The sequence below is a fragment of the Nocardioides sp. Root1257 genome (genome assembly GCF_001425175.1).
GTDB lineage: Bacteria > Actinomycetota > Actinomycetes > Propionibacteriales > Nocardioidaceae > Nocardioides.
In genome coordinates, this window is sequence record NZ_LMDV01000009.1 from 1 (window position 1) to 55,096 (window position 55,096).

Sequence of the window (55,096 nt, forward strand, 5' to 3'; positions counted from 1 at the left end):
ACCCCGCCTGGCTACACACCTACAATCACCACCGCGGCCACACCGCACTCCGCGGCAAGTCACCCATCCAGCTCGTGACCAACCTGCGTGGACAGAACATCTAGCCCACCCAGGCGCGGCGTACGACGCCGTCCTCGTGCTCGAGGTTGATCCGGTCCTCGCGGAAGTCCATCGTCAGGATCCCGCCGGGCTCGTAGGCCCGCACCTGCCAGCCGTCGGCCTCGGCGAGAGCCGTCGCCTCCGCGAGCGGTCGGCCGGTGAGGTCCTCGACGGTGGTCACCGCTCCACTGTGCCACGCCAGCGCACGACGTAGGTGTGGTCGTCGACGACGATCCGGCGGACCGTGGCGGCATCGCGCACCTCCGGCTCGGGCAGCGCCGCCGCCTGGGTCTGGGACGTGGTGGTCGCGTCGGTCATCGCCATGGTCGTCACCTTCCTGATCGGGTGCCACCAGCCTCGACCGGTCGGCCAGGAGCCAGGTGTCACCGGACCCTGAGGTTCCTGTGACGCGGCGTACCGTGCCCGCATGGACCGCTCCAGCGCACAGCAGTGGCTCGACAGGTACGTCGCGTCCTGGCTCAGCTACGACCCCGACGCGATCGGCGCCCTCTTCTCGGACGACGTCGCCTACCGCTACCACGCGTACGACGAGCCGGTCGTCGGCCGTGACGCGGTCGTCGCGTCGTGGGTGGCGGACGGCGGCCAGGACGGGACCTCGACCAGGGACGCGCCGGGCACCTACGAGGCGTCGTACGCCCCGCTGGCGGTGGACGGCGACGTGGTCGTCGCCCAGGGCACGACGACCTACCGGAGGCGGCCCGACGGCCCCGTCCACCAGGTCTACGACAACTGCTTCGTGATGCGGTTCGACGCCGAGGGTCGCTGTCGCGAGTTCACCGAGTTCTACGTGCTGCGGCCGGGCTGAGGCGTCACCGCCCGTGCGACCATGGATCCGTGGATCGCGACGCCAGCAAGAAGCACTGCTCCTTCTGCGGTGAGCCGGGCCGCAGCGGTGAGCCGCTGGTCGGCGGCCTCGGGGCGTTCATGTGCGGGGACTGCCTCGACCACCACAAGGCCGTGGTCGATCGCGTCCGCAGCACCGGGACCGTGCCTCCGGCCCCGTGGGACACGATGTCGGACGCCGACGTCCTCGGGAAGCTGGTCCTGATCACCCAGACCGCTGCCCAGGTCGACGACTTCCTGCTCGAGTGGGTGCAGCTGGCCCGGTCCCGCAAGCTGTCCTGGGCCGAGATCGGCAAGGCCCTCGGCATCTCGCGCCAGGCCGCCTGGGAGCGGTTCGCTCGGAGCGAGTCCGGACGCACGGCCCGGTCCGACCACCGGGCGGGCACCGCCTGACCCGAGCACGACGGATCGGGGCCGGCCGCGACGCACCCCCGCGACGTCGCACGACCGGCGCCCGTTCCCCCGTCAGGCCACCTTGTCAAACGTCAGGGGTTCCTGACAACCCTCCTCAGGCAACGGATCCCGTCAGCGTCCCGATCCCCTCGACCTCCATGGTCACGACGTCGCCGGGCTCGAGCGGCGCCGGCACCTGGGCGCCCGCGCGGCCCCAGAGCTCGGCCAGGCAGCCACCGCCGCCGGTGGTCCCGGAGGCGAGCAGGTCACCAGGGAGCACGACGGAGTCGCGCGAGGCGTAGGCGATCATCTCGGCGAACGACCAGTTCATGTGCGACAGGCGGTCCTGGCCGACGAGGGCGCCGTTGACGGAGACGCGGCAGTCGAGGTCGAGCGACGGCAGCTCGTCGGCGGTCACGATCCACGGGCCGATCGAGGTGGCGAAGTCCTTGCCCTTCGCCGGCCCCAGCCCGACCTGCATCTCGCGGGACTGGAGGTCGCGCGCCGACCAGTCGTTGACGATCGTGTAGCCGAACACCGCCTCCGCGGCCTCGACCTCCGTCAGCGACGAGCCCCCGGCCCCCAGGACCACGCCGACCTCGAGCTCGAAGTCCAGCGCCCGGCAGGTCACGGGCCGCGGGATCGCGGAGCCGGGCCCGTAGAGCGCGTGCGGGTTGGTGAAGTAGAACGTGGGTGCGTCGTACCACGCCTCGGGCACGCCGCTGGCGTTGTCGACGCTGCGGCGCACGCCCTCGACGTGCGACTCGAAGGTCACGAAGTCACGCACCGACGCCGGCTTGTAGGGCAGCAGCAGGTCGGCCTCGTCGAACGCGAACGCCGTGCCCCGCTTGGCCTCTGCGCCGATCTCGAGCGCGCGCTCCAGACCCAGCGGGATCAGCTCGCCCAGTGGCATCGGCAGCAGGTAGGCCGTGTCCCCGTCGACCACGGCCGCGCCCTGGCGCAGCGTCGCGAGCCTCATGCGGGAGGCCGGGTCGCGTCGGCGATGCCCTTGTGGGACACGTGCGCGGTCAGACCGCCGTCGATCACGAGCTCGGCGCCGTTGTAGTACGCCGCGTCGTCCGACATCAGGAAGACGATCGTCGGCGCGATGTCGGCCACCTGGCCCACCCGGCCGAGCGGGATCTCGGCGAGCGCCGCGTCCTGGAACGCCGGGGAGGCGTTGGCCATCAGCGGGGTGTCGACGAGCCCGGGCATCACCGCGTTGACCCGGATGCCACGCTCCCCCAGCTCCAGCGAGGCCGAGCGGGTCAGCCCGCGCAGCGCCCACTTGCTGGCGGTGTACGCCGCGGCCGCGTGACCGGACATCGCCGCCACCGAGCAGATGTTCACGATGCTGGCGCCCGCCCCCATGAGCGGCACCAGCGCCTGGATGCCCAGCATCGGACCGGTCACGTTGATCGCGAAGGTCTGCTCCCAGGTCTCGAGGGTGACGTGCGGCAGCCGCTCGCGCGCGGCCACGCCGGCGTTGTTGACCAGCCCGTGCACTGCGCCGTACGTCGTCGCGATCCAGTCCGCCAGCTCGGCCCAGCCGTCCGCGTCGGTCACGTCGAGCGTGCGACCACCCTCGAAGGGCAGCACGTCGGTGGCGACCACGGTCGCGCCCGCGGCCCGCAGGGCGACCACCTCGGCAGCCCCCTGCCCACGCGCCGCGCCGGTGACGACGACGACCTTGCCATCGAGATTCACTGCAGACTGCCTCTCGGCTCACGGGGTTTCGAGACAGGCGCTGGCGCGCCTTCCTCAACCAGCGCGGCGGTCACACCGGCGGGGCGACGAAGAGGCCCTTGTCGGGGTCGTTGAAGGAGTCGCGCGCGATGAACTCGCTCATCGGGTCCGCGGTGCCCCACAGGTCCTGGGTCATCGGGTCGGCGATGTCGTAGACGCTCGGGTGCCACTCGTCGGTGGTGAGCCGCTCGAGCTCGGTCGTGTACTCCATCGTGTTGCCCGACGGGTCGAGGAAGTAGGTGAAGGTGTTGTTGCCGGCGTGGTGGCGGCCCGGGCCCCAGATCTTCTTGATGCCCGCGCGCATCACCCGGCCGGTGCCGTACATGTACTCGTCCAGGCCGCGCATCTCGAAGGAGACGTGGTGCACCGAGGTGTGCGGGCCGCGGGCGATCGCCAGGCTGTGGTGCCAGTCGTTGCACCGCATGAAGTGCATCATCTCGCCCATGTGCTCGCCCCAGAGCGTGTCGGAGAGCTTGAAGCCGAGGACGTTGGCGTACCAGTCGCGGGTGCGGTTGGGGTCGTTGGAGTTCATCACCGCGTGGGAGAGCCGGACCGGGATGGCCTCCTTCTCCTCGATCTCGCGGTGCTGGCGGGTCTCGACGTCCGCGGACAGCTCGACGGTGCGGCCGTCGACGTCGAAGAAGCGGAAGCCGTAGCCGCCGCCGGCGGTCTGCAGGACGCCGGGCTCGTTGACCAGCTGCACGCCCGCCGAGGCGAGCTTCTGCGCGAAGGCGTCGACCGCGGCCGCGTCGGTCATGCCGAAGGCCAGCAGGTCGAGCCGCTTCTCCTCGCTCTCGCGCAGCCGGACGATGTACTGCTCCGGCGAGCCCTCGGCGGCGAAGTAGGAGACGTTGCCGTCCTTGCCCTGCTCCGTCAGGCCCCAGGTGTCCTTGTAGAACGACCGCTGGACCTCGAAGTCCGGCACGGCCAGGTCGACGTGGCGCAGGTGGGTGATGCCGTGCTCGTTGAGGTGACTCATCTTCTTCTCTCTTTCGTGCGGGCTATCCGAGGACGGACGCGCCGCCGTCGATGACGATGTTGGTGCCGCTGATCCACGAGGACTCGTCGGAGGCGAGGAAGACCGCCGCGTTGACGACGTCCTCGGGCTGCCCGTGCCGGCCGAGCGGGATCCGATCCAGCACCACGCGGCGCATCCGCTCGGGCGGATCCGCCAGGAGCGGCGCGGTGTTGGGGGTCTCGGTCATGCCGGGGCTGATCACGTTGGCGCGGATGCCGTGCGGCCCACCCTCGACGACCAGCTGGAGGGTCAGGGCGATCACGCCGCCCTTGGCGGTCGAGTGCGCGTTCTGCGGCATGAACTCCACACCGCGCAAGGCCGCGATCGAGCCGACGTTGATGATCGAGCCGCCGCCGGACGCCTTCAGGTGCGGCCACGCGGCGCGCACCGTGTAGTAGACGAGGTCGAGCTCGTTGCGCATCGTGAAGTCCCAGTCCTCGATGCTCAGCTCGTCGAGCGGGGCGAAGCGCTGGGTGGACGCGTTGTTGTAGAGGACGTCGATGCCGTCGTACGTCGCGACCGCGGCGTCGACCCAGTCCCGGGCGGCCGTCGGGTCCCCGAGGTCGACGCCACCCATCACGGTGATCTCGCCACCCTCGGACCGGACCAGCTCCTCGGTGCGCGCGGCGCCGTCCTTGTCGAGGTCGCAGCCGACGACGCGGGCGCCCTCGGCAGCGAAGCGCCGTGCGGCCGCGACGCCCATGCCGCCACCCACGCCGGTGATCAGCGCGATCCTCCCGTCGAGCCGCCCGGTCACGAGGCAGCCGCCGTCCGGTCGAGCAGCTCGACCAGGTTGCCCTCGGGGTCGGCGACGTAGGCCATCCGCACGCCCGGCTCGGGCGACGGCCGCGGCGACATCCGGTCCGTGGCGCCGGCGGCGAGCAAGCCGTCGTACGCCGCGTCCACGTCGGGGACGTCGAAGGCCACGTGCCCGAAGCCGCGGGTGAGCGCGGCCTCGACCGGGTTCGCCGCCTGCAGCCCGGGACCGTTGCCCGTGCGGCAGAGGAGCTCGATCCGGTGCCCCTCGCTGGAGCGGAGCATCGCGCCCCGGAAGTCGACCTGGTCGAGCGCGAACTCGAACTCGATCGCCAGGTCGAGGGACGTGCAGTACCAGGCACACATGGCGTCGAGGTCGGCGACGTTGAGGCCCACGTGGTCGAGCCTCATGCGACCACCATGGTCCGCACGTTGGTGAACTCGCGGACGCCCTCGGCCGACAGCTCGCGACCGTAGCCGCTGCGACCGATGCCGCCGAAGGGCAGGCGAGGGTCGGAGGCGACCATCGCGTTGACGAAGAGCGCACCGGACCGGACCCGTCGGCCGACGGCGAGCGCGTGGTCGGCCTCGCCCCACACCGAGGCCCCCAGCCCGAACGTCGTGGCGTTGGCGAGCTCGACGGCGTGGTCGTCGTCGCGGGCCCGGGCGATCGCGGCGACCGGGCCGAAGGTCTCCTCGTCGAAGGCGGTCATGCCGGGCACGACGTCGGTGAGCACGGTCGGCTCGACGTGCCAGCCCGGACCGTCGATGGCGTGACCGCCGGTCACGAGCCGCGCACCCTGGGCCACCGACTGCTCGACCTGCCGCACGACCTGGTCGCGCAGGTCCTCACGTGCCATCGGCGAGACCTCCAGGAGGGACAGGCTGGCGATGAAGTGCTCGAGGAACTCGTCGGCGACGTCCTCGTGCACGACGAAGCGCTTGGCGCAGACGCAGCTCTGGCCGGTGTTGGTGAAGCGGGCCTTGACCGCGGTGGCGGCGGCGAGCGGCACGTCGGCGTCGGCCAGGACGACGAAGGGGTCGGACCCACCCAGCTCGAGCACGGTCTTCTTGATCGCGGCCCCCGCGATCGAGGCGATCGACGAGCCGGCGCGCTCGCTGCCGGTCAAGGTCACGGCGGCGACCCGCGGGTCCTCGACGACCCGCTTCGACACCGCCGGCACGTCCTCGGCCGCGACCACGAGCGAGCGGAACAGCCCGGCCGGGGCGCCTGCGTCGGCGAAGAGGTCCTCGATCGCGAGCGCGCAGCCCGTGACGTCGGGGCTGTGCTTGAGCAGCGCGGCGTTGCCGGCGGCGAGGGCGGCGCAGGCGAAGCGCAGCACCTGCCAGAAGGGGAAGTTCCAGGGCATCACCGCGAAGACGACGCCGACCGGCTCGTAGGACAGCCACGACCGGGACGCCGACGACTCGACCTCGTGGTCGGCCAGCCAGCCGGGCGCGAGGTCGGCGACGACCTCGCAGTTCCACGCGCACTTGTCGACCTCGCCGAGCGCCTCGGCGAGCGGCTTGCCCATCTCGGCGGTGATCAGCGCCGCGTACTCCTCGCGCCGCTCGGTCAGCAGCTTGCCGACGCCGCGCAGCAGCGTGAGCCGGTCGTCGAGCGAGGTGGCGGCCCAGACGGCCGAGGCGGCGTACGTCGCCGCCAGCGCGGCCTCGATGCCGGCCTCGTCGTGCGCGTCGTACGACGCGAGCTCCTCGCCGGTGGCCGGGTTGCGGGTCACGACCGTGGTCATGCCGATGCCTCCAGGCGCGGGCGACGGCGGGCAGGGGCCACAGCGGCCACGTTGTCTCCGGGCTCGGTCACGGTGTTGCTGATCGTGCCGATGCGCTCGATGGTCATCTCCACCACGTCGCCGACCTGGAGCGGCGGCGGGGTCAGCGACCCCGTGCGGCCCCACGACTCGGCGAGCGAGCCGGTCGAGCAGGTGCCGGAGGCGAGGACCTCGCCGGCCTTCACCCAGGACGCCCGGGACGCGTGCGAGACGAGCTGCTCGAAGGACCAGCCCATGTGGCCGGACCGGTCGGCGCCGACCTGCTCGCCGTTGACCTTCACCGTCATCTCCAGGTCGAGGAAGCCGTCCGTGTCGCGGGCGTCGTCGAGCTCGTCGGCAGTGACGACCCAGGGACCGATCGTGGTCGCGAAGTCCTTGCCCTTCGACGGGCCGAGCTTGAGCGACATCTCCTTGCCCTGGACGTCGCGGGCCGACCAGTCGTTCATCACGCAGTAGCCGCCGATGGCGGCCTTCGCCTGCTCGGGCGTCACGTCGCGCACGTCGCGGCAGACGATCGCCGCGACCTCGAGCTCGAAGTCGAGCCGCGCGGTGTCCGGCGGCATCGGGACGTCGTCGTACGCGCCGGTGACGGCGTGCGGCGCCATGAAGAGGAAGACCGGCGCGTCGTACCAGGCATCCGGCGGGCCGGGGTTGCCGTGGCCGCGCTCCATGCCGTCGACGTGCGCCTCGAAGGTGAGGAAGTCGCGCATCGCGACCGGGTAGACCGGCGGCAGCAGCACGATCTCGTCGAGGCCGAGCCCGTCGCCGCCGGCGGCGACGTCGGCCTGGGAGTCCCGCCACTCGGGCGACTCGGCGAGCAGCTCGACCAGGTCGAAGCCGACATCGAACGGGTGCACGCGGACGTGCTCACCCTGTCCGAGCACCAGCCCGACCTGCCGGACGTGCGGCTCGTCGTCATGCCGACGGAAGGTGGCGAGACGCATGAGTGGTCAGCCGATCGTCTCGTAGAACGCCCGCTCGCGGGTGGCGAGCACAGGAATCGCCTGCTCGAGCGCGAACTCCTTGAAGTGCGCCGAGGCCCAGTGCGCGTCCGCGGCCGCCTGGTCGTCGTACACCTCGAAGAGACGGAAGACGAGCGGCTCGGCCGGGTCCTGGAAGGCCTGGTAGATGCGGTTGCCGGGCTCCTCGCGCGACAGCGGGCCGAGCTTCTCGATCGCGTCGAGCACGACGCCCTCCTGACCCGGTTGGGCGGTCCAGGTGGCGCTGACGACGTACGGCATGGGTTCTCCTCGGTGCAGGGATGCGGGGCTCGACAGGGTCAGGCGTGTGACTGACGTCATCACGCTAGGCGCGGCTCCCGCGGTCGGGGAAAGAGCCGACGTCGATGGCTGGCATCAGCGCGATCGGGGTTCCGGGTGATGGCGGTCACGGGTTTCCTGTGACCGAACCCACAGGCGGTCCACCGCCCCTGAAACCAGGAGTTGACGATGCAGCACCCCTTCTCCAAGCGCAGCCGAGCGGCCCTCGCCGTGCTGGCCGCCGGCAGCCTGCTGACGCTCGCCGCCTGCAGCAGCGATGGCACCCAGTCGGCCGCCGGCTCCGACGACGGGTCGGGCTCGGGCGACACCAAGACCCTCGTCTTCTCGCCGCTGGCGCTGAAGATCCCCGCGATGCAGCAGCTGTCCGACGGCATCAAGGCCTACGGCAAGTCCCAGGGCTACGACGTCGTCGTCCAGGACCCCAACCTCGACCCGCAGAAGCAGGTCACCGACCTGCAGACCGCGATCGAGAGCGGCAAGGCCGACGCGGTCTGGGCGATCATGGTCGCCCCCGAGGCAGCTGCCTCGCTGATCTCGGTCGCCCAGGACAAGGGTGTCCCGATGGTCGTCAACGGCACCCCCGAGGCCTACGGCCTCGACGGGATGGTCCCCGGCATCACCTTCTCGACGATCGACTACGAGGCCGAGGGCGAGGCCGCCGGCACCGAGCTCGGCAACTGCATCAACGAGAAGTACGACGGCAAGGCCAAGGTGCTCTTCGAGGAGGCCGCCCCCGGCACCGCCGGCAAGGAGGAGTACGAGGGCGCGGTCAAGAAGTACCTCGCCGCGACCGCTCCCGACGCCGAGATCGTCCAGTCGATCGTGGTCAGCGACCGCCAGGCCGCGCAGACCGACGTCGGCAACGTCCTCCAGGGCAACCCCGACATCAACGCCGTCTTCGGCCAGAACGACGAGGGCGCACTCGGCACCATCGGCGCCTTCAAGGCAGCGGGCAAGGACCTGCCCTGCCTGACCGAGACCGGCGGCAACGACGAGACGCTGGCCGCCGTCAAGAGCGGTGACATCTACGCCGTGGTCGCCCTGCAGTTCCAGGACGACATGTCGCAGAACGTCGCGACGCTGACGAAGATGCTCGAGGACCCGACCGCCGAGGGTGAGCAGCTCACCACTCCGCAGAAGGTCGTCAAGGCGGGATCTTGAGCGTGTCCACCGACTCCGTGCCCACCTCGGGGGCGTCCGTGGCCGGGGCTGACAGCCCCGGCCCGGCGCCGGCCCCCTCCACCACGACCGGCCAGGACATGCCCCGGTCGGTCTCCGTCCTGGTCTTCATGCGCGACCGCGGCATCTTCGTGCTGTGGGGGCTGCTGATCGTCGCCTTCGCATTCTGGTGCTCGCCGTACTTCTTCAAGGTCGACAACGCCATCCTGATCGCCAACGCGGCGGCCCTGACCGCGCTCTTCGCGGCTGGCGTCGGCATCGGCATCATGACCGGCGTCCTCGACCTGTCGCTGCCGGGCACGGCGGCGGTGGCCAGCTGTGTCTGCGGCTGGGTCCTCACGCACGGCCACGCCACCTGGCTCGGCCTCGCCGCCGGCCTCGGCGCCGGCGTCGTGGTGGGCCTGGTCAACGGGCTGATCACCATCCGCGGCTTCAACCCGATCATCGTCACGATCGGCACGCTCTCGGTCCTCTCGGGCCTCGCGGCGGTCATCGCCGGCGGCTACACGTTCCCCGGCCTCACCCAGCTCGAGTTCATGGGCACGCACCGCTACCTCAAGGTCGGCGACTCGTTCTCCGGCATCCCGGCACCGGTGTTCATCGTGGCCGCGGTCTTCATCGTCGGCACGGTCTTCCTGACCCGCACCCGCGACGGCATCCGCCTGATGGCGGTCGGCGCCAACGCCGAGGCCGTACGACGGGCCGGCATCCACGCCGACCGCTACCGCGTGCTGGGCTTCGTCATCTCCGGCGTGCTCGGCGCGCTCGGCGGCCTGGTCGCGACTGCCAACGTCACCGAGGCGAACCCCAACGCCAGCCCGGCGATCATCTTCACCGCGCTGACGGCGGTCGCCCTCGCGGGTGTCGCCCTCACCGGCGGCCGTGGCAGCCTGCCGCGCGTCCTGGTCGGCGCCCTGATCCTCGCCACGATCAGCAACGGCCTGACGATCCGGGGCATCCAGCCCTACTGGGCCACCGTCTGCACCGGCGCCCTGCTGCTCGGCTCGCTGGCCTTCGAGCGGGTGCTCCAGACCGCCGTGTCCGAGCGACTGATGGCCGCCAACCTCTCCGTCCACCAGAAGAAGGTCTGACATGACGACGACCGGTACGCCGGCCCTCGATCTGCAGGGGATCGAGATGCACTACGGCTTCGTCCGTGCGCTCGACGGCATCGACATCCACGTGAACGCCGGCGAGGTCGTCGCCCTGCTCGGCGACAACGGTGCCGGCAAGTCGACGCTGCTCAAGGTGATGTCGGGCGCGCACCGGCCCTCGGGCGGCACCATCCGCGTGCGCGGCGAGGAGAAGTCCTTCCACGCCCCGAGCGACGCCGCCGACGCGGGCATCCAGATGGTCTACCAGGACCTGTCGCTGGTGGAGCCGCAGGACATCGCGATCAACCTGAACCTCGGCCAGGAGAAGCTGCGCCGCGGACCGCTCGGCTGGCTGGGCTTCGTCGACCGCAAGGAGATGCGCCGCAGCTCCGAGAAGGAGCTCGACCGCCTCGGCGTGCGCACGGCTCCGATGACCCGGCCGGTCGAGATGCTCTCCGGGGGTCAGCGCCAGGTCGTCGCCCTGGCCCGCAGCGCGATCCGGGTCAACGGGGAGTCGCAGGGCATCCTGCTGCTCGACGAGCCCACGGCCGCGCTCGGCTACGAGCAGACCAAGAACGTCGAGGCGCTGATCCGCCGGATGGCCGACCAGGGCATCGCGATCGTCGTCGTCACCCACGACCTGCCGCTCTGCTACGAGGTCGCCGACCGGATCGTGATCCTCAACCGGGGCAAGAAGGTCGCCGACCTGGCCGCCGCCGGCGCCGACCGCGACCACATCGTCGGCTGGATCACCGGCTCACGCCCGTCGATGTTCGAGACGGCCGGGGCATGACCCTGCACCGAGCGTACGTCGAGCGGTTCCCGCTGCTCGACGGCATCGACTCCTTCGAGCAGCTCATGTCGGACCCGGCCCTCGAGCAGCGCTTCCACGCCTTCATGCAGTGGACCGACGCCGCAGCGGCGCCGGACGTCGTCACCGAGGACACCACCGTGCCCGGTCCGCACGGGCCCGTGCCGGTGCGGCTCTACACCCCGGACCGCCGTACGACCGACCTCCCCTGCCTGGTCTGGATGCACGGCGGCGCCTTCATGATGGGCGACCTCGACATGCCCGAGGCCGACCGGACCGCGCGCGAGGTGTGCGCCCGCGCGGGTGCTCTCGTCGTCAGCGTCGACTACCGGCTCGCGGTCGGCGGTGTGCACTTCCCGGTGCCGCTCGACGACGTGGTCGCCGTCGTGCGCTGGGTCCGCGACAGCGCGGTCGACCTCGGCGTCGACCCCGACGCCATCGCGGTCGGGGGTGCCAGCGCCGGCGCCAACCTCGGGACCGCCGCGGTGCTCCGGCTGCGTGACGAGGACGGCTGGCAGCCGGCCTCGCTCGTCGCGGCGTACGGCGTCTACCACCCCGTGCTCCCGCCGGCGACCGCCGAGATCGACGAGCTCATGGCCGAGGTCCCCGCGCTGCTGGGCTTCACCGACGAGCAGACCGCCGGCTTCACCGCCAACTACCTCGGCGCGTCGCCCGAGTCGGCCGACGGTCGCTCGATGCCCGCGCTGGCCGACCTCACCGGACTGTGCCGGGTCCTCATGATCGACGCCGAGTACGACGACCTGCGCCGCTCCGAGGAGCCCTTCCACGAGGCGCTCCTCGCGGCCGGGGTCGACGTCACCCGCCACTTGATGCCGGGCCTGATGCACGGCTTCCTCAACCTGCCCGCCGAGGTCGAGCCGGTCGGCACCGCCTTCCAGCTGATCGCCGACGCCGTCCCATCTGCAAGGAGCTCCCATGTCTGAGTCGTCCCCGTCCACCGTCGACCGCGTCCTGATCGTCGGCGGCGGCATCACCGGCGGCGTGCTCGCCCTCGCGCTGCGCCAGCGCAACGTCGAGGTGGTGCTCCTCGACCTGCGCGAGTCGCTCGGGGGCGTCGGGCACGGCATCACGCTGCAGGGCAACGCGCTCAAGGCGTTCCAGGCGGTCGGCATCTACGACCAGCTCGCCGAGCGCGGCTTCGCGTTCAACCACCTGCGGCTCAAGACCGCCGACGGCCACGTGATCGCCGAGATCCCGACGCCCCCGATGGGTGGGCCCGACCTGCCCGGCACGATGGGCGCCGTCCGCGGCGACATCGCGGACATCCTGGCCGTCGAGGTCGAGAAGGCCGGCGTCGACGTACGCCTCGGCACCACGCTGACCGCCATCGACGACCACGGCGACTCCGTCACCGTGACGCTGTCGGACGGGTCGACCGAGACCGTCGACCTGCTCGTCGGCGCCGACGGCATCCGCTCCAAGGTGCGCTCGATGATCGGCATCGAGACCGAGCCGCACCACGTCGGCATGGGCATCTGGCGCACCGTCGCCCAGCGGCCGGCCGAGATGGACTGCTCGGAGATGTACTACGGCGGCCCGAAGTTCAAGGCCGGCTACACGCCCATCTCCGAGGACCTCTGCTACGCCTTCCTGCTCGAGGAGGACCTGGACCGGTCCTACCTGGGCGAAGGCCCGCGCGGCGCCGAGCTCAAGGAGCGCGGCCAGGGGTACGGCGGCATCTGGGGCCAGGTGCGCGACAGCCTCGCCGACGACGCGATCGTCAACTACCAGTGGATCGAGGCGATCTGCGTCGAGTCGCCGTGGCACCGCGGACGCACGATCATCATCGGCGACGCCGCGCACGCGTGCCCGCCGCTGATCGCGCAGGGCGCCGCGATGTGCGCCGAGGACGCGGTGATCCTGGCGGAGATGCTCACGTCCGGCGCGTCCGTCGACGAGGTGCTGCCGGCATTCATGGAGCGCCGCTTCCCTCGCGTGAAGATGGTGCTCGACAACAGCCTCACGCTCGCCGACTGGGAGATCCACCCCGAGACCGAGGGCGCCGACCCCGGCCGGATCATGGGCCAGACCCTGCACGCACTGGTGGCTCCGGCCTGATGGGTCTGCCGCTCACGAGCCAGGGCGACGCCGGCTTCGAGGAGGCCCGGGTCGACCGGATCTTCAACCGGCGGCTGACGGACCGCCGGCCGGCCGCGGTCGTGCGACCCGAGACGGAGGCGGACGTGGTGGCCGCCGTACGCCTCGCGCGCGACCGCGGCTGGCAGGTCGCCGTACGGGCCGGCGGGCACAGCTGGGCGCAGTGGTCGGTGCGCACCGACGCCCTGGTCATCGACCTGGGCGGGCTCCAGGAGATGGAGTACGACGAGGAGACGGGAATCGTCCGCGTCTCTCCCTCGACGAGGGGCGGCGCCGAGCTGGCGCCGTACCTCGCCGAGCGCGGACGGTTCTTCCTCGGTGGGCACTGCCCCACCGTCGGGGTCGGCGGATTCCTCCTCCAGGGCGGCCAGGGCTGGAACGCCCGCGGCTGGGGCTGGGCGGCGGAGTACGTCGTCGCCATCGACGTGGTGACCGCGTCGGGGGAGCTGGTGCGCGCCGACGCGACCCAGAACTCCGACCTCTTCTGGGCCGCCCGCGGCTCGGGCCCCGGCTTCCCCGGCGTGGTCACCCGCTTCCACCTGCAGACCCGGGAGCTCCCGGCACACTTCGCGCACACCGTGCAGGGCTTCCACCTCGACGACTTCGACGAGGTGATGACCTGGCTGCACGACACGCACGCGTCCATCGCCGACACCGTCGAGATCGTCGCGCTCACCAAGACCGACGTGCAGGTCTCCCCCGACCCGATCCTCCTGGTGACCGCGCTCGCGATGGTCTCCTCGGCGGACGAGTCGGACGCGGCGCTGGCGCCCTTCCGCACCAACCCGGCGCTGGACCGGGCGATCTTCGTGATCGACGACGAGCCGACCACCCCCGAGGCCGAGCGCGCCCGCCAGCTCGAGGACAACCCCGAGGGCCACCGCTGGGCCGTCGACAACGCCTGGCTCACCGGGCCCGCCGGCGACGTCGTACCGGCGATGCGGCGCGCGTACACGACGCTCCCGAACGCCCAGGCGTTCACCATCTGGTTCTCGATGGCGCCGCTGCGCGAGCTGCCCGACATGGCCTTCTCGATGCAGTCCGAGATCTACCTCGCGTCGTACGTCCTGTGGGAGTCGCCCGAGGACGACGACCGCTGCCTCGCGTGGCTCGACGGCGCGATGGCCGACCTCGAGCCGGTCACCGTCGGCCAGTACCTCGGCGACTCCGACCACACCCGTCGCCAGGTGAGGTTCATGTCCGACGACGCCTGGGACCGCCTGCAGACGGTGTACGCCGACCGCGACCCCGACCGTCTGTTCGTGGGCTACCTGGGCGACTCCGAGAACAGGAACCACTGGGAGTAAGGCGTGCACCGAGGGCCGTGTCGGCGTGATGATGGGCCGATGACGGCCTACAGCGGCACGGACGAGTTCGAGGGCGCGACCTTCGTCAGGACCAGCTTCAAGGGGGCGACCCTGCGCTTCTCCGACGTCAGCGGCGTGACGATGCGCAGCGTCGACGTCGGCGGGCTCGACATCGACAGCCACGACCTGGCGTTCGGCAGCCTCGTCGTCAACGGCGTCGACGTGGTGCCGCTCGTCGAGGCCGAGCTCAACCGGCAGTTCCCCGGCCGGGAGCTCCAGAAGGAGCGGACGCCCGAGGGCCTGCGCGCAGCCTGGGTCGCCGTGCGGTCCGCGTGGCAGGAGACGATCGCCGGGACGCCGCCGGACCTGGTGGATGCTCACGTCGAGGACGAGTGGTCCCTGGCCCAGACCCTGCGCCACCTGGTCCTCGCCACCGACGCGTGGCTCCGCGGCGCCATCCAGCGGGACCCGCAGCCCTTCCACGAGATCGGGCAGATCTTCACCGGCGCCGAGCAGATGGGCTTCGACATGTCGGTCTTCCGCGCGGAGCCGGCGCCGTACGACGAGGTCCTCGCGGTGCGTGCCGAGCGGCAGCAGCTGGTGACCGACTTCCTCGCCACCGCCACGGACGAGCTGCTCGCCGAGCAGCGCGACGACCCGTGGGGCGGCGACTGGCACCCCAGCGTCGGCGACTGCGTCCGCGTGATCCTGGAGGAGGATTGGGCGCACCTGCGCTACATCCGTCGGGACCTCGCCCTGCTGCGTTGAGGCCGATCCGGTCCGACACGACGCACTGGACTGGAGCAGCGTCCGCGTCGCCGTCATTGCGCTGACAGCCGCGGGCGCCGCGTGATTGGCTGGCCCGTCGGCCGTGGGGGTCCGACCCCGACGACCGAGAGGCCGCGGCATGCGCCGACTGCTCTGCTCCGCCCTGCTCAGCACCGCTCTGCTGACCACCGTCCTGGCCGCCGCGCCGGCGGCCACCGGCGCGACCAAGACGGTCGACCGCGGGCCGACGACGATGCTGGGCGGCGCCAAGGCAGGTCTCGCGGGCGGCCGCGACCTCGCGTACGCCGGCGGTCGCCTCTACACGCTCGACGACGCGACGGTCCGGGTGTTCGCCCCGGGTGCGTCCGGCAACACGGCCCCGCAGCGCACCATCGACCTCGACCTGCCCAGCGGCCAGCACTCGTGGTCGATCGCCGTCGGCGACGACGGCACGACGTACGTGCTGACGAGCAACGACGCCCTCACGTCGTCGACCATCCTCGTCTACGCCGCCGGCGCAAGCGGCGCCGCCGGCCACCTCTCGATCGGCAACGGCTCCCTCGGGCTGATGTCCCCCATCGACATCGCCGAGCGCGACGGCGGCTTCGCGCTCCTCGACAACGACTCCAACGCGATCTTCTTCTACGCCCAGTCGGGCATGGGCGCGCCGGTCGCGGTCGGTGGCATCGACGCCGGCTCCAGCACCCAGACCCAGATCTTCGGGCCGAGCACCATCGACACCGCTCCGGACGGCCGGCTGGTCGTCCGCGGCGCCGACTGGGTCTCGGTGTTCGCCGCGGACGCGCAGGGCGACGTGGCGCCGACGCAGTACCTCCAGGGTGACCAGACGATGATCGGGGTGCCGCTCGGCGCCGGCCTCGACACCCGTGGCGACCTCTACCTCGCCACGGTCGACGCGTACGGCGCCGACCCCGGCAACCCCCGCGTGCTGCGCTTCGACCCCGGCGCCACCGGCAACGTCGCGCCCGCGGGCGTGCTCGCCGGCGCCCGGACGGGCCTCGGTCTCCCCTACCTGGAGGTGCTGCCGTCGGGCAGCATCGCGGTCGCGAGCTTCGAGACGACGACGTACACCTTCGACGGCGCGATCCGCTTCTTCCGCCCGCTCGGTCCGTACGCCGCACCCGGCAGGCCCACGAAGCTGACCGCCAGCGGCAAGAAGGCCGCGCCCCGGCGCACGGTCACCTGGAAGCCGGCAGCGGCCGACAGCGATGTCCCGGTCACGGCGTACGCCGTCAAGGTCACCTGCCGGGGCAAGGTGAAGCTCGACAGGACCCTGCCCGCCAAGACCCGCTCGGTCACGGTGCGGCTCGGCACCTTCCGGAGGGGCGCGTGCGTCGCGACGGTCCGGGCGAGCAACGAGGTCGGCTCCGGCGCCGTAGCGAAGGCGCGGTTCGCCGTCCGGCGCTGAGCGGGCACATGGGTGCCCTCGGGTGGCTGGTCGTGGCTCCGGGTGCGCCGCCGCGTAGTGGGTACCGCCCCGTCATGAGGAAGCTGATCAGACTGGCCGCGCTCTTCGGGATCGCCAAGAAGGTCTACCAAGAGGCGCAGAGGCCCGAGAACCAGGCACGGCTGCGCGCCGCCGCCGACAAGATCAGGCAACGGCAGGCCGCGCGCCGCTGACGGACCTCGCGGGTCAGCTCGCGAGGTCGACCAGACGGGCGACGGCCTCGGCGGGCGGCGGCAGCCGGCGCAGGGCGTCGGAGATGCGTCGCGCTGCCGCGCCGTAGCCCGGCGTCGTGAGCAGGTGGGGCAGGTGCTCAGCGGCACGCCCCACCGCTCCGGGTCCGGCCTCGACCGTCAACCCGGCTCCGACCGATGCGACGTGCTCGCCGTTCACGACCTGGTCGAAGGTGAAGAGGGGTGCGACCACTTGGGGCACACCTGCCGCCAGGGCACCCATCGTCGTACCGAAGCCGCCGTGCCCGATCATCGCCGCAGCACGGGCGAGGACCGCCGACTGGGGGAACCACTGCTCGACCCGCGCGTTCGGCGGCACCGGCCCCAGGGACGCCGGATCGACCTTCCGTCCGACCGTCATCAGGATGCGTGCCTCGACGTCCGCGAGGGCGTCCAACGCCTCGCGGAACGCCCCGGCGAACGGCGGCAGCGAGCCGGTGACCGAGCCGAACGTGACGTAGACCAGTGGACCCTCGACGCCCCGCCAGTCGGGCAGGGGAACGCTGTCGGCGCCCACCGGGGGCTCGTGGAACCGGACGAACCCGGCGGCCTCGGGTCCCACCTGGTCGAGGACCTCGGGCACGAGGCTGAAGACCGGCTCGGCGGCCAGCGCCGCGACCAGCTGACCGCTGGACAGGCCGGCCAGGCCGCCCAGGTCCGCCAACGGCTCACCGATGAGCTCGGTGAACCGGGCAGCGACCTCGTGCATGCCGATGCAGACGTGCACGTGCGGCACGCCGGCCCTCTCGGCCGCAGCCAGCGAGGCGAGCTCGGCGGTCTCGCGGACCACCACGTCCGGGCGCCAGCGCTCGACGGTCTCGCGGAGCGCGGGCAGCGCCGCCTGCGCGTCGACCCGCGCGAACACGTCGCGGACCACCAGCTCGTTGGCCTCGTCGAACGTCACGGTCGGCAGCCGGGCCATGATCGGGCCCACCAGCTCGGGAGGTGCGTCCGCGAACGGCTCGTGGGCGAACCCAGCCGCGGCCACGGCGGCCGCGAAAGATGCCGGAGCAGCGACCCGCACGTCGTGGCCGGCCGCCGCGCACGCCCGCAGGAACGGCACGATCGGCCCGAAGTGACCGTCGTTGGCCGTCGTGGCGCCCAGCACCCGCACCTCCCGAGGGTCCCACCGCGCCCACCTCCGGGCAACGCCGCGACCCGTACGCGACTGCCGTGACCCGACGGTGCGTGGTGGGTGGCGTCCTCAGCGGTCGTCGGGCGTGGGGTCCACGCGCTCGAGCAGGTCGGTCAGGTGGAGGCGCAGCCGCTCGCGGTGCTCGGTCTCGACCTGCTCCAGGCGGGCGATCTCGTCGTCGAGCTGCTGGCGACGTGCCGACGTCTCCTCCCGCATCCGGTACGCCTCGACGCGCGCGGCGTTCGTCTCCTGCGCGGCCTCCTCGCGCGCCGTGGACACGAGGCCCTCCGCCTCCTCGCGCGCAGCCCGCACGAGCCGCGCGGCCTCGGCGCGCGCGTCGGTCAGCAGGCCCTCGACCTCGACCCTGGCCTCGGCCCGCCACCGGTCGGTCTCGCGGGCGGTCATCTCGAGCAGACGAGCCGCTGCGGGTGAGGGGTCGGCGACGTCGTCCGGACCCGTGCGCGGCGCCGGTGGGTGCGCCGCATCGTGGCCGCTCGCCTCGCCCGGCCTGTCTGCGCTGATGCTCATGGACTTCTCTCCAGGTTGGATGGCCCCCGCCGCGATGGAACGTTCTGCTGATCAAGAGTGCCTGTGGCGCCCCGATTCCCGAGAATCGGCGGTGTCGAACCCATGGCGCATGATCCACAGCACCGCCTGGCTGCGGCTGTGGACGCCGATCTTGGCGTAGGCGCTCCGGACGTTGGTCTTGACCGTGTTGACGCTGAGCCGGTGCCGGTCCGCGATGTCCTCGTTGCTGAGCCCCCGCGCGATCAGCGACAGGGTGTCGGACTCCCGGTCGTTGAGCCCGGCGCTGATCCCGAGCCGCGGCGCTCGCCGGGCGCTGGGGCACGCGCACATGACCGAGCCCGCGCCGGTGCCGCCCAGCCGCCTCCTCGTCGTCGCCGCGTCGAGGGCCGCGAGCAGCTCCTCCTCGCGGATGCTCAGGAGGAGGCAGCCGTCGGCCCCCTGCGCGAGGGCGTCGTTGAGCAGGTCGGGCCTGTGGTCGCGCCCCATCGCGATCACCACCGACGTCGAGTGGTTGACCAGCCGGTCGAAGACGGTCCGGTCGCCTCCCGCAAGGCCGGCGACGTCGTAGAGCACGACGTCGGGGTCGGCCTCGACCGCCTCCGACCGCACCAGCTCGACGCGCGAGCGGTGGCGGTCGAGCAGGGACGTGAGGCCCGCGACGACGACGTCGTGCGGGCTGATCAGCGCGACGCGGGCTGGAGGCACGGCCATCCCGGGAGTCTGCGCCTGCCTCGACCCGTCCGCAACAGCTGACCGCGCCCGGCGCCTACGATCCGGGGATGAGCGAGCCGCCCGAGGTCACCCCGGACGGCCGGTTCATCGTGGTCGACGGCCGGCGGTGGCGCGCCACGGACCCGGCGATCCCGGAGGAGCGGCGGGCGGAGCTGACGCGGGTCCTGATGGCCTGGCGCCGCGACGTACGGCGCACGCGAGGCACCGACGACGAGCCGCGATCGCGCGCGGGCGTCCAGGCCGCGAAGGTCGCGCTCGGCGAGCGGGGCACGCCGTGGTGGGAGCAGTCCGACGACGAGCGCCGAGCCCGGTGGAGCGCCGACGTGCGGGTGCCGCCCGGGTCCTGACGGATGCGGGGCTGAACGCCCCTCCCGGCGGGTACGGCAGGGGTATGCGCATCTTCTTCACCGGCGGCAGCGGCAAGGCCGGCAAGCACGTCGCCCCCTACCTCGCCGCCCTGGGCCACCAGGTGACCAACGCCGACCTCGTCCCGCTCCGGCACGCCGACATCGCCGACCTCCGCGTCGACCTCACGGACGCCGGCGAGACCTACTCGGCGCTCGCCGGCCTGGCGACCATGGACGAGCTGGACCTGCCCGAGAAGCCGTCGTACGACGCCGTGGTGCACTTCGCCGCCGTGCCCGCGATCCTGCTGCGCTCGGACGCCACGACGTACGCGACCAACGTGCTCAGCACCTACAACGTCCTCGAGGCGGCGACGCGGCTGGGCGTGCGCAAGGTCGTCTTCGCGTCGTCGGAGACGACGTACGGCGTCTGCTTCGCGCAGGGCGAGCGTCGCCCCCTCTACGTCCCGGTCGACGAGGAGCACCCGACCGTCCCCGAGGACTCCTACGCGATGTCCAAGGTTGCCAGCGAGGTGACGGCGCGCTCCTTCCACGCCCGCACCGGGGCCGACATCTATGGGCTCCGGATCAACAACGTCATCGAGCCGCACGAGTACGCCGAGCTCTTCCCACCGTTCCTCGACGACCCGTCGCTGAGGCGGCGCAACATCTTCGCCTACATCGACACCCGCGACCTGGGCCAGATGGTGCAGCGCTGCCTCGAGACCGACGGCCTGGGCTACCAGGCCTTCAACGTCGCCAACGCGGACATGTCCGTCGCCGCCACGACCCAGGAGATTGGCGACCGCTTCTACGCCGGCGTCGAGGTGCGCAAGGAGATGGGCCGCGACGAGACCTTCTACTCGATCGACAAGGCCCGCGACCTGCTCGGATTCGCTCCCGAGCACTCCTGGCGCGATGTGCTCTCGGACCAGCGCGCCTAGCGCACCTAGCGCATGCTGTCGCGGAAGAGCTCGAGGAGCCGGTAGGCCGAGCCGGTCTCCGCACCCAGGCCCTCGGCGAACGAGCGCCGCGTGAAGTCGGTGTAGCCGGTGATCCCCTGCACGTCGTGGTCGCCCAGGTTGCGGAACCCCATCGACCACTCCGGGAAGGCGCGCGCCTCGACCTGCTCACGCAGGAGCACGAGGATCCCCGTGTGCCGCGGGTCGGCCTCGATCGAGGAGAAGACCGACTCGACGGCCTCCTCGGGCCCTTCCAGCGTCTGGATGACGTTGCCGCCGCTGTAGAGCAGCATCCCGGTCAGCCCGCGCTCGTCGTTCCTCGGCCGGATCGAGGTGAGCAGCTCGACGAGGTCCGAGACCCCAAGGACCTCGGTCGTGGAGCTGACGTAGGTGAGGGAGAGCACGAGGGGCCACCTCCGAGTTCGGGGCACTGAGCCGCCGAGATTACGTGAGCAGGCGCGTCGGCGCCCCGTCGAGGACCTGTGGGGCACACTGGCCGGGTGCTGGACGACGCGAGCGACTGGCTGCTGACCCAGCGCGAGCGCGGCAACAGCGCGACCCGCCTCGACGACCTGCACCCCGGGGACGAGGCGTGGTCCGAGGGCAACCTGGTCCGGCCGCTGGTGCACGGGGCGACGTACTTCGCCGAGCTCTACGAGCGGATCGAGGCGACGCAGCCGGGCGACCTGGTGCTCTTCACCGACTGGCAGGGCGACGGCGACGAGCGTCTGACCGGCGAGCCGGGCAGCGAGGTGGTCGACGTCCTCGGCCGCGCCGACGAGCGCGGCGTCGACGTACGCGGCCTGGTCTGGCGCTCGCACAGCAGCGCCATCGGCTTCAGCTCCGACGAGAACCTCCGCCTCGGCCGCTCCCTGCAGAAGCGCGGCGTCGAGGCGATCCTGGACATGCGCGTGCGCACGGGCGGGTCGCACCACCAGAAGTTCGTCGTGATCCGGCACCGCGACGACCCCAGCCGCGACATCGCGTACGTCGGCGGCATCGACCTCTGCCACTCACGTCGCGACGACCGCGACCACGGCGGCGACCCGCAGGCGCTCGAGGACATGGGCGGGGAGTACGGCGCGACCGCGCCGTGGCACGACCTCCAGGCCGCGATCACCGGACCCGCGGTGCACGACGTCGAGACCGTCTTCCGCGAGCGGTGGGAGGACCCGACCACCCTCTCCCGCAGCCCCGTCATCCTGCTGCGCGACCGGCTGCGCGGCCTCGACACCACCCCCGACCCGCTCCCCGAGCAGCAGCCCCCGCCTCCGCCTGTCGAGGGCGGGACCCACACGGTCCAGCTGCTCCGTACCTATCCCGACCTCCGCCAGGGCCGCGACTACAGCTTCGCGCGCGGCGGCGAGCGCAGCGTGGCCCGCGGCTACACCAAGGCGGTCGCGCGGGCCCGACGGCTGATCTACGTCGAGGACCAGTACCTCTGGGGTAACCACATCGGCAACGTCTTCAGCGACGCGCTGCGCGAACACCCCGACCTGTACGTCGTCGCCGTGGTCCCCCTGCACCCCGACGTCGAGGGCTTCAGCCGCACCGCCCAGCTCGTCGGCCGACGCCGCGCGATGCTCGACATGATGCGCGCGTCCCCGGACCGCGTCGCGGTCTACGGGATCGAGAACCACGCGAGCACGCCGATCTACGTCCACGCCAAGACCTGCCTGATCGACGATACCTGGGCGAGCATCGGCTCCGACAACTTCAACCGCCGCTCGTGGACCCACGACTCCGAGCTCTCGGCGGTCGTCCTCGACACCGCCGGCGACTACGCGCGCACGCTCCGCCTCACGCTCGCCGCCGAGCACCTCGACCGCGGCCCCGACGACCCCATGGAGGACTGCATCGAGCCCGCCGGCATCTTCAACGCCTACGCCGACTGCGCCGCCGCCCTCGACTCCTGGCACGCGGGTGGCCAGCAGGGACCCCGCCCGCCCGGCCGCCTGCGCCGGCTCTCGCCTCCCGACGTCGGCCCGCTCACGCGCCTCCTCGCCCGGCCGTTCTACCAGCTCGTCCACGACCCCGACGGGCGGCCGACGCCGCTGCGGCGGGCCGACGGCTTCTGAGTGGTCCGCGTCTGGCGCGCGCGGGCTCGGGACGTCATACGAAACGTGACCCAGAGGGCTCGATTCGTATGACGTCCTGCGAAGCGCGGCCGCGAGTCAGCCGGCTGCCAGCTCGACCGCTAGCTCGTCGAGCCGCTCGAACAGCCAGCGGTGCGCGGGGTCGGAGAGTCGGTCGGGGGCGAACCAGTAGCCCTCGGCGAGGACGACCTCGTCGAAGGGTGGTTCGACGACCACGAGCGGCCCCTCGGGGCGGGCGTGGAGCCGCGCGAGCTTCTCGGGGACCATCGCCACCAGGTCGGTGCCGGCGATCACGAACGGCAGCGGCAGGAAGCCGGAGACCTGCAGGGCGATGTGGCGGTCGACGCCGATCTCCCCGAAGACCCGGTCGACGGGTGTGAGGACGCCGGGCCCGAAGCTCGGGACCGCGTGCGGGAGCTCGGCGAGGTCCTCGACGGTGAGCCGGCCGTCGCGCAGGCGCGAGTTGTGGCGGTCCGCGATCAGCACCATCCGGTCCTTCCACAGCGGCCGCGAGTCACCCTGGAAGCCGAACCCGAGCGGCGCGACGAGCGCGTCGATCTCGAGCAGCACGCGCTCCGACGTACGCGACTCGGGGCCGAGGTTCTCGATCGTGAGGCGCACGCCGGGGGCGGTGGTGCGAAGCAGGCGGACCAGCGGCTCGTGCAGCACGGCGATCGCGTAGTCGCTCATCGCCATCCGGAAGACCCGGTTGCTGGTGGCGGGGTCGAACTCGTCCTCGAGGTGCAGGGCCCGTCCCAGGAGGCGTACGGCGTGCTGCACCTCGGGCAGCAGGTCGCGTGCGAAGGGGGTGAGCTCGTAGTCGCGGCCGGCGCGGACCAGGAGCTCGTCGTCGAAGCGGCGACGCAGGCGCGCGAGCGAGGCGCTCATCGCCGGCTGGCTGAGCTCGAGGCGCTGGCCGGCCCGGGTCACGTTGCCCTCCTCGAGGAGGACCTTGAGGGAGAGGAGCAGGTTGAGATCGGTGCCGCCGAGCGTCATGTCACTCTCCTCTCATGTCGTGGGCAATGGTGGTTTCGAGACGGGCTTGGCGGCCCTCCTCAACCACCGGGCGGATCTGTGGCGGTGGTCACTCTGCCACTAGAGTCTGTGGGGTGAGGGAGCGGTTGCGGGAGGTTGATGCCAACCTGTTGCTTTCGCTCCACGCGCTGCTGGAGGAGCGCAACCTCACCCACGCCGGTGAGCGGATGACGATGAGCCAGCCAGCGATGAGCGGGGCGCTGGCGCGGCTCCGCAAGCACTTCGACGACGAGCTGCTCGTGCGCGTCGGGCGCGGCTTCGAGCTGTCGCCGCTGGCCGAGCAGCTGCGACCGGAGGTCGCCGAGGCGATCGAGGCGGCCGAGGCGCTGCTGGGCAACCAGCGGGAGTTCGACCCGGCGTCCAGCAACCGACGCTTCGCGGTGAGCATGTCGGAGTACGCCATGACCGTGCTCGCCGAGCCGCTGACCCGGCTGGTCGCCGAGCAGGCACCTCGATGCTCGGTCGCGCTCGACACGCTGGACGTGGGACCCAGCCAGTTCGAGACCCAGCTGATGCGGCGCGACCTGATCATCGGGCCGCTCGGCTTCGAGTTCCCGGGGCGCAAGCAGCCCGTCTTCACCGACCACCTGGTCTGCGTGGTCGCCCGCGACAACGACCGCCTCGTGGACGGCGCGCTCGGCCTCGACGACCTGCGCGAGATGCCGCACGCCGTGGCGGAGTTCGGCGCGGCCGGCGAGAAGAAGCGGCCGCTCGAGGTCGAGATGGAGAAACGCGGCATCGTCGACCGCCGGGTGCTGGTGCAGGTGACGAGCCTGCTGACGCTGCCGTTCGCGGTCAGCGGCACGGAGATGTGCGCGTTCGTGCCGGCCCGGCTGGCGCGGCGCTGCCTCGACATCCTCGACCTCGAGATCGCGGCCACCGACCTCGACTCCGTGCAGATCACCGAGGCCGCCCACTGGCACCTGCGGCGCGAGAACGAGCCGGCGGTCGTCTGGCTGCGGCGCCTGCTCTACGACGTCGCCGTCTCCGTCGAGGACGAGCTCGCCACCACCTGAGTCAGCGGCCGGACGGGCAGCCCGACCCGGCTCGCGGTGAAGCCGAGCACCGAGGCGGTGGCCATCACCAGCGCGGGCACGAGCGCCGAGTCCTCGCCGCCGAGCCCGACCAACGGCGAGACGACCGCGCCGAGGGCGAACTGGCTGAACCCCAGCACGGCGCTGCCGGACCCGGCCACCTCGCGCACCTCGGACATCGCGAGCGCCGCGGCGTTGCCCATGATCGCGCCGTTGGCGGTCACGGCCAGGAAGACCGGCACCGGGTAGGTCCACCCGGGCGCACCGGCGAGCGCCAGCACGACGAAGCCGAGGCAGGCCAGCACCTGCACGGTGATCGCGCCGCGGACCAGGTCGCGCGGCGTGATCCGGTCGACGAGGCGGCTGGTCACCCAGCCGGCCCCGATGAGGCCGACGGCGTTGATGCCGAACGCGACGCCGTACCCGATCTCGGAGAGGCCGACGACCGACTGGTAGAGGAACGGCGACGCCGAGATGTAGGCCATCATCACCGCGAAGGACAGCGCGAAGACCGCCACCGGTCCGCGGTAGGCGCCGCGGCCGGTGACGGTCCGCAGCCCGGCCAGCCAGGAGGTCGAGCCCTGGCTGCGGGTCTTCGGCGGGTGCGTCTCCTCGACGACGAGGAGCACGCCCACGAGCATCAGGCCGCAGAGGATCGCGACGGTCCAGAGCATCCCGCGCCAGCCGACCGGGCCGGCCAGCAGGCCTCCGACCAGCGGTGCCAGCACCGGCGCGACGCCGCCGACCGTGAGCATCAGGGTGAACGCCTTCGCCGCCGCAGCCCCGGTCACGACGTCGGCGATCACGGCCCGCCCGATCACCATCCCGCCGGCGCCGGCGAAGCCCTGGACGAGACGGGCCGCGACCAGCACGCCGAGGTTCGGGGCGAGCGCGCAGGCGACCGCGGCGACGACGCAGACCGCGGCGCTCGCCACCAACGGCGTACGCCGGCCGAAGCGGTCCGAGAGCGGTCCCATCACCAGCTGGCCGAGGGCCATGCCGACCAGGAACGTCGTGAGAGTGAGCTGGATGCCGCTCGCGTCCGCGCCCAGGTCGTCGCCCATCGCCGGGAAGCCGGGCAGGTAGAGGTCGGTCGCGACCGGCGCGACCGCGGCCAGCGACGCCAGCACGAGGAGCAGCGGCCAGCGGATCGAGGTGGCTGGCACGCCGCCGAGTCAAACAGCCCGCGGCGCGCGCCGGAACGCCGTCGTCGCGATGCCAAGGATCGGCCCTGGTGATGGCTTCGGACCTTGTGGCGGGCGTCACCGTCAGGCTGACTTGCTGCCATGACATGGGAAGACGGGACGTCGTACCTGGAGGAGCTGGCGCCGGGCGTGTACGCGTTCGTGCAGCCGGCCGGGGGTTGGATGGTCAACAACTGCGGCGTGATCACGGACGCGTCGGGTGACGCGGTGCTCGTGGACACGACCTCGACCGAGAAGCGCAACCGCGCGCTGCTCGCCGAGGTGCAGCACGTGTCGGCCGGCGGTCCACGGATCGCGGTGAACACGCACTCGCACCCCGACCACACCTACGGCAACGGCTTCCTGCCGTCGACGACCACGATCATCGGCCACCACCTGTGCCGCGAGGGCGTGCTGCGCGCCGGTCTCGCCGCGACGCAGGAGCTGCCGGCCGACTACGGCGACCTGGTCGTCCGGCCGCCGGACGTCACCATCGACAGCGACATCACGCTGCACCTCGGCGAGTTCCCGGTCGAGCTGCAGATCATGGGACCCGCGCACTCGACCAACGACGTGGGCGTCTGGCTGCCCGAGCAGAAGGTGATGTTCGCGGGCGACCTGGCCTTCTCCGGCGGCCACCCGATCTTCCTCGAGGGCTCGATGATCGGCTTCCGCGAGGCCACCCGGCGGATGCGCGCGCTCGAGCCGGCGGCACTGCTGCCCGGCCACGGCCCCGCCTGTCACGGCGACGAGGTCGGCCGCGTGCTGGATGCGCTCGAGGGGTACGTCGGCTGGATCGAGGAGCTCGCGCTCACGTCGTACGCCGCCGGACTGACGCCGCTCGAGGCGGCCCAGAAGGCCGTCGCGGACAGCCCCTACCGCGAGTGGGAGGAGGGCGAGCGCGTGGTCTGCAACCTGCACCGCGCGTACGTCGAGCTCACCGACTACGAGCCGTCCGTCCGCCTCAACATCCCGAGCCTGTGGCCGGAGATGGTCGCGCTCAACGGCGGGCCGATCGTCAGCCACGCATGACCCCGCTCCTCTCCGGCTTCAACCCCGACCCGAGCATCGTGCGCGTCGACGACGCCTACTACCTGGTGACGTCGACCTTCGAGTACCTGCCGGGCCTCCCCGTCTACCGCAGCGCCGACCTGCTGTCGTGGGAGCTCGTCGGCCACGTCATCACCCGGCCGGAGCAGGCGGGGCTGGACGACGTGCCGACGCCAGGAGGCGTGTGGGCGCCGACGATCCGGCACCGCGACGGCATCTACTACGTGACCGTCACGATCATGATGGGCGGCCGCGGCTGCGTGGTCTACACGGCCACCGACCCGGCCGGGCCGTGGAGCGACGGCGTGCAGGTCCCGGCGGTGACCGGCATCGACCCGGACCTGGCCTGGGACGAGAACGGCACGGCGTACGTCACGTTCGCGGACTTCCCGCGCGAGCTGCAGCAGGTGCGTGTCGACCTGGCGACCGGCGAGGCGCTCGGCCCGGCTCGGCCGGTCTGGAAGGGCAGCGGGCTCTACGCGCCCGAGGGTCCGCACCTCTACCGGCGTGGTGAGTGGTGGTACCTGCTCGCCGCGGAGGGCGGGACCGACCGCGGCCACGTCGTGACGATCGCGCGCAGCGCGTCGCCGGACGGGCCGTTCGAGAGCAGCCCGCACAATCCCGTGATCAGCGCGCGCAGCACCGGGTCGCCCGTGCAGAACGTCGGCCACGCCGACCTCGTCAGCACCGACGACGGCGACGCGATGGTGCTGCTCGGCGTACGACCGGTCGGGCTCGCGCAGGCCTTCTCGCCGCTGGGTCGGGAGACGTTCCTGGCCTCGGTGTCGTGGACCGAGGGGTGGCCGATCGCGACCCTGCGCGACGTGCCCGGGTCGGACCCCGGTGTCGACTGGATCTCCGTGCGTCGTACGCCGTCAGCGGTCGGCGTCCCCGTGGGCGGTCGCGTCACGATCACCGGCGACGGACGGGGCATGGACGACCCGAGGCCGTGGTTCGTCGGACGCCGGCAGGCCCACCTCGGCGCGACGTTCTCCGCCGTCGTGGACGCCTCTGCCGGCACCGGAGGCGTGGCCGCCCGCCACGACGAGACGCACTTCCTCACCGTGTCCGCGTCCGGCGGGACGGTCACCGCGACGGCGGCTCTCGCCGGCTTCTCGCGCACCTGGACCGCCGATGTCGGCCCGGGCGAGCTGCGGCTCGGCCTGGACCTGGAGCGCGCGTCGCGCGACTTCCGCGACGGCGACGTCGGTGCCGGCACGATCCGCTTCTGGGCCGCCGTCGACGGTGAGCGGCGGGTGCTCGCCGAGGTCGACGGCCGCTACTGGAGCTTCGAGGTCGCCAAGTCCTTCACGGGTCGCGTGCTCGGCGTCTTCGCCGAGGCCGGGACCGTCGACTTCAGCGAGATCGAGTACGTCGGCCGCGACTGACGCCGCCGTGGTGGCACGGTGGCAGAGTTGACCGCGTGACAGTCATCGGTGGGCCCGGCGTCGAGCTCGACGACGAGGAGGTCGCGGCGTTCGTACGTCGGGAGCTGGAGGGGCTCGACGTCGACGGCAAGCGCGTCTGCCTGGTCGTGCCCGACGCCACCCGCAGCTGCCCGCTCCCCCTGCTGGTGCGCGAGCTCCACGCGGCGCTCGTCGACCGGGTCGCCGGGCTGACCGCGGTGGTGGCGCTCGGCACCCACGCCGCGATGACGGACGAGCAGCTGGACGCCCACCTCGGCGCGCCGTACCCGGGCCTGGTCGTGGTGAACCACGAGTGGTGGGAGCCGGGGACGTTCGTGTCGCTGGGAACCATCTCGTCGGAGCGGGTGAAGCAGCTGTCCGAGGGACGCCTCGAGCAGGCCGTCGACGTGCGGATCAACCGCCACGTCACCGAGAGCGACGTGGTGATCCTCGTCGGGCCGGTCTTCCCGCACGAGGTGGTCGGCTTCTCCGGCGGCAACAAGTACCTCTTCCCCGGGGTCGCCGGGCCCGAGGTCATCGACCTCTCCCACTGGCTGGGGGCCCTGATCTCCAGCGCCGACATCATCGGCACCCGCGGCACCACCCCGGTGCGGGCCCTCATCGACGAGGCTGCGGCACTGGTTCCCGCCCGACGGCTGGCCCTCTGATGCCTGGTCGTCACGTCCGGCACCGGCACGGTGCAAGCGATGTCGTTCGGGGAGCCCCGGCAGGCGTGGGCCGAGTGCGCCGAGATCTCCGCGCAGGTGCACGTCCGACACCTCGAGCGGCCGGTGCGCCGCGTGGTCTCCCTCGTGCCCGAGAAGTACGACGACATGTGGACTGCCGCCAAGGGCTTCTACAAGGTCGAGCCGGTCGTCGCCGACGGCGGGGAGGTCGTCCTCTACGCGCCGCACATCACCCGGATCTCCGCGATGCACCCCGAGATCGAGGAGATCGGCTACCACTGCCGTGACTACTTCACCGCGGAGTGGGACCGCTTCTCCCACCTGCACTGGGGGGTGCTCGCACACTCCACCCACCTGCGCGGCGCCGGCAGCTACGACGCCGAGCACGGCGAGCGGCTGCGCGTCACGGTCACCCTGGCGACCGGGATCCCCGAGGACGTCGTACGCGCGGCGAACCTGGGCTACCTGGATCCCGCCGACCTCGACGTCGCGACCGAGGAGGCCGATCCGGACACGCTGGTGGTGCCCGACGCGGGCGAGGTGCTCTTCCGGCTGCAGGCAGGATGAGGGCGTGCCGGCCCTGCAGCTCCACCCCGACCGTCTGCTGCCGTCGGACCCCGCGACGAGGGTGATCGCGCGCCAGCTGTACGACGTGGTGCGCCAGCTGCCGATCCTCTCGCCGCACGGCCACGTCGAGGCGAGCCTGCTGCTCGACGACGAGGCGTTCCGCGATCCCGCGAGCCTGCTGATCACCCCCGACCACTACGTGAAACGGCTGCTGCACGCCAACGGCGTCGGCCTGGAGCGGCTCGGGGTCGGCGTCGCCGAGCCCACCGAGGACGAGTCGCGCGCGATCTGGCGGACCCTGTGCGCCCACTGGCCAGTCTTCCGCGGGACCCCAGTGGCCTACTGGTTCGAGTCCGAGCTGGCCGAGATCTTCGGGGTGTCGGAGCGGCCGAGCGAGGCCTCCGCCGACACCCTCTACGACCAGGTCGCCGCCTGCCTGGAGCAGCCGGAGTTCCGCCCGCGCGCGCTCTTCGACCGGTTCGGCATCGAGGTGCTGGCCACCACCGACGACCCCGCCGACGACCTCGCCGCGCACGCGAGCCTGGCCGCGGACCCGACGTTCCACGGACGGGTGCTGCCGACCTTCCGGCCGGATCGCTACCTCGAGCCGGGGCGTCCCGGCTGGCGTGCCGCCGTCGAGAGCATCGCCGACGAGCCCACCAGCTGTGCCGGCTTCATCGCGGCCCTGGCGCAGCGCCGTGCGTTCTTCGTCGACCAGGGCGGCACGTCCGCCGACCACAGCCACGTCGACCTGGGCTCCGAGCCGCTGAGCGACGCGGAGGCGGAGCGGATCCACCGCGCGGCGTACGACGGCAGGGCGACGGCGGACGACGCGACGGCGTACCGACGCCACCTGCTCTTCGAGATGGCCCGGATGTCCACCGAGGACGGCCTGGTGATGACGCTGCACCCCGGCATCCGGCGCAACCACCACCGGCCGACGCTCGAGCGGTTCGGGCCCGACCAGGGCCACGACCTGCCGCTCGCGATGGAGTACACCGATGCGCTGCGGCCGATCCTCGAGCGCTTCGGCCTGCACCCCGACCTGCACCTGGTCCTCTTCACCGTCGACGAGACCGTCTTCTCCCGCGAGATCGCGCCGCTGGCCGGCTTCTACCCGAGCGTGTACGTCGGGGCGCCGTGGTGGTTCCTCGACGCCCCCGACGCGATCCGGCGCTGGCGGTCGGCGGTGACGGAGACGGTCGGTTTCAGCAAGCTCTCGGGATTCGTCGACGACACCCGCGCCTTCTGCTCCATCCCCGCTCGCCACGACATGGCGCGCCGTCTCGACGCCGGCTACCTCGCGCAGCTGGTGGTCGAGCACCGGCTGGCGGAGGACGAGGCGCACGAGGCGATCCGCGACCTGGTGGACAGCCCGCGCCGGGTCTTCAAGCTGTGATGCCCGAGGCCGTGAGGCCGGTCCGCGTCGTGCACCTCGGGCTCGGCGCCTTCTCCCGCTCCCACCAGGCCTGGTACACCGACCGAGCGCCCGACGCTGCCGAGTGGGGCATCGCGGCCTTCACCGGTCGGAGCGCGGCTCTGGCCGAGACGCTGCGGGCCCAGGGCTGCGCCTACACGCTGGTCACGCAGCACCCGGCCGGCCCGACCTTCGAGCGGATCGGCAGCCTGTCCGCGGTGCACGCGGCCGCGGAGGAGGACGCCTGGCTCGACTACCTCGCGCGCCCCGAGGTCTCGGTCGTCACGATCACCGTGACCGAGGTGGGCTACCACGCCGGCCCTGCCGGTGCACCCGCTCGTCTGGTGGCCGGCCTCGCGGCACGACGGGCCGCCGGAGCAGGCCCGATCTCGCTGGTCCCCTGCGACAACCTGCCCGACAACGGCTCGGTGCTGCGTTCGGCGGTCCTGTCGCTCGCCGACCCGGGGCTGACCGGCTGGATCGAGGACCACGTCGCCTTCGTGACGTCGATGGTGGACCGGATCACCCCGGCGACGACCGACGCCGACCGGGCCCTGGTGCTCGAGGCGACGGGCTTCGACGACCACGCCCCGGTCGTCACGGAGCCCTACTCCGAGTGGGTGCTGAGCGGCGCGTTCCCGGCGGGCCGCCCGGACTGGGACGCGACGTTCGTGGACGACGTCGCGCCGTACGAGCGGCGCAAGCTGTGGCTGCTCAACGGCGCCCACTCACTGCTGGCGTACGCCGGGCTCGCACGCGGCCACGAGACGGTCGAGCAGGCGATCGCGGACCCCGTCCTGCGCGGCTGGGTGGAGGAGTGGTGGGACGAGGCGTCGCGGCGACTCCCGCAGGACCCTGCGGACACGCGTGCCTACCGGTCGGCGCTGCTGGAGCGCTTCACCAACCCCGCGATCCGGCACCTGCTCGCACAGATCGCGCTGGATGGCCCGCAGAAGATCCCGGCCCGGATCCTGCCCAGCCTGCGTGCGGAGCGGGCCGAGGGTCGGGTGCCGACCGGCTCGACCCGCGTGCTCGCGGCGTGGGTCCTGCACGTCGCGGGCGACGACCCGGTCGAGGACGTCGTGGACCGGGTGATCGCCCAGGTCGCGCCGGACCTGTCCGGCGACCGGGAGCTGCGTCGCGAGGTCGTGCGGCTCGCCGGCACCATCGAGGCGTGACGTCGTCCGGGTCGTCCCGGCATCCAACCGGCCGGGGCCTGTCAGCCGACCGCCGCACGACGCGCCGGTGGTCGGCGGCGTGTCGTGCGGGTCCCGGCTGACAGGTCTGCGGGTTTCGGCGGCCAGCCGGTGAAACCCGCACACCGGCGCACGCGTGTCGGCACACCCCGACCACCGTCCTCAGAACGTGTGGGTGCCCGGCCCCTTCTCGTACGTCGTGCCGTCGGGGAGGACCACGTCGGCGGTGCACCCCGGCGGGACGGTGACGCTGAGGGCGAAGGTGCGGCCCTGCTGCCAGGCGACGGCGGCGGTGCCGTGGGGGGTGAGGTGCTCGGTGGAGGCGCGGGTGATGCCACCGCCCGGACGCGGCGCCACCCGGAAGCGACGCCAGGTCGGCTCGGTGCGCTGCAGGCCGGCGACGTAGCGGTGCAGGAAGGAGATGACCGCGCCCTTCGAGTAGTGGTTGAGCGACTCGTGCGGCACGCCGTCGTCGTCGATGCCCTCCCAGCGCTCCCAGACGGTGGTGGCGCCGCGGTCGATCATCGCGAGCCAGGACGGCTGGGTGTCCTGGAGGAGCAGCTCGTACGCCAGGTCGAGGTGCCCGTGGTCGGCGAGCACCGGCAGCAGGTCGGGGGTCGCGAGGAAGCCGGTGCCGAGGTGGGTGTCCGCCTTGCGCACGAGCGCGACCAGGTCATCGGCGGCCAGCTGGCGCAGGTCGTCGGGGACCAGCCCGAAGCGGAGCGCGCGCACCAGGTTGGCCTGGGTGTGCGGCTGCACGTGCCCACCGGCGTCGATGAACTCGGTGCGCCACGCGTCGACGACGTGCGCGCTCAGGGCGGCGTACCGCTCTGCCTCCGCCTCCTTGCCGATCAGTCGCGCGATCGCCGCCGCGTGCCGGGTCGACCAGGCGTAGAAGGCCGTCGCGACGTCGGACTTGTCGGCGGCGATGAAGGCCGGGAAGTCCTGCGGCTCGCCGCCGGGCTCCAGCCACTCACCCCAGTGGAAGCCGGTGTCCCACAGGAACTGCTCATGAGGCAGGGGTACGGCGTGCGCGGCGACCCGGTCCGGGTGCCGGTCCTGCGAGGCCATCCGCTCGGCACGGTCCAGCCACGCGACCATCGTCGGCCAGAGCTCCTCGAGGACCGCGACGTCGCCGTACTCCTGGTAGAGCTCCCAGGGCACGAGCACGGACGCGTCGCCCCAGCCGGCCGAGCCGTTGGCGGTGCGCAGGAAGCCGGTCATCTCGGCGACCGGCATCGGCGCCATCCCGGTGATCGTGCCGTCCTCCCACTGCCCGGCCGCGACGTCGCGCAGCCACTTGGTGGAGAAGCCCTGCACGTCGTAGAGGTACGACGCGGTCGGCACGTAGAGCTGCCAGTCGCCGGTCCAGCCGGCGCGCTCGCGGGTGGGGCAGTCGGTGGGGATGTCGCAGGCGTTGCCGCGGAAGCTCCAGACCGCGGCCTCGTGCAGGCGGTCCAGCCGCTCGACGTCGCAGGAGAAGGAGCCGCGGAGCTCCAGGTCGGTGTGCACCACGATGCCGGTCACGTCGCCGGGTCGCAGCGGACCCGGGTGCCCCTCGACCCGGACGAAGCGGAACCCGTGGGTGGTGAAGCGCGGCTCGAAGGCGTCGCCCGGCACCCCCGCCGACACGACGCTGTCGACCTGGCCGGCGCTCAGCGGCTCCGGGAGGAAGGGCATCGCCGGCCGCAGGTGCTCGATCGTCACGTCGCCGTCGGGGCCGAGCGCCTCGCCGTGCGTCAGCGTGGTCTCGGTGCCCTCGGGGCCGAGGTCGCTCAGCCGGACGCGTCCGTTGATGTTCTGCCCGAGGTCGACGACGTGGACGCCGGGTCGCAGCATCGTCACCGAGATCGGCCGGACCTCCTCGACGGCGCGCACCGGCGGCGCGGGGGAGGTCACGAGCGCGTCGTACCCCCGGTCGCTGACCGTCACCGGCTGCCAGTCCGCCTCGGCGCCGACGAGACGCCGGTCCTCGCGCTGCCCCTCGATCAGGTCGGCGGCCACGATGTGCGACCGCGACCAGCGCCAGGTGGCGTCGGTGCCGACGACGCTGGTCGTGCCGTCGTCGTGCTCGAGGTGCAGCTCGGCCAGGAACGCGGTCTCGGTGCCCCACTGGTCGGAGGCGCGCAGGATGCCGACCTGTCCGCGGTACCAGCCGTCGGCGAGCAGCGCGTCGATCACGTGCGGCCCCTCGGCGAGGAGGTGGCCGACGTCGTACGTCTGGACCTGGGTGCGGTGCGCGTACTCCGTGAAGCCGGGCGTCAGCTCGTCGGTGCCCACCCGGACACCGTCGAGCTCGAGCTCGTAGATGCCGTGCGCGGTCGCGCGCAGCTGCGCCGCAACGACGGGACGGTCGAGGACCAGCTCGCCGCGGAGCCGGTACGCCGGTCGTCGGCCTGCGGGGCCTGGGTCATCCGTCGGGGAGATCCAGGCGGCCGTCCAGTCAGTGGTGGCAGTCACGTCGCTGAGTCAACGTGAACCCGGTGGGGTCCGGAAGGTGGCTGGTGTCGATGCCAGCCATCCGGCCGCGCGATCACCGCGGTCATTGCCGCGCGGTCGCCGCTGTCGTTGACTCGTCGACATGCCCGACACCTCTCGCACCCCGCGCCGCGTGGTCACCGGCCACACGCCCGACGGCGTCTCGGTCGTGCTCAGCGACGGCCCCGTACCGGTGAGCCGGCAGCTCCCCGAGGACGGGGTCGCCTTCCACGAGGTGTGGAACACCGAGGGCGCACCGACCCGGATCGTCGCGGTCGAGCCGTCGGAGCCGACCGAGCGCACCCTCGCCGTACCCCCGCCGCCGCGCGGCACCAAGATCCGGATCAACGAGTTCGCGCCGGGCTTCCTCGACGAGCGTGGCCTGCAGTCGCCGGTGCACCGTACGGCGTCCGTCGACTACGGCATCGTGCTCTCGGGCGAGATCACCCTGGTGCTCGACGACTCCGAGGTGACGCTGGGCTCCGGCGACATCGTGGTGCAGCGCGGCACCGACCACGCCTGGGCCAACCGCGGCACCGAGACCGCGCGCGTGGTGTTCGTGCTGGTGGACGGCGAGTTCGACGAGTCGCTCGCCGCCACCCTGCCCGGTGGCCTCGACGGCCTGATGCACGGCGGCCCGCGCGACTGAGCCCGTCCTCCGGGTGGTGTCGGTGGTCGAGGTGCGAAGGCCGCCAGGCCTGAGCCTCGAAACCACCTTCACCGACCACGGCACATCGTGACGCCGGACGTCACGCCTTCCGGGTGACAGGAACACCTACCCCGAGGAGGAGCAATGCCCAGCGCATCGCGGACCACCACCCCCGTCGGCATCGACCTCGACGTCGTCGAGGGTCGCTACGCCGAGCTCGACGAGCACACCGTCTCGTTCGAGACCTTCAAGCAGGACCTCGACGTCGCGCCGTACTTCCAGGGCCTGCCCGGCGACGCCTGCACGTGCGAGCACCACGGCTACGTCACCGCCGGTCAGATCACCTTCCGCTGGCCGGACCACGAGGAGACCTACGTCGAGGGCGACGCGTACGTCGCGCCACCCGGCCACCGCCCGCTGATCGCCGCCGGCACCTCGATCGTGGAGTTCAGCCGCACGGCCGAGCTCGGCCCGGTCATGGAGGTCATCGGCCGCAACATCGAGAGCATGGCCGGGGCCTCGTCATGACCGCCCTGGACGCCCGCACCGCCGCAGCGGACCTGGGTGAGGTCGCCACCACCCTGGCCGCGCGGTTCGTCACCTGGCTGGAGACCGGTGAGCGGCCACCGGACCTCTTCGCCGACGACGTCTTCGCCGACCTCACGGTGCCGCACTGGCGGGTCCAGGCGGAGGGCGTCGACGCGGTCTTCCACCTCCGCGAGGACGAGCACCCCTTCCCCGGCACGGTCCGCGTGGAGGCGCTGGACCGGACGTCGCGCGGCTTCCTCCTCCAGTTCGAGGAGCGCTGGCGCGACGGCGGCCAGGACTGGTACTGCCGCGAGCTCATCCACGCCGTCGTCACCGACGGCCGGATCAGCGAGCTGGCGATCTCCTGCACCGGCGACTGGGACGAGGAGCGTCAGCGGCTGCACGCCGACCAGGTGCGGCTGCTCCGGCCCTGACCGTAGCCTGCGATCGTGAGCACGCCCGCCACCTCCGCCGCAGACCTGCTGGTCCGCGCGGAGGTGGCCTGGGGCGAGGGCGACGGCGAGTCGGCGATGGCCTGGTTCGGCCGCGCAGCCGAGCTGGCCGAGGCCGCCGGTGAGCACGACCGCTGGGTCGCGGCGGTGCTCGGCCTGGCCCGGGGCCAGGCCTACAACCTGACCCCGGGCCTGCTCGCCGTACGCCTGCACGCGGCCTACGAGGCCAGCTCGGACCCGGGCCAGCGGATCCGGCTCGCGGCGGCGCTCGCGCGGTGCTGGGCCTACGCCAACGCGCCGGACCGTGCGCGTCCCTTCGCGAGCACCGCACTCGGTCTCGCCGAGGAGCAGGGCGACCCTGCGCTGCTGGCCGATGCGCTGGACGCGACGCTGGCGACCCACTGGGGCCCCGACGAGCTGGCCGGGCGGCGGGCATGGGCGCTGCGGCTCGACGACAGTGCCGCCCACCTGGCCGACCCGGATGCGCGCCTCCAGGCCCACCTCTGGTCGCTGACCGTCGCCTGGGAGGTGCTCGACCTGCCACGGATGCACCGCGCGATGCGGGCGGTCGAGCAGCTGGCCGAGGAGTCGCCCCGTGCCGAGTTCTTCGCCGCCAGTCGACGGCTGCCGCTCGAGCTGCTGCGCGGTCGCCACGACCTGACGGCCGGCCTGGTGGCCCGGGCCGAGGCGGCCGCCCAGGACGCGGTCATCCCGGACGCGTGGGCGGTGCTGCACGAGATGCGGGGCTACGCCGCGTTCTTCGCCGGTGACGTCGACGGCTGCGCCGCCGAGGCGGTGTCCTTCGAGGAGTTCGGGGTCGAGTACGGCGTGGTCACCGTGCGCGCGGAGGCGGTGATGATCTGGATGGGGGCCGAGCGGCCCGACAAGGTCACCGAGATGCTGCGCGTCTTCACCGCCGACCTGCTCGACGAGCTGCCCCGGGACAGCGACTGGCTGCTCGTCCTCCAGTGCGTCCTCGAGGGCGCAGTCCACGTCGGCGACGCCGAGCTGGCCGAGCGGGTGGTGACGCTGCTGGCGCCGTACGCCGGTCGGTCGGTGGTGAACGCCGGAGCCGTGCAGTGGCACGGCGTCACGGACGACACCCTCGGGCGAGCCTTCGCCCTCCTCGGCGACCAGGAGTCGGCCGAGCGGCACCGTGCCGCTGCGATCGCGACGTACGAGCGGATCGGCGCGGCGTGGTGGCGGGACCGGTTGCTCGCGCACGCACCGGCCGCGCCGATCACCGACGTCCCCGTCGTGCACCTGCACCCGCAGCCGGGTGGGCTGTGGCTGGTCGGTCGCGAGGGGGCGACGTTCGTGCTCCCGCACATGAAGGGGCTCGACCACCTGCACGCGCTGGTCCGGCAGCCCGACACCGAGATCCGATCGGCGACCCTGGTCGGCGAGGTCGTCGACCAGGGCGGGATCGAGGTCCTCGACGAGGAGTCCGTGCGCTTCCTGCGACGCCGGGTCGCCGACATCGAGCGCGAGCTCGAGGTGCACGACCTCCCCGACCTGCGCGCCGAGCGGGACGCCGTCGTCGACCACCTCCACCGCGCCACCGGGATGGCCGGGCGCCGCCGGACGACGGGCTCGCACGACGAGCGGGCGCGGGTCGCCGTGCGCAAGGCGATCGTCGCGGCGCTGGCCAAGGTCGCCGAGACCGACCCGTGGCTGGGACGGCACCTGCACGACCGGGTGCACACGGGCATCGCGTGCCGCTACGAGACGGACCCGGACCGGCCCGTCCGCTGGGTGCTGGGCTGAGGGCTCACCGGTGGTCGGCGAAGAACCCCTCGAGCAGCGCGGCCGACTCGTCGGCGAGCACTCCCGACACGACCTCGGGCCGGTGGTTGAGCCGCCGGTCGCGCACGACGTCCCAGAGGCTGCCGACCGCGCCGGCCTTGGGGTCCCAGGCACCGAAGACCACCCGCTCCACGCGCGACAGCACGGCGGCGCCGGCGCACATCGTGCACGGCTCGAGGGTGACGACGAGGGTGTGCCCGTCGAGGCGCCACTCGCCGCGGGCCGCGGCGGCCTCGCGGAGGGCGACGACCTCGGCGTGCCCGGTCGGGTCGTGGTCGGCCTCGCGGACGTTGCGGCCCCGGCCCACCGTCATACCGTCCGGGTCGAGCACCACGGCGCCGATCGGGACGTCGCCGGTCGCCAGCGCCGCGCGCGCCTCGTCGAGGGCGGCGGACATCGCGCCCTCCCACCGGTGGACGTTCACGCCGAGGTGAGGCCGATCGCGTCGTCGAAGAGCTCCCCGAAGCCGAGCTTGCGGGCCACGTCGCTGAGCATCTCGTCGGGGTAGAGGTCGACGTCGTCGAGCAGCACCCCCATGTCCATGGCGTGCATGCCGAGGTCGCCGAGCAGGTCGAGGTCGCCGGCGGGGCTCTGCTCGTCCTCGTCCTCCGGCGGCGGCAGTCCGAGGAACGACACCGCGGAGCTGGCGAGCTCCCACTCGTCGGCGGCGGTGATGTCGGAGAGCAGCACGCGGGTGCTCGAGCCGGCCACCCGCACGATCACGAAGAAGTCCTCGTCCATGGCGACCAGGCCGACGGCCCCACCGTCGCCGGGGAAGCGGCGCAGCGCGTGGGAGAGCCGGTCGACGTCCTCGATCACGTCGTGCGCGAGCTCGGCCACGGTCCACACGCCCTCCTCGCGGAAGGCGGCCAGGGCGAAGTCGACGCCCTCGATCTCGTCGGTCATCGCACTCCTCCGCTCCGTGTGCCGGCCGTGCTCCCCGTTCGGGTCTTCCAGAGTGTCAGACCGCAGGAGTGCGGCCAACCCCCTTTCGGCGTCGGCCCACTACTGTTCAGCCATGCGCACCCACGTCGTCGACCACCCGCTCGTTGCCCACAAGCTCACCGTGCTGCGCAACGAGAAGACCGACTCCCCGACGTTCCGCAGCCTGGCCGACGAGCTGGTGACGCTGCTGGCCTACGAGGCCACGCGCGACGTCCGCGTCGAGCCGGTCGACATCGTCACCCCGGTCTCGCCGACCACCGGCACCAAGCTCGCGCACCCGCGGCCCCTCGTGGTGCCGATCCTGCGCGCGGGGCTCGGCATGCTCGACGGCATGATGCGGCTGCTGCCGACGGCCGAGGTCGGCTTCCTCGGGATGATCCGCAACGAGGAGACGCTCGAAGCCTCGACGTACGCCGAGCGCCTGCCCGAGGACCTGTCGGGCCGCCAGTGCTACGTCGTCGACCCGATGCTCGCCACCGGCGGGACCCTGGCCGCGGCGATCAAGTTCCTCACCGACCGCGGTGCCGACCACATCACCGCCGTCTGCCTGCTCGCCGCGCCCGAGGGCTGCGCGCGGCTGGAGAAGGAGCTCGAGGGCCTCGACGTCCCGGTCACCGTCGTCACCGCGGCGATGGACGAGCGGCTCAACGAGAAGGGCTACATCGTCCCCGGCCTCGGCGACGCGGGCGACAGGCTGTACGGCGTCGTCGGCTGACGCGCTGACCTGTCGGCGCCGGGTGCGAAAGTGACGTCGTGACCCGGGTAGCGCTGTCGCGGCTGCCGGACGACGGCGTGCTGGTCGTCGACGCCGGCGCCGAGTCGACGGTGGGCGTCGCCGACCTGCCGGCGTACGTCCGCGAGCGCGAGGCGGACGGGCCGCGCTGGGTCTGGGACGACACCGCGCGGTGGTACCCGCCCCTGCTCGCGGCCGGCGTACGGGTCGAGCGCTGCCACGACCTGCGGCTGGGCCACCACCTGCTGCGCCGCGCCCCCGCGGTGGACCGCGAGCTGCTCGTCGGCGAGCAGTCGGCGTACTGGGATCGCCTCGGCCCGGTGGTGCCCTCGGACCCGGCGCTGTTCTCGGCCGACGACACCGCCGAGCACCTGCGCGCGGACCTCGAGGACGCCCGGCAGCTGGCGGCGGTGGCCGCCTCGCCGGAGGCCGGCCGGCTCGCGCTGCTGCTCGCCGCGGAGTCGTCGGGTGCTCTCGTCGCCGCCGAGATGACGTACGCCGGCGTGCCGTGGCGCGTCGACGTCCACGAGCGGCTGCTGACGGACCTGCTGGGCCCCAGGCCGCCGCGGGGCGCCCGGCCCGCGGGGCTCGAGGCCCTCGCCTCGGAGGTGCGTGCGGCGTTCGACGCACCGGGTCTCAACCCCGACTCGCGCCCCGAGCTGCTCACGGCCCTACGCCGCGCGGGGCTCGAGGTCTCGGACACCCGGGCCTCGTCGCTCCGAGTGCTCGACCACCCCGGGATCGTGCCGCTGCTGCGCTACAAGCAGCTCGCGCACCTCTTCTCCACCAACGGCTGGGCGTGGATCGACCAGTGGGTCAGCGGCGGCCGGTTCCGGCCGTCGTACCAGCCGGCGGGCTCGACCACCGGGCGCTGGTCGTCGAACGGCGGCGGCGCGCTCTCGTTCCCCGTCCAGGTCCGGCCCGCGGCCGTGGCCGACGAGGGCTGGATGCTCGTGGTCGCCGACGTCGCCCAGCTCGAGCCGCGGGTGCTCGCCGGGATGAGCGGTGACCGGGCGCTGGCCAACGCCGCCCGCGGCGCGGACCTCTATCAAGGGATGGTCGACGACGGCGCGGTCGCGAGCCGCCAGGACGCGAAGATCGGGCTGCTCGGCGCGATGTACGGCGCCACCAGTGGTGAGAGCGGCCGGATGGTCGCGGGGCTGACCCGGCGCTACCCGGCGGCGTTCGGCCTCGTCGAGGAGGCGGCCCGCGCCGGCGAGCGCGGTCAGGTGGTGCGCACCCTGCTCGGGCGCGGCGCCCCGGGTCTCGGCGAGGCCTGGGACCGCGACCCCGACGACGGCCCGGCCGACCCCGACGGTCAGGCGCGCTACCGCCGTGCGTACGGCCGCTTCACCCGCAACTTCGTCGTGCAGGGCACCGGCGCCGAGTGGGCGCTCTGCTGGATCGCCGACCTGCGCAACCGGCTGTGGCGGCTGGGCTCGGACGGCCCGCTCGACGCCCGGCCGCACCTGGTCTTCTTCCTGCACGACGAGGTCGTCGTGCACACGCCGGCCGACCTGGCCGAGGTCGTGGTCGGGGAGGCGACGGCGGCGGCAGCCACCGCGTCCCGGCTGCTCTTCCGCGACCTGGCCATCGACTTCCCGCTCAACGCCTCGGTCGTGCGGTCGTACGCCGACGCGGGGAAGCCGGGCGTCGCCGTCGAGTGACACACCAGGCATGCCTCTGAGGCTCCGGAGGGTGCGTGACGTGTCAGCCGACGGGCCGCTAGCCCGGAAAGATCTGCACCGTGCCGGTGGCGATCAGCACCATCAGGACGAGCACCAGGATGCCGAGGACGGCGTAGACCCACTCCTTGCTGACCCTGCTGTCGTCGGACTCGGGCGCGTCGTAGCGGTGCCCGTCGGGGCGGCCGAGGCGCTCGTCGTCGTCATTGCTCATGCCGGGTCAACGATGCAGGGGGCGTCCCGTTACAGGGCCTTCACCGCATTGAGGAGCTTGCCGAGCGAGTCCTTGGCGTCGCCGAAGAGCAGCGTGGTCTTCGGGTCGAAGAGCAGCTCGTTCTCGATGCCGGCGAAGCCCGGCCGCATGGACCGCTTCATGAAGACGATCTGCTTGGCCTCGTCGGCGTTGAGGATCGGCATGCCGTAGATCGGGGCGCCCGGCGTGGTCTTCGCGGCCGGGTTGACGACGTCGTTGGCGCCGACGACGAGGACGACGTCGGTGTTCTTGAACTCGCCGTTGATCTCGTCCATCTCGATCAGCTGCTCGTAGGGCACCTGGGCCTCGGCGAGCAGCACGTTCATGTGGCCGGGCATCCGGCCGGCGACGGGATGGATCGCGTAGTCGACCTGGGCGCCGCGGGAGCTGAGCACGTCGACCAGCTCGCGCAGCGTGTGCTGGGCCTGGGCGACGGCGAGTCCGTAGCCGGGCACGATGATCACGCGGTCGGCGTACCCGAGCAGGATCGCGACGTCCTCCGGGCCGGCGGAGCGCACCGGCCGGTCGGAGGCCTCGCCGGCGCCGAGCGTCGAGCCGCCCTTGAGCGCCCCGAAGAGGATGTTGGAGACCGAGCGGCCCATGGCCTTGGCCATCAGCATCGTCAGGTACGTGCCGGATGCACCGACGAGCGTGCCGGCGACGAGCAGCACGACGTTGGACAGCACGTAGCCGCTCGCGGCCACCGTCAGGCCGGTGAACGCGTTGAGCAGCGAGATCACGATCGGTACGTCGGCGCCGCCGACCGGCAGCACCAGCAGTAGCCCGACGACGAGGCCCACCACGGCGAGGTCGACGCCGATGAACATGGACGGGTCGGTGACGGTCAGGACGCCGAGCACGACCGCCGCGATGCCGGCCAGCCCGAAGACGACCGGCAGCCCCGGGAAGACGACCGGTCGGGAGGTCATCAGCTCCTGGAGCTTGGCGAAGGTGACGACCGAGCCGGCGAAGGAGACCGAGCCGACGAAGATCGTGAACGCCGTCGCGGCCAGGGTGAACCACGGGACGTCGAAGTCGAACTGGCAGGACACGTTCGGCGGGCACTCGGGCAGGCTCGGATTGAGGAACTCGTGCAGCTCGAGCAGGGCGACCAGCGCGGCCGCACCGCCACCGACGCCGTTGAAGAGCGCCACCATCTGGGGCATCTGGGTCATCTGCACCCGCTGGGCACCGATGACGCCGATCACCGTGCCCACCGCGATCGCGGCGACGATCAGTCCGACGTGCTCCAGGTCGAGGTAGATGAACGGCACGACCACCGCGACGACGGCGGCGCCCGCGCCGAGCAGGTTGCCGGCCCGGGCGGTCTTCGGGCCGGAGAGGCCCTTGAGCGCGAGGATGAAGCAGACCGCGCAGGCCAGGTAGACGAGCTGCACCCAGGTCGGCATCAGGAGGCCTTCCCCTCGGTCGGAGCAGGCTTCGGCTTCTTGCGCACGAACATCTGCAGCATCCGGTCGGTGACCACGAAGCCGCCGACCATGTTGACCGCGGCGAGCACGATCGCCACCAGCCCGACGACCAGCGCGACGGTGCTGTCGGTCGAGCCGGTCACCAGGATCGCGCCGAGCAGGATGATGCCGTGGATGGCGTTGGCGCCGGACATCAGCGGCGTGTGCAGCGTCGAGGAGACCTTCGCGATCACCTCGATGCCGACGAAGACGCTCAGGATGAAGATCGTCAGCCAGACGACTGCCTCGTCCATCAGTTCGTCCCTTCCAGTGCCGCGCGGGTGGGTTCGTGGTGGATGGCACCGCCGTGGGTGACGCAGGAGCCGGTGACGATCTCGTCGTCGAAGTCGGGCGCGAAGGCCCCGGCCTCCTCGTCGGTCGCGGCCCGGGTCATCAGGGTCACGATGTTGACGATGTTCTGCGCGTAGAGCCGCGACGCCGGCCCGGGCATCTGCGACGGCACGTTCTGCCCGCCCCAGACCTGGGCGTTGCCGATCCGCACGGTCTCCCCGGCGACCGCACCCTCGACGTTGCCGCCGGTCTCGGCGGCCAGGTCGACGACGACGGAGCCCGGGCTCATCTGCTCGACCATCGCGCTGGTGACCAGCAGCGGTGCCTTGCGGCCGGGTACGGCGGCGGTGGTGATCAGCGCGTCCGCCGCTGCGATGTACGGCGTCAGCCGCTCCATCTGCAGGGCGGCCCGCTCCTCGGTCATCTCGCGCGCGTAGCCACCCGCGCCCTCCAGGGTGTCGAGCTCGAGGTCGATCGCCTGGGCTCCCATCGAGCGGATCTCTTCCGCGGCGGCCGCGCGCACGTCGTACGCCTTGACGACGGCGCCGAGCCGCTTGGCGGTCGCGATCGCCTGGAGCCCGGCGACGCCTGCACCGAGGACGACGACCTGGGCCGGCGGGACCGTGCCCGCGGCGGTCATGTTCAGGGGGAAGAAGCGGCGGAGCATCCCGGCGGCGACGATCGCGCAGCGGTAGCCGGACACCAGCGCCTGCGACGAGAGCGCGTCCATCGACTGCGCCCGCGAGATCCGCGGCAGCAGCTCCATCGCGAACGACGTGACGCCCGCGTCCCGCAGCGCGGCGACGACCTCGGGCTCCTGGCCGGTCGGCAGGAAGGAGATGGTCGCGGCCCCGGACCTCAGCGCGCCGATGCGGTCGGTGCCCAGCGGCTGCACCGACACCACGGCGTCCGCGCCGTCGAGCGCGCCGTCGTCGAGGACCGCCCCGGCCTCGGCGTACTCCTCGTCGGCGATCAGGGCGTGCCGGCCGGCGCCGGGCTCGACGGCCACCTCGTAGCCGAGTCCGGTCAGCTTCGCCACGAGCTCGGGCACCATCGCCACCCGCATCTCGCCGGCTCGGGTCTCTCTCGCCACCGCGATCTTCACCCGTCGCAACCTAGGCCAGATCACCCGTCACGAACAGGGATGTGACGGGTGACACGCCCGCCGGTCCGCTCCACGCACTCCGTACGGTGGAGGGGTGACCGCGCACCCTCCCCCGCTGCCGGACGAGAACTTCCGGCGGTTCATGCTCGAGCACCGCTTCGGCATGGACGAGGTGGTCACCAAGCTGAACATCCTGCGGGACGAGTTCACGCACCTGCACGACTACAACCCGATCGAGAGCGTCTCGTCGCGGCTGAAGTCGCCCGAGAGCCTGCTGGAGAAGATCGAGCGCAAGGGGCTCGTCCTCGAGGAGCACCCGTCCTTCGACGAGGTGCGCGAGCGGGTGGTCGACATCGCCGGCGTCCGCGTCGTGTGCAGCTTCACCTCGGACGTCTACCGGGTCTTCGACGTCCTCGCCCACCAGCCGGACGTCCGGATCGTCGAGGTCCGCGACTACATCATCGACCCGAAGCCCAACGGCTACCGCAGCCTGCACGCGCTGGTCGAGGTGCCGGTCTTCCTCTCCGAGGGGCCGCGGCCGGTGCGGGTCGAGGTGCAGTTCCGCACCATCGCGATGGACTTCTGGGCGAGCCTCGAGCACAAGATCTACTACAAGTACCGGCGCGACGTGCCCGCCGAGCTCCTCGCCGGCCTGCGCGACGCGGCGGCGACCGCCTACGCGCTCGACTCCGACATGGAGCGCCTGCACGAGGAGGTCCGCGGCCTCGACCCGCTGCCGGTCGAGGTGATCGACGGGATGCCGTCCGAGTCACCCGACGCCGCGCTGATGGCTGCGCTGCGGCGGATCGGCGCTCAGCCCGACAGCGCGAGCTCCTCGACCGACTCGTAGCGCGGACGCCCGCGCGGCCCCTCGCCCAGGTGCGACTCGACGAGGACGATGCGGTCGGCGGTCCACGGCGGCCCGGCGTACGAGTCGAGCAGCCGGACCCAGTCGGACACCTCGGCGGGATGGCCGAGCCTCGCGACGGTCACGTGCGGGCGGAACCGCTGGCCGTCGACCGCGATGCCGGCGCGGCCGGCTGCGGCCCGGCAGCCGGTCGCGAGCCGGTCGATCTCGGTCCTGCCGTAGTCGTCGAGGTCGAGCCCGGCCCACAGGACGCGGGCGCGGCCGGCGCTCGGGAAGGCGCCGCCGCCGGCGATCCGGGTCTCGAAGGCGCTCCGCTTCGCCGCGGCCCGGCCGAGCCGCTCGACCAGGTCGTCGAGGTGCCGCTCCTGCGCCGAGCCCATGAAGGCGAGCGTGAGGTGCAGCTGCTCCCGGCTCGCCCAGCGGTACGGCGCGGCCGCGCGGCGTACGTCGAGGAACTCGTCGAGGTGCTCGACCGCCTCGTCGGACGGCACCAGGGCGACGAAGAGGCGCATCAGCCGATCTGGGTGCCGAGGGCGGAGCCGATCGCGAACGTGACGGCCATGGCGAAGAGGCCGCCCAGGACGTTGCGGAGCACCGCCCGGCGCGGGCTGCTGTAGCCGAACGTGGCGCTGGCCCAGCCGGTGATGGCGAGCGCGACGACGACCGCGGCCACGGTGAGCCACAGGCGGATGCCGGCCGAGGCGAGCGTCATCGTGAGCAGCGGCAGCAGCGCGCCGATGGTGAAGGAGACGGTCGACGCGAGGGCGGCGTTCCACGGGTTCGAGATGTCGTCGGGGTCGATCCCCAGCTCGGCCTCGGCGTGCGCGCCGAGCGCGTCCTTCTTCGTGAGTGCGACCGCGACCTCCATGGCCAGCTCCTCGTCGAGTCCCTTGTCGACGTACAGCCCGGCGAGCTCGGCGAGCTCCTCCTCGGGCTCCTCGCGCAGCTCGCGCCGCTCCTTGGCGAGCAGCGCGAGCTCGGAGTCGCGCTGGGTGCTGACCGAGACGTACTCCCCCGCGCCCATGCTCATCGCTCCGGCGGCGAGCCCGGCCACGCCGGCGATCACGATCGCGGACCGGTCGCTGGTCGCGCCGACCGCCCCGATCACGATCCCGGCGGTCGAGACGATGCCGTCGTTGGCGCCGAGGACGGCGGCGCGCAGCCAGTTCAGCCGGTTGTTGAGGCCGATCTGGTGCGGCTCGTCGTCGTGCGGTCCGATCGGCACGTCGGCGTCGCTGAGCTCACTCGCGGTCACCCCCAGATCCAAGTCCTCAGGAGGGGCTGCCCGCAACCAAGGCAAGGCTGCGCTCGCGACCGGTGAGACCGAGGGCACCGGCCGTGATGCAGGCGATCGCGACGGCCAGCGAGAACCACGGGAAGATCGCGGCCAGGCCCCAGGTCGTCGCCGCCCACCCGGCCAGGATCGTCGGGACGATCATCGCGCTGTAGCCGAGCACGTAGTACGCCGACATCACCTGGCCGCGGACGTCCGCGGGCACGACGCTGCCGAGGTGGCGCAGCGAGCCGCCGAAGGCGAGCCCGAACGACAGGCCCATGAAGACGGCGGCCGCCCCGACGAGCCCGGCGTGCCCGCTGTCGAGGGCGAGGACGCTGATGCCCAGCGCCGCAGCGGTGCCGAAGTCACCGATGATCGCGGCCCGCTTCGCGGCGAGCCGACCGCCGAAGGCCTGGCTCAGGGCGGCCGAGCCCGCCATCGCCGCGACGACGGTGCCACCGAAGACCAGGCTGTGCACGCCGGTCGACTGGCCGGCGAAGGTCGGGAAGAGCGACAGGTAGACGCCGAGGACCGACCAGGCGGCCATCACGCCGAGCACGGCGAACCGGAAGTCCGCGGCGATCGCCGCCGGCACGTGCGGACGGGTCAGCCGCAGGGGGCCGGAGGCGCGACCGGTGCGACCTGCGTGCGGCTCGACCATCGCGAGCAGTCCGAGCAGCATCGCCAGGATGACGACCGCCACGACGGCGTACGGCGCGACGTAGGGGTGCGGCGCGAACTGGGCCAGCAGCGACGCGGCCAGGATCGTGGTCGCGATCCCGACGTTGATCATGATCCCGGTCAGGTGACCGGTGCGGGCGCCGCGGGAGGGTCGCAGGTCGAGCAGCGCGGCGCTGCCGACGACGACCGCGGTGCCGACCGAGGCGCCGTGCAGGATCCGCGCGACGAACAGGGCGGCCACGCCCTCGGCGGTCATGAAGACGACCAGCCCGGCGATCATCCCGATCGCGGCCCCGAGCAGCAGCGGCTTGCGGCCGTACTTGTCCGACGCCTGGCCGGCCATCAGGACGGCGGCCAGCGCGGCGGCGGCGTACGCCGCGAAGACGAGCGTCGTGGTGATCGGCGCGAGGTGCCAGCGCTGCTCGTAGAGGCCGTAGAGCGGAGCGGGCGCGCCTGAGACGCCCATCGACGCGGCGAGGAGGGCGATCAGCAGCGGATACGCCCAGCGCTGGCCAGTCGTGTGGTCCGTGGTGGGGTCGGTCACGATCGTGCTCATCTCGTCCTCCTGCTGGTAAGTTCGATGTAGATCGAACGGACTCACCGTAGTCCTCGGTTCGATGATCATCAAACCGATGTGAGGAGGAGCACGTGACTGACACGGGGGAGAGGGCCGAGGTCGGCAGCCTCCAGGAGGTGCTCGCTGCCGTCTCCGACCCGGTGCGCCTCGAGATGGTGCGCCGGATGTACGCCGAGGGCGGCCCGGCGCCGTGCGCCCAGCTGTACGACGACGTCAGCAAGTCGACCGCCAGCCACCACTTCAAGATCCTGCGCGAGGCGGGCGTCACCGATCGCAGCGTGATCGGCGGCCAGACCCACCAGGAGCTCCGTCTCGACGACGTCGAGGCGGCCTACCCGGGCGTGCTCAGCTCGATCCTTGCGGTCCGCTGACCCCAGGGCGGCGGTGAGCAGGCAACCGTTCTGGGTCCGGACCGTGCCGAATCCGGTTGCTGGCTCACCGCTGCCCAGGGCGGCGTACGGCGGCGGTGAGCAGGCAACCGTTCTGGCTCCGGACCATGCCGAATCCGGTTGCTGGCTCACCGCTACCCGGCGGCCGCAGGCTCGTCTGACTCCGGCTCGCTGACCCGCCGCGGCATCAGCATGCCGACGGCGAGCAGCGCGAGCGCGACGAACGCCGAGGCGATGAACACGTCGTGGATCGCCGGGTGCAGGACGTCGGCGGTGAGCCGGGAGACGTCGGGCACGCCGCGACCCAGCCGCTGCGCGACCTCGTGGTTGACGATCGCGCCGAAGACGGCGACACCGACCGCGCTGCCGACCGAGCGGGCGAACATCGTCGACCCGGTCGCCACCCCGCGGTGCTGCCAGGTCACCGCCGTCTGGGCGGCGACGATCGACGGGCTCGCGATCAGGCCGAAGCCGACGCCCATCACGAAGCACGGGAGGGCCAGCAGGACGAACGGGCTGTCCGGTCCGATGAGCAGCAGCAGCGCGGTGCCGATCGCGCCGATCGCGCCGCCGATCAGCATCGTCGTGCGGAAGCCGACGGTGAGGTAGAGCCGGCCCGAGTTGGACGCGGCGAGCGGCCACCCGAGCGTCATCGCGGCGAGGGCGAACCCGGACATGACGGCGCCGTACCCGAGCACGCTCTGCGCGTAGAGCGGGATGTACGTCGTCAGGCCCATCATCAGCACGCCGACGACGAGCGAGGTGGCCATCGCGGCCACCACGACCCGGTGCCGGAAGAGCCACAGCGGCAGCACCGGCTCGACCGCGCGACGCTCGACGAGCACGAAGCCGGCGAGCAGCACCGCGGCGACCGCGAACAGCAGGATGCTGGTCAGCGAGTCCCACTCCCACCGGACGCCGCCCTCGAGCAGGCCGAGCAGCAGCAGGACCGCGCCGCCCGTCAGCAGCACCGACCCGGCGTAGTCGATGCGGTGTGCGCGGCGCTCCACCCGCTCGTGGAAGTTGCGCCAGATCATCGCGCCGGCGAGCAGCCCGAGAGGCAGGTTGACCAGGAAGATCCAGCGCCAGGACACGTAGTCGGCGAAGACACCGCCCAGCGTCGGACCGATGACGGCCGAGATCGCCCACACACTGGCGACGTACCCCTGGACCTTGGCGCGCTCCTCCAGCGTGTAGATGTCACCGACGATCGTCATGCACATCGGCTGCACGGCACCGGCGCCGAGCCCCTGCACCGCACGGAACGCGATCAGCGCCCCCATGCTCCACGCGAGCCCGCACAGCAGCGAGCCGAGGAGGAACAGCCCGATCCCGACCAGCATCACCGGCTTGCGGCCGTACTGGTCCGCGAGCTTGGCGTAGACGGGGACGGTCACGGCCTGCGCGAGCAGGTAGATCGAGAAGAGCCAGGGGAACTGCGTGAAGCCGCCGAGGTCGTCGACGACGGCCGGCACTGCGGTGGCGAGGATCGTCGAGTCGATCGCGACCAGGCCCAGGCTCAGCATCACGGCCAGCAGGATCGGGCCGCGCTCGCTGCGCAGCCCCACGCTGGCGCGGGAGATCTCCGTCTCGGTCATATGAGGCGGCAACCGGCGTACGACGGCGAATGTTCCCCGACCGGACGGCCGGAGCAGGTTCGTCGGACGCCCGTGCGGGGTACCTGTGCTTTGATCGTTCCAAGGGAGGGACCCGAGTGGTGGAGGAAGTCGTGGAGAGCTGGCCGGGACAGGCCTATCCGTTGGGCGCGACGTTCGACGGGAGCGGCACCAACTTCGCGATCTTCAGCGAGGTCGCCGAGAAGGTCGAGCTGTGCCTCTTCGACGCCGACGGCACGGAGACGCGGGTCGAGCTGACCGAGGTCGACGCCTACGTCTGGCACTGCTACCTGCCGACCGTGCAGCCGGGGCAGCGCTACGGCTACCGCGTGCACGGTCCCTGGGATCCGGACCAGGGCCAGCGCTGCAACCCCAACAAGCTGCTGCTCGACCCGTACGCCAAGGCGACCAGTGGCGACATCGACTGGGACCAGTCGCTCTTCGGCTACACCTTCGGCGAGCCCGAGTCGCGCAACGACGACGACTCCGCCGCCCACATGATGAAGAGCGTCGTCATCACGCCGTTCTTCGACTGGGAGGGCGACCGGCGCCTCGACATCCCCTACAACGAGTCGATCATCTACGAGGCCCACGTCAAGGGCCTCACCCAGCTGCACCCCGACGTCCCGGAGGAGCTGCGCGGCACGTACGCCGGGCTCGCGCACCCCGCGATCACGGAGCACCTGACCAAGCTCGGCATCACGGCGATCGAGCTGATGCCGGTGCACCAGTTCGTCCAGGACAGCACGCTGCTCGAGAAGGGCCTGCGCAACTACTGGGGCTACAACACGATCGGCTTCTTCGCCCCCGAGGCGTCGTACGCCGCCAGCGGTGAGGGGCAGCAGGTCCAGGAGTTCAAGGCCATGGTCAAGGCCATGCACAGCGCCGGCATCGAGGTCATCCTCGACGTGGTCTACAACCACACCGCCGAGGGCAACCACCTCGGCCCGACGCTCAGCATGAAGGGCATCGACAACGAGGCCTACTACCGCCTGGTCGAGGACGACCAGCAGTACTACATGGACTACACGGGCACCGGCAACAGCCTCAACGTCCGGCACCCGCACTCGCTCCAGCTGCTGATGGACTCGCTGCGCTACTGGGTCACCGAGATGCACGTCGACGGCTTCCGCTTCGACCTGGCCTCGACCCTGGCGCGCGAGTTCTACGACGTCGACCGGCTGTCGACGTTCTTCGAGCTCGTGCAGCAGGACCCGGTGGTCAGCCAGGTCAAGCTGATCGCCGAGCCGTGGGACATCGGCCCGGGCGGCTACCAGGTCGGCGGCTTCCCGCCGCAGTGGACCGAGTGGAACGGCAAGTACCGCGACACCGTCCGCGACTTCTGGCGCGGCGAGCCCTCGCTGGGCGAGTTCGCCTCGCGGATCGCCGGCTCCTCCGACCTCTACGAGCACTCCGGGCGCCGGCCGGTCGCCAGCATCAACTTCGTGACCGCCCACGACGGCTTCACGATGCGCGACCTGGTGTCCTACGACGAGAAGCACAACGACGCCAACGGCGAGGACAACAACGACGGGGAGAGCCACAACCGCTCGTGGAACCACGGCGTCGAGGGCCCGACCGACGACCCCGAGATCCTCGGCGGACGGGCCCGGGCACAGCGGAATTTCATCGCGACGCTGCTGCTCAGCCAGGGCGTGCCGATGCTGCTGCACGGCGACGAGCTCGGCCGCACCCAGCAGGGCAACAACAACACCTACGCCCAGGACAACGAGCTCTCGTGGGTGCACTGGGACGAGGCCGACGGCCCACTGGTCGAGTTCACCGCCGCCGTGGCCCGACTGCGCCGCGAGCACCCCACCTTCCGCCGCAAGCGCTTCTTCTCCGGCGGCACCGTGCGCGTGCCCGACGGAGGCGACGGCGACCGGCTCAACGACATCGTCTGGCTGCACCTCGACGGGCACCCGATGGAGGACGACGACTGGTCGGACGGCAGCAAGGCCCTCGGCATGTACCTCAACGGCCACGGCATCGCGGGCCTCGACCAGCGCGGCCAGAAGATCATCGACGACCACTTCCTGCTGTACTTCAACGCCGACGGCCCGGCCACCGTGACGCTGCCGCCGGACGAGTACGCCGACGGGTGGGACGTCGTCATCGACACCGGTGGGTCCGCCGACGAGGACGGCACGTTCACGGCGGGCGAGACCTTCACGATCCCGCACCGCAGCACGGTGGTGCTCCGCGAGCACCGCGAGCCCGAGGTCGAGCCGGACCTGTCCGTCGCGGCGTCGGTCGCGCAGGCCCGGAAGGCGTGAGCCCATGAGGGTCCCGGCCTCGACGTACCGGCTCCAGATCACCGCGGAGCTCGACCTCTTCCAGGCCGCCGATCACCGCACCCGCCGCTCGAGGCATCCCCGAAATCGATGTGAACCACCACTATCGTCGCAGCCGTGAACCCCCACTCTCGTGCGAATGTCACTGCATGGGAGGTCGTGTCAGATGAAACAAGCGGCGCCGACGTCAAACTGTGGCTGAGGGACCCCGACCTCGGCGGGCTTTGGCTCTACAAAGCTGTCACGGAGAAGAACGGCCACCAGCAGGGCGAAGACTGGGCAGAACTTGCTACCTCCCAGATTGCGATCGCACTTGGAATTCCGTGTGCAACTATCCGGTTGGCAGAGTATGACGGTCATGCTGGCGTTCTCTCGCTCGACCTCAAGCCGGATGGGTTTGACCTCCAGCCGGGATATGTCGTCATGCAGGCGCACCCGATACCGGAGTTCGTCCCCGGCAACGTCAAGGGCAGGCCAGGACACTCGCTCGCAAACATTCAGAGAGTCCTGGAGGGGACAGGCGTTCCTCCAGGATCCGACCTTCCTTCATGGATGGATGGATTCGGCGCCTTCGCGGGCTACGTGATGCTCGATGCATTGGTGGCGAACCGCGACAGGCACGACGAAAACTGGGCGGTGCTCATACCGGCGACTGGCAATGCAAGCCGCCATCTGTGTGGGTCGTACGACCATGCCGGCAGTCTCGGATACAACCTCCGCGAGGCAGAGCGGGAGCGTCGACTGGATGGCGCTGGACCCACCGTTGCCGAATGGGCAGCGAAGGGCACGGCGTGGCGCCTCGAGCACGATCCGGGGAGCCCGATGACCCTGGTTCAGGCGGCCGATCAGGCGTTCGATCTCGCTGGTCCGGAAGTCCGCAGCCACTGGCTTGGACGCCTCGAGGCCGTCGAGGGGCCACTGGGCGATGTCGCTCTTGCCGGCCTCAACGCACTGTCGGCGCCGTGCACTACCTTCGTTTCATCGCTACTAGAGATCAACAGAAGGAGGGTTCTCGATGAGTGCGGCCGAACTGCTTGACGCTGGGTCGAGGGCGTCCACCGGCTCTACTGGCACGCCGCGTCGACTGGTCGTGACTTGGCAGCACCCCGAACGTCGCAGCATCTGCCCAGTCGGGTTCCTCACCTTCGATGGCGATGCCTACGGCTTCCACTACGTGCGGGCAGCGCTCACAACTGCTGACTTTTCACCGTTGATCGGCTTCCCAGATCTTCACGAGGCGTACACGTCCGCCGAACTGTTCCCGCTGTTCGCGCAGCGCGCGATGGACCCACGCCGCGCCGACTACACGCGATACGTGACTCGGCTGGGCTTGCCGGAGGACACCACGCCTTGGGAGCAGATCGCACGATCGGGAGGTCGACGAAACGGCGACACGTTGCAGCTGTTCCCCGAGCCACAGGTCGTGGGCGGATCAATGTCATGCACTTTTCTCGCCCATGGTCTGCGTCACATCTGCCAGGGACCGCTTCGCACGGCAGATGGGCCCGTCTATGTGTCGGGCGAGGATCTCGAGACTGCCCTGGGACGCCTTCAGATCGGCGAAGAACTCGCCGTTCTTCCTGAGCCCAACAATCAGTTCAACGCCAACGCTCTTCTAGTCACAGCTCAAGGCACACCAGTCGGCTGGATCCCAAACCTGTTGGTCGACGATCTCGCGAGACTCAGGCAGTCATCCACGTTGCGCGCGTTTGTAGAGCGCGTGAACGGCTCGGATGCTCCGGGTCACCTTCGGCTTCTAGGGACCTTGCGCGCTGAAAATGTAGGAGACTTCGAGTTCTTTACCTCTGACGCCTGGGAACCAATCGCTCAGTAGGCGAAGACGTCCTGAAGGCCGAGCAGTTCAGTCTCAACTCGCGTCGCGAGGAAATGGCAACATTCGTCGAAGAGGGCTGCCCGTCCGACCTCGCGTAGTCCGTCTTCGAGCGCATCGAGCAGGGGCAGGAGGAAGCGAACATCGTTGCCGGCATATGCCAACTGTTCGTCTGTCAGCTCTCCAGTCCAATCGCTCGTTCGCACGGCGCCCTTGTCGAGATGCACGTCAAGGATGTTCGACAACAGCGCGGCAAGGCTATGCATATTGTTCGGTTCCTCCGGCCGGAGGAGCTTCGAGGCGACCTTCGTGCATCGAATCTCCGCTGGCACCACACCGAGTGCGTGGGTTAGGAAACGCAAGTCGAACGGAGCATGGTGAAAGACCTTGGTGAGATCTTCCGCGACAAGAACACGACTGAGTTGCTCTGCTGGCCCAGTCATTCGGACGATGGCTAGCCCGACGGACGGGTGGTAGAGCTGACAAATAGCCAACCGGTCGTGACGCCAGTCGAGCCCGGTGGTCTCGGTGTCGCACGCGACCTGTCCTGCTCCAATGAATGCGTCGGCCACGTCGCGCGGAAGGTCTTGTGTGAAGACAGACGCCATTGCGACGCGATCAACCAAGGTCGTCCCCAATCTCGGAGTTGGCATGATCGTAGACCCTGACCGTGGGTACAGGGTGACCGCGCGATATGGCACAACGCGGTGCCAGCCGACGACTGCAAGGAGGCTACGACCGTGCCCGACGCGTCTAGAAGTCGAGAATCCAGGATCCCAGCCTCGACGTACCGGCTCCAGATCACCGCGGAGCTCGACCTCTTCCAGGCCGCGGCCCGGCTGCGCTACCTGCACGACCTCGGCGTCGACTGGGT

61 protein-coding genes and 1 pseudogene (1 of these 62 cut by a window edge) are annotated in these 55,096 nt (G+C 71.7%); 34 read left to right on the plus strand and 28 right to left on the minus strand.

Annotated features, from left to right (window positions below):
• A pseudogene (locus ASC77_RS27005) lies at nt 1-104 on the plus strand (IS481 family transposase); the annotation flags it as partial.
• Here the strand turns inward: ASC77_RS27005 and ASC77_RS14300 are convergent.
• A complete protein-coding gene (locus ASC77_RS14300; protein ID WP_056154196.1) occupies nt 101-280 on the minus strand; it encodes a hypothetical protein in 180 nt (59 codons plus the stop codon). The pseudogene ASC77_RS27005 and the gene ASC77_RS14300 overlap by 4 nt on opposite strands.
• Nucleotides 277-423, minus strand: coding sequence for a hypothetical protein (locus tag ASC77_RS26685; RefSeq protein ID WP_156391100.1), 147 nt, complete (start codon nt 421-423; stop codon nt 277-279). Before ASC77_RS26685 ends, ASC77_RS14300 begins: the two co-directional genes overlap by 4 nt.
• 103 nt (nt 424-526) lie before the next feature.
• On the opposite strand from ASC77_RS26685, the gene ASC77_RS14305 reads away from it, so the two are divergent.
• The gene (locus tag ASC77_RS14305; RefSeq protein WP_056154200.1) at nt 527-925 is read left to right on the plus strand and encodes a nuclear transport factor 2 family protein; all 399 of its coding nucleotides are present in this window, start codon (nt 527-529) and stop codon (nt 923-925) included.
• Between the two features lie 29 nt (nt 926-954).
• A complete protein-coding gene (locus ASC77_RS27010; RefSeq protein WP_056154203.1) occupies nt 955-1,356 on the plus strand; it encodes a ClpX C4-type zinc finger protein in 402 nt (133 codons plus the stop codon).
• 115 nt (nt 1,357-1,471) lie between these two features.
• Here ASC77_RS27010 and ASC77_RS14315 read toward each other — a convergent pair whose 3' ends face one another.
• From ASC77_RS14315 to ASC77_RS14350, 8 genes are all read right to left on the minus strand, one after another.
• Nucleotides 1,472-2,335: a fumarylacetoacetate hydrolase family protein gene (locus ASC77_RS14315; protein ID WP_056154206.1), complete on the minus strand. Its 864-nt coding sequence runs from the start codon at nt 2,333-2,335 to the stop codon at nt 1,472-1,474.
• Nucleotides 2,332-3,063 carry an SDR family NAD(P)-dependent oxidoreductase gene (locus ASC77_RS14320; RefSeq protein WP_056154208.1) on the minus strand — a complete coding sequence of 244 codons (732 nt, stop codon included), beginning with the start codon at nt 3,061-3,063 and terminating at the stop codon, nt 2,332-2,334. The genes ASC77_RS14315 and ASC77_RS14320 overlap by 4 nt, the downstream gene beginning before the upstream one ends.
• 70 nt (nt 3,064-3,133) lie before the next feature.
• Complete coding sequence (locus ASC77_RS14325) at nt 3,134-4,081, minus strand: VOC family protein (protein ID WP_056154210.1); 948 nt, start codon at nt 4,079-4,081, stop codon at nt 3,134-3,136.
• 22 nt (nt 4,082-4,103) lie between these two features.
• Nucleotides 4,104-4,877, minus strand: coding sequence for an SDR family NAD(P)-dependent oxidoreductase (locus ASC77_RS14330; protein ID WP_082574765.1), 774 nt, complete (start codon nt 4,875-4,877; stop codon nt 4,104-4,106).
• Nucleotides 4,874-5,287, minus strand: a complete 414-nt coding sequence (locus tag ASC77_RS14335; RefSeq protein ID WP_056154213.1) for a VOC family protein — start codon at nt 5,285-5,287, stop codon at nt 4,874-4,876. The genes ASC77_RS14330 and ASC77_RS14335 overlap by 4 nt, the downstream gene beginning before the upstream one ends.
• Entirely contained in the window at nt 5,284-6,630 is a 1,347-nt protein-coding gene (locus ASC77_RS14340; protein ID WP_056154216.1) for an NAD-dependent succinate-semialdehyde dehydrogenase, read from the minus strand. Before ASC77_RS14340 ends, ASC77_RS14335 begins: the two co-directional genes overlap by 4 nt.
• Nucleotides 6,627-7,613 (minus strand): fumarylacetoacetate hydrolase family protein, encoded by a 987-nt coding sequence (locus ASC77_RS14345; protein ID WP_056154219.1) that lies wholly within the window; start codon nt 7,611-7,613, stop codon nt 6,627-6,629. The genes ASC77_RS14340 and ASC77_RS14345 overlap by 4 nt, the downstream gene beginning before the upstream one ends.
• A 6-nt stretch (nt 7,614-7,619) precedes the next feature.
• Complete coding sequence (locus ASC77_RS14350) at nt 7,620-7,910, minus strand: putative quinol monooxygenase (protein ID WP_056154222.1); 291 nt, start codon at nt 7,908-7,910, stop codon at nt 7,620-7,622.
• Between the two features lie 207 nt (nt 7,911-8,117).
• On the opposite strand from ASC77_RS14350, the gene ASC77_RS14355 reads away from it, so the two are divergent.
• The 9 genes from ASC77_RS14355 (at nt 8,118) to ASC77_RS14395 (ending at nt 16,867) form a co-directional block, all read left to right on the plus strand.
• Complete coding sequence (locus tag ASC77_RS14355) at nt 8,118-9,110, plus strand: sugar ABC transporter substrate-binding protein (protein WP_056154225.1); 993 nt, start codon at nt 8,118-8,120, stop codon at nt 9,108-9,110.
• A 2-nt stretch (nt 9,111-9,112) separates the two neighbouring features.
• A complete protein-coding gene (locus ASC77_RS14360) occupies nt 9,113-10,219 on the plus strand; it encodes an ABC transporter permease (protein ID WP_056154227.1) in 1,107 nt (368 codons plus the stop codon).
• A 1-nt stretch (nt 10,220) separates the two neighbouring features.
• Complete coding sequence (locus ASC77_RS14365; protein WP_056154231.1) at nt 10,221-11,015, plus strand: ATP-binding cassette domain-containing protein; 795 nt, start codon at nt 10,221-10,223, stop codon at nt 11,013-11,015.
• Entirely contained in the window at nt 11,012-11,977 is a 966-nt protein-coding gene (locus ASC77_RS14370; protein ID WP_056154233.1) for an alpha/beta hydrolase, read from the plus strand. The genes ASC77_RS14365 and ASC77_RS14370 overlap by 4 nt, the downstream gene beginning before the upstream one ends.
• Nucleotides 11,970-13,112, plus strand: a complete 1,143-nt coding sequence (locus ASC77_RS14375) for an FAD-dependent monooxygenase (RefSeq protein ID WP_056154237.1) — start codon at nt 11,970-11,972, stop codon at nt 13,110-13,112. Before ASC77_RS14370 ends, ASC77_RS14375 begins: the two co-directional genes overlap by 8 nt.
• Entirely contained in the window at nt 13,112-14,458 is a 1,347-nt protein-coding gene (locus ASC77_RS14380) for an FAD-binding oxidoreductase (protein ID WP_056154239.1), read from the plus strand. The genes ASC77_RS14375 and ASC77_RS14380 overlap by 1 nt, the downstream gene beginning before the upstream one ends.
• A 39-nt stretch (nt 14,459-14,497) precedes the next feature.
• A complete protein-coding gene (locus ASC77_RS14385) occupies nt 14,498-15,226 on the plus strand; it encodes a DinB family protein (RefSeq protein ID WP_056154242.1) in 729 nt (242 codons plus the stop codon).
• 139 nt (nt 15,227-15,365) lie between these two features.
• Complete coding sequence (locus ASC77_RS14390; protein WP_056154244.1) at nt 15,366-16,655, plus strand: hypothetical protein; 1,290 nt, start codon at nt 15,366-15,368, stop codon at nt 16,653-16,655.
• Nucleotides 16,656-16,729: 74 nt separating this feature from the next.
• Nucleotides 16,730-16,867, plus strand: coding sequence for a hypothetical protein (locus tag ASC77_RS14395; RefSeq protein WP_156391102.1), 138 nt, complete (start codon nt 16,730-16,732; stop codon nt 16,865-16,867).
• A 13-nt stretch (nt 16,868-16,880) separates the two neighbouring features.
• Here ASC77_RS14395 and ASC77_RS14400 read toward each other — a convergent pair whose 3' ends face one another.
• From ASC77_RS14400 to ASC77_RS14410, 3 genes are all read right to left on the minus strand, one after another.
• Nucleotides 16,881-18,038, minus strand: coding sequence for a glycosyltransferase (locus tag ASC77_RS14400; RefSeq protein ID WP_056154253.1), 1,158 nt, complete (start codon nt 18,036-18,038; stop codon nt 16,881-16,883).
• A gap of 90 nt (nt 18,039-18,128) precedes the next feature.
• Complete coding sequence (locus ASC77_RS14405) at nt 18,129-18,587, minus strand: hypothetical protein (protein ID WP_056154256.1); 459 nt, start codon at nt 18,585-18,587, stop codon at nt 18,129-18,131.
• Nucleotides 18,588-18,638: 51 nt separating this feature from the next.
• Nucleotides 18,639-19,298, minus strand: a complete 660-nt coding sequence (locus ASC77_RS14410; RefSeq protein WP_056154259.1) for a LuxR C-terminal-related transcriptional regulator — start codon at nt 19,296-19,298, stop codon at nt 18,639-18,641.
• A 68-nt stretch (nt 19,299-19,366) separates the two neighbouring features.
• Here ASC77_RS14410 and ASC77_RS14415 point away from each other — a divergent pair, with 68 nt between their 5' ends.
• Together ASC77_RS14415 and ASC77_RS14420 are read left to right on the plus strand one after the other, a co-directional pair.
• The gene (locus ASC77_RS14415; protein ID WP_056154262.1) at nt 19,367-19,666 is read left to right on the plus strand and encodes a hypothetical protein; all 300 of its coding nucleotides are present in this window, start codon (nt 19,367-19,369) and stop codon (nt 19,664-19,666) included.
• 44 nt (nt 19,667-19,710) lie between these two features.
• Nucleotides 19,711-20,607, plus strand: coding sequence for an NAD-dependent epimerase/dehydratase family protein (locus ASC77_RS14420; RefSeq protein ID WP_056154265.1), 897 nt, complete (start codon nt 19,711-19,713; stop codon nt 20,605-20,607).
• Between the two features lie 5 nt (nt 20,608-20,612).
• Here ASC77_RS14420 and ASC77_RS14425 read toward each other — a convergent pair whose 3' ends face one another.
• A complete protein-coding gene (locus ASC77_RS14425; protein WP_056154267.1) occupies nt 20,613-21,029 on the minus strand; it encodes a BLUF domain-containing protein in 417 nt (138 codons plus the stop codon).
• 96 nt (nt 21,030-21,125) lie between these two features.
• Between ASC77_RS14425 and ASC77_RS27785 the strand changes: the two genes are divergently transcribed.
• Complete coding sequence (locus ASC77_RS27785; protein ID WP_321163701.1) at nt 21,126-22,703, plus strand: phospholipase D family protein; 1,578 nt, start codon at nt 21,126-21,128, stop codon at nt 22,701-22,703.
• 96 nt (nt 22,704-22,799) lie between these two features.
• Here the strand turns inward: ASC77_RS27785 and ASC77_RS14435 are convergent, their stop codons facing one another.
• Nucleotides 22,800-23,717, minus strand: coding sequence for a LysR family transcriptional regulator (locus tag ASC77_RS14435; protein ID WP_056154271.1), 918 nt, complete (start codon nt 23,715-23,717; stop codon nt 22,800-22,802).
• Between the two features lie 113 nt (nt 23,718-23,830).
• Between ASC77_RS14435 and ASC77_RS14440 the strand changes: the two genes are divergently transcribed.
• Nucleotides 23,831-24,772, plus strand: a complete 942-nt coding sequence (locus ASC77_RS14440) for a LysR family transcriptional regulator (RefSeq protein ID WP_235547675.1) — start codon at nt 23,831-23,833, stop codon at nt 24,770-24,772.
• Here ASC77_RS14440 and ASC77_RS14445 read toward each other — a convergent pair.
• Nucleotides 24,727-25,956: a multidrug effflux MFS transporter gene (locus ASC77_RS14445; protein ID WP_200945003.1), complete on the minus strand. Its 1,230-nt coding sequence runs from the start codon at nt 25,954-25,956 to the stop codon at nt 24,727-24,729. The genes ASC77_RS14440 and ASC77_RS14445 overlap by 46 nt on opposite strands.
• 120 nt (nt 25,957-26,076) lie before the next feature.
• On the opposite strand from ASC77_RS14445, the gene ASC77_RS14450 reads away from it, so the two are divergent.
• The 6 genes from ASC77_RS14450 to ASC77_RS14470 are packed head-to-tail and all read left to right on the plus strand — an operon-like array spanning nt 26,077 to nt 32,278.
• Entirely contained in the window at nt 26,077-27,006 is a 930-nt protein-coding gene (locus tag ASC77_RS14450) for an MBL fold metallo-hydrolase (protein WP_056154277.1), read from the plus strand.
• Nucleotides 27,003-28,412, plus strand: a complete 1,410-nt coding sequence (locus ASC77_RS14455; protein WP_056154278.1) for a glycoside hydrolase family 43 protein — start codon at nt 27,003-27,005, stop codon at nt 28,410-28,412. The genes ASC77_RS14450 and ASC77_RS14455 overlap by 4 nt, the downstream gene beginning before the upstream one ends.
• Nucleotides 28,413-28,447: 35 nt before the next feature.
• A complete protein-coding gene (locus ASC77_RS27455) occupies nt 28,448-29,098 on the plus strand; it encodes a lactate racemase domain-containing protein (RefSeq protein WP_235547677.1) in 651 nt (216 codons plus the stop codon).
• Between the two features lie 39 nt (nt 29,099-29,137).
• Nucleotides 29,138-29,683 (plus strand): hypothetical protein, encoded by a 546-nt coding sequence (locus ASC77_RS27460; protein ID WP_235547679.1) that lies wholly within the window; start codon nt 29,138-29,140, stop codon nt 29,681-29,683.
• A 4-nt stretch (nt 29,684-29,687) separates the two neighbouring features.
• The gene (gene uxaC, locus ASC77_RS14465) at nt 29,688-31,082 is read left to right on the plus strand and encodes a glucuronate isomerase (protein ID WP_056154281.1); all 1,395 of its coding nucleotides are present in this window, start codon (nt 29,688-29,690) and stop codon (nt 31,080-31,082) included.
• Nucleotides 31,082-32,278: a mannitol dehydrogenase family protein gene (locus tag ASC77_RS14470; protein WP_056154283.1), complete on the plus strand. Its 1,197-nt coding sequence runs from the start codon at nt 31,082-31,084 to the stop codon at nt 32,276-32,278. The genes uxaC and ASC77_RS14470 overlap by 1 nt, the downstream gene beginning before the upstream one ends.
• Before the next feature lie 180 nt (nt 32,279-32,458).
• Here ASC77_RS14470 and ASC77_RS14475 read toward each other — a convergent pair whose 3' ends face one another.
• Nucleotides 32,459-34,756 (minus strand): alpha-L-rhamnosidase, encoded by a 2,298-nt coding sequence (locus ASC77_RS14475; RefSeq protein WP_056154286.1) that lies wholly within the window; start codon nt 34,754-34,756, stop codon nt 32,459-32,461.
• A 121-nt stretch (nt 34,757-34,877) separates the two neighbouring features.
• Here ASC77_RS14475 and ASC77_RS14480 point away from each other — a divergent pair, with 121 nt between their 5' ends.
• The 4 genes from ASC77_RS14480 to ASC77_RS14495 all read left to right on the plus strand — a co-directional run bounded on the left by ASC77_RS14480 (nt 34,878) and on the right by ASC77_RS14495 (nt 38,170).
• A complete protein-coding gene (locus ASC77_RS14480; protein WP_056154289.1) occupies nt 34,878-35,423 on the plus strand; it encodes a cupin domain-containing protein in 546 nt (181 codons plus the stop codon).
• Between the two features lie 144 nt (nt 35,424-35,567).
• Nucleotides 35,568-35,951, plus strand: coding sequence for a hypothetical protein (locus tag ASC77_RS14485; protein ID WP_056154292.1), 384 nt, complete (start codon nt 35,568-35,570; stop codon nt 35,949-35,951).
• On the plus strand, nt 35,948-36,385 hold the full coding sequence (locus ASC77_RS14490; protein ID WP_056154297.1) for a hypothetical protein: 438 nt from the start codon (nt 35,948-35,950) through the stop codon (nt 36,383-36,385). The genes ASC77_RS14485 and ASC77_RS14490 overlap by 4 nt, the downstream gene beginning before the upstream one ends.
• A gap of 15 nt (nt 36,386-36,400) precedes the next feature.
• On the plus strand, nt 36,401-38,170 hold the full coding sequence (locus ASC77_RS14495; RefSeq protein WP_056154299.1) for a hypothetical protein: 1,770 nt from the start codon (nt 36,401-36,403) through the stop codon (nt 38,168-38,170).
• A 4-nt stretch (nt 38,171-38,174) separates the two neighbouring features.
• Here ASC77_RS14495 and ASC77_RS14500 read toward each other — a convergent pair whose 3' ends face one another.
• Both ASC77_RS14500 and ASC77_RS14505 read right to left on the minus strand, forming a co-directional pair.
• The gene (locus tag ASC77_RS14500; protein ID WP_056156461.1) at nt 38,175-38,606 is read right to left on the minus strand and encodes a nucleoside deaminase; all 432 of its coding nucleotides are present in this window, start codon (nt 38,604-38,606) and stop codon (nt 38,175-38,177) included.
• A gap of 23 nt (nt 38,607-38,629) precedes the next feature.
• Nucleotides 38,630-39,115: a tRNA adenosine deaminase-associated protein gene (locus ASC77_RS14505; protein WP_056154302.1), complete on the minus strand. Its 486-nt coding sequence runs from the start codon at nt 39,113-39,115 to the stop codon at nt 38,630-38,632.
• A 112-nt stretch (nt 39,116-39,227) separates the two neighbouring features.
• Here ASC77_RS14505 and upp point away from each other — a divergent pair, with 112 nt between their 5' ends.
• Entirely contained in the window at nt 39,228-39,869 is a 642-nt protein-coding gene (gene upp / locus ASC77_RS14510; protein WP_056154305.1) for a uracil phosphoribosyltransferase, read from the plus strand.
• Nucleotides 39,870-39,907: 38 nt separating this feature from the next.
• The gene (locus ASC77_RS14515) at nt 39,908-41,554 is read left to right on the plus strand and encodes a bifunctional 3'-5' exonuclease/DNA polymerase (RefSeq protein WP_056154307.1); all 1,647 of its coding nucleotides are present in this window, start codon (nt 39,908-39,910) and stop codon (nt 41,552-41,554) included.
• 58 nt (nt 41,555-41,612) lie between these two features.
• Here the strand turns inward: ASC77_RS14515 and ASC77_RS26690 are convergent, their stop codons facing one another.
• The 4 genes from ASC77_RS26690 to ASC77_RS14530 are packed head-to-tail and all read right to left on the minus strand — an operon-like array spanning nt 41,613 to nt 44,690.
• Complete coding sequence (locus tag ASC77_RS26690; RefSeq protein WP_156391104.1) at nt 41,613-41,786, minus strand: hypothetical protein; 174 nt, start codon at nt 41,784-41,786, stop codon at nt 41,613-41,615.
• A gap of 29 nt (nt 41,787-41,815) precedes the next feature.
• On the minus strand, nt 41,816-43,237 hold the full coding sequence (locus ASC77_RS14520; protein WP_200945029.1) for an NAD(P)(+) transhydrogenase (Re/Si-specific) subunit beta: 1,422 nt from the start codon (nt 43,235-43,237) through the stop codon (nt 41,816-41,818).
• Nucleotides 43,234-43,548, minus strand: coding sequence for an NAD(P) transhydrogenase subunit alpha (locus tag ASC77_RS14525; protein WP_056154312.1), 315 nt, complete (start codon nt 43,546-43,548; stop codon nt 43,234-43,236). The genes ASC77_RS14520 and ASC77_RS14525 overlap by 4 nt, the downstream gene beginning before the upstream one ends.
• Complete coding sequence (locus tag ASC77_RS14530; protein WP_056154316.1) at nt 43,548-44,690, minus strand: NAD(P) transhydrogenase subunit alpha; 1,143 nt, start codon at nt 44,688-44,690, stop codon at nt 43,548-43,550. The genes ASC77_RS14525 and ASC77_RS14530 overlap by 1 nt, the downstream gene beginning before the upstream one ends.
• 94 nt (nt 44,691-44,784) lie before the next feature.
• Here ASC77_RS14530 and ASC77_RS14535 point away from each other — a divergent pair, with 94 nt between their 5' ends.
• Complete coding sequence (locus ASC77_RS14535; protein WP_235547681.1) at nt 44,785-45,540, plus strand: GTP pyrophosphokinase family protein; 756 nt, start codon at nt 44,785-44,787, stop codon at nt 45,538-45,540.
• Here the strand turns inward: ASC77_RS14535 and thpR are convergent.
• The 3 genes from thpR to ASC77_RS14550 are packed head-to-tail and all read right to left on the minus strand — an operon-like array spanning nt 45,504 to nt 48,071.
• A complete protein-coding gene (gene thpR, locus ASC77_RS14540) occupies nt 45,504-46,070 on the minus strand; it encodes an RNA 2',3'-cyclic phosphodiesterase (protein ID WP_056154319.1) in 567 nt (188 codons plus the stop codon). The two genes, ASC77_RS14535 and thpR, sit on opposite strands and share 37 nt — an antisense overlap.
• A complete protein-coding gene (locus tag ASC77_RS14545; RefSeq protein ID WP_414813193.1) occupies nt 46,070-46,819 on the minus strand; it encodes a VIT family protein in 750 nt (249 codons plus the stop codon). The genes thpR and ASC77_RS14545 overlap by 1 nt, the downstream gene beginning before the upstream one ends.
• Before the next feature lie 10 nt (nt 46,820-46,829).
• Entirely contained in the window at nt 46,830-48,071 is a 1,242-nt protein-coding gene (locus ASC77_RS14550) for an MFS transporter (RefSeq protein ID WP_056154321.1), read from the minus strand.
• A 92-nt stretch (nt 48,072-48,163) separates the two neighbouring features.
• On the opposite strand from ASC77_RS14550, the gene ASC77_RS14555 reads away from it, so the two are divergent.
• Nucleotides 48,164-48,463 (plus strand): ArsR/SmtB family transcription factor, encoded by a 300-nt coding sequence (locus ASC77_RS14555; RefSeq protein WP_056154325.1) that lies wholly within the window; start codon nt 48,164-48,166, stop codon nt 48,461-48,463.
• A gap of 152 nt (nt 48,464-48,615) precedes the next feature.
• On the opposite strand, the gene ASC77_RS14560 is transcribed toward ASC77_RS14555, so the two are convergent.
• On the minus strand, nt 48,616-50,079 hold the full coding sequence (locus tag ASC77_RS14560) for an MDR family MFS transporter (RefSeq protein ID WP_056154328.1): 1,464 nt from the start codon (nt 50,077-50,079) through the stop codon (nt 48,616-48,618).
• Between the two features lie 131 nt (nt 50,080-50,210).
• On the opposite strand from ASC77_RS14560, the gene glgX reads away from it, so the two are divergent.
• From glgX to ASC77_RS26180, 3 genes are all read left to right on the plus strand, one after another.
• A complete protein-coding gene (gene glgX, locus ASC77_RS14565; protein ID WP_056154332.1) occupies nt 50,211-52,373 on the plus strand; it encodes a glycogen debranching protein GlgX in 2,163 nt (720 codons plus the stop codon).
• Nucleotides 52,374-52,508: 135 nt separating this feature from the next.
• On the plus strand, nt 52,509-53,429 hold the full coding sequence (locus ASC77_RS26695; protein WP_156391105.1) for a hypothetical protein: 921 nt from the start codon (nt 52,509-52,511) through the stop codon (nt 53,427-53,429).
• On the plus strand, nt 53,407-54,225 hold the full coding sequence (locus tag ASC77_RS26180) for a hypothetical protein (RefSeq protein ID WP_156391106.1): 819 nt from the start codon (nt 53,407-53,409) through the stop codon (nt 54,223-54,225). The genes ASC77_RS26695 and ASC77_RS26180 overlap by 23 nt, the downstream gene beginning before the upstream one ends.
• Here ASC77_RS26180 and ASC77_RS14570 read toward each other — a convergent pair.
• Nucleotides 54,219-54,875 carry a ribonuclease D gene (locus tag ASC77_RS14570; RefSeq protein ID WP_082574769.1) on the minus strand — a complete coding sequence of 219 codons (657 nt, stop codon included), beginning with the start codon at nt 54,873-54,875 and terminating at the stop codon, nt 54,219-54,221. The genes ASC77_RS26180 and ASC77_RS14570 overlap by 7 nt on opposite strands.
• 87 nt (nt 54,876-54,962) lie before the next feature.
• Here ASC77_RS14570 and treY point away from each other — a divergent pair, with 87 nt between their 5' ends.
• Nucleotides 54,963-55,096 carry the beginning of a malto-oligosyltrehalose synthase gene (gene treY / locus ASC77_RS14575; RefSeq protein ID WP_056156467.1) on the plus strand. It continues 2,164 nt past the right edge of the window, so 134 of the gene's 2,298 nt are visible here — the first part of the coding sequence; the start codon lies at nt 54,963-54,965; the stop codon falls past the right edge of the window.

Bases quoted from the DNA above. Each gene is read 5' to 3' on its own strand.
- ASC77_RS26685 (WP_156391100.1), bottom strand. From the start codon at position 423: ATGGCGATGACCGACGCGACCACCACGTCCCAGACCCAGGCGGCGGCG.
- ASC77_RS26690 (WP_156391104.1), bottom strand. From the start codon at position 41,786: ATGAGCAATGACGACGACGAGCGCCTCGGCCGCCCCGACGGGCACCGC.
- ASC77_RS14375 (WP_056154237.1), top strand. From the start codon at position 11,970: ATGTCTGAGTCGTCCCCGTCCACCGTCGACCGCGTCCTGATCGTCGGC.
- ASC77_RS14380 (WP_056154239.1), top strand. From the start codon at position 13,112: ATGGGTCTGCCGCTCACGAGCCAGGGCGACGCCGGCTTCGAGGAGGCC.
- ASC77_RS14560 (WP_056154328.1), bottom strand. From the start codon at position 50,079: ATGACCGAGACGGAGATCTCCCGCGCCAGCGTGGGGCTGCGCAGCGAG.
- ASC77_RS14365 (WP_056154231.1), top strand. From the start codon at position 10,221: ATGACGACGACCGGTACGCCGGCCCTCGATCTGCAGGGGATCGAGATG.
- ASC77_RS14410 (WP_056154259.1), bottom strand. From the start codon at position 19,298: ATGGCCGTGCCTCCAGCCCGCGTCGCGCTGATCAGCCCGCACGACGTC.
- ASC77_RS14525 (WP_056154312.1), bottom strand. From the start codon at position 43,548: ATGGACGAGGCAGTCGTCTGGCTGACGATCTTCATCCTGAGCGTCTTC.
- ASC77_RS14470 (WP_056154283.1), top strand. From the start codon at position 31,082: ATGCCCGAGGCCGTGAGGCCGGTCCGCGTCGTGCACCTCGGGCTCGGC.
- ASC77_RS14550 (WP_056154321.1), bottom strand. From the start codon at position 48,071: ATGAGCACGATCGTGACCGACCCCACCACGGACCACACGACTGGCCAG.
- ASC77_RS14505 (WP_056154302.1), bottom strand. From the start codon at position 39,115: ATGACCGACGAGATCGAGGGCGTCGACTTCGCCCTGGCCGCCTTCCGC.
- ASC77_RS26180 (WP_156391106.1), top strand. From the start codon at position 53,407: ATGAGTGCGGCCGAACTGCTTGACGCTGGGTCGAGGGCGTCCACCGGC.
- upp (WP_056154305.1), top strand. From the start codon at position 39,228: ATGCGCACCCACGTCGTCGACCACCCGCTCGTTGCCCACAAGCTCACC.
- ASC77_RS14490 (WP_056154297.1), top strand. From the start codon at position 35,948: ATGACCGCCCTGGACGCCCGCACCGCCGCAGCGGACCTGGGTGAGGTC.
- ASC77_RS14370 (WP_056154233.1), top strand. From the start codon at position 11,012: ATGACCCTGCACCGAGCGTACGTCGAGCGGTTCCCGCTGCTCGACGGC.
- ASC77_RS14345 (WP_056154219.1), bottom strand. From the start codon at position 7,613: ATGCGTCTCGCCACCTTCCGTCGGCATGACGACGAGCCGCACGTCCGG.
- ASC77_RS14480 (WP_056154289.1), top strand. From the start codon at position 34,878: ATGCCCGACACCTCTCGCACCCCGCGCCGCGTGGTCACCGGCCACACG.
- ASC77_RS14405 (WP_056154256.1), bottom strand. From the start codon at position 18,587: ATGAGCATCAGCGCAGACAGGCCGGGCGAGGCGAGCGGCCACGATGCG.
- ASC77_RS14390 (WP_056154244.1), top strand. From the start codon at position 15,366: ATGCGCCGACTGCTCTGCTCCGCCCTGCTCAGCACCGCTCTGCTGACC.
- ASC77_RS14350 (WP_056154222.1), bottom strand. From the start codon at position 7,910: ATGCCGTACGTCGTCAGCGCCACCTGGACCGCCCAACCGGGTCAGGAG.
- ASC77_RS14500 (WP_056156461.1), bottom strand. From the start codon at position 38,606: ATGTCCGCCGCCCTCGACGAGGCGCGCGCGGCGCTGGCGACCGGCGAC.
- ASC77_RS14420 (WP_056154265.1), top strand. From the start codon at position 19,711: ATGCGCATCTTCTTCACCGGCGGCAGCGGCAAGGCCGGCAAGCACGTC.
- ASC77_RS14325 (WP_056154210.1), bottom strand. From the start codon at position 4,081: ATGAGTCACCTCAACGAGCACGGCATCACCCACCTGCGCCACGTCGAC.
- ASC77_RS14305 (WP_056154200.1), top strand. From the start codon at position 527: ATGGACCGCTCCAGCGCACAGCAGTGGCTCGACAGGTACGTCGCGTCC.
- ASC77_RS14315 (WP_056154206.1), bottom strand. From the start codon at position 2,335: ATGAGGCTCGCGACGCTGCGCCAGGGCGCGGCCGTGGTCGACGGGGAC.
- ASC77_RS14435 (WP_056154271.1), bottom strand. From the start codon at position 23,717: ATGACGCTCGGCGGCACCGATCTCAACCTGCTCCTCTCCCTCAAGGTC.
- ASC77_RS14485 (WP_056154292.1), top strand. From the start codon at position 35,568: ATGCCCAGCGCATCGCGGACCACCACCCCCGTCGGCATCGACCTCGAC.
- ASC77_RS14335 (WP_056154213.1), bottom strand. From the start codon at position 5,287: ATGAGGCTCGACCACGTGGGCCTCAACGTCGCCGACCTCGACGCCATG.
- ASC77_RS14570 (WP_082574769.1), bottom strand. From the start codon at position 54,875: ATGCCAACTCCGAGATTGGGGACGACCTTGGTTGATCGCGTCGCAATG.
- ASC77_RS27460 (WP_235547679.1), top strand. From the start codon at position 29,138: ATGTCGTTCGGGGAGCCCCGGCAGGCGTGGGCCGAGTGCGCCGAGATC.
- thpR (WP_056154319.1), bottom strand. From the start codon at position 46,070: ATGCGCCTCTTCGTCGCCCTGGTGCCGTCCGACGAGGCGGTCGAGCAC.
- ASC77_RS14415 (WP_056154262.1), top strand. From the start codon at position 19,367: ATGAGCGAGCCGCCCGAGGTCACCCCGGACGGCCGGTTCATCGTGGTC.
- ASC77_RS14385 (WP_056154242.1), top strand. From the start codon at position 14,498: ATGACGGCCTACAGCGGCACGGACGAGTTCGAGGGCGCGACCTTCGTC.
- ASC77_RS14455 (WP_056154278.1), top strand. From the start codon at position 27,003: ATGACCCCGCTCCTCTCCGGCTTCAACCCCGACCCGAGCATCGTGCGC.
- ASC77_RS14395 (WP_156391102.1), top strand. From the start codon at position 16,730: ATGAGGAAGCTGATCAGACTGGCCGCGCTCTTCGGGATCGCCAAGAAG.
- ASC77_RS14355 (WP_056154225.1), top strand. From the start codon at position 8,118: ATGCAGCACCCCTTCTCCAAGCGCAGCCGAGCGGCCCTCGCCGTGCTG.
- ASC77_RS14450 (WP_056154277.1), top strand. From the start codon at position 26,077: ATGACATGGGAAGACGGGACGTCGTACCTGGAGGAGCTGGCGCCGGGC.
- ASC77_RS14340 (WP_056154216.1), bottom strand. From the start codon at position 6,630: ATGACCACGGTCGTGACCCGCAACCCGGCCACCGGCGAGGAGCTCGCG.